General features: G+C 66.4%; 40 protein-coding genes, 2 pseudogenes and 2 CRISPR repeat arrays. Of the genes and pseudogenes, 29 read left to right on the forward strand and 13 right to left on the reverse strand.

What is annotated here, in order from left to right; all coding sequences use genetic code 11:
* Positions 1-16: 16 nt before the first annotated feature.
* The 5 genes from ABFX50_RS47430 to ABFX50_RS47450 form a co-directional block, all read right to left on the reverse strand.
* The gene (locus ABFX50_RS47430; RefSeq protein WP_346157102.1) at positions 17-274 is read right to left on the reverse strand and encodes a hypothetical protein; all 258 of its coding nucleotides are present in this window, start codon (positions 272-274) and stop codon (positions 17-19) included.
* Positions 275-635: 361 nt separating this feature from the next.
* Complete coding sequence (locus tag ABFX50_RS51615) at positions 636-1,112, reverse strand: relaxase domain-containing protein (RefSeq protein ID WP_428834733.1); 477 nt, start codon at positions 1,110-1,112, stop codon at positions 636-638.
* Positions 1,025-1,423 (reverse strand): hypothetical protein, encoded by a 399-nt coding sequence (locus ABFX50_RS47440; RefSeq protein WP_346157107.1) that lies wholly within the window; start codon positions 1,421-1,423, stop codon positions 1,025-1,027. The genes ABFX50_RS51615 and ABFX50_RS47440 overlap by 88 nt, the downstream gene beginning before the upstream one ends.
* 32 nt (positions 1,424-1,455) lie before the next feature.
* The gene (locus tag ABFX50_RS47445) at positions 1,456-1,593 is read right to left on the reverse strand and encodes a hypothetical protein (RefSeq protein WP_346157110.1); all 138 of its coding nucleotides are present in this window, start codon (positions 1,591-1,593) and stop codon (positions 1,456-1,458) included.
* A gap of 98 nt (positions 1,594-1,691) precedes the next feature.
* Positions 1,692-2,222: a GNAT family N-acetyltransferase gene (locus ABFX50_RS47450; RefSeq protein WP_346157113.1), complete on the reverse strand. Its 531-nt coding sequence runs from the start codon at positions 2,220-2,222 to the stop codon at positions 1,692-1,694.
* A 7-nt stretch (positions 2,223-2,229) separates the two neighbouring features.
* Between ABFX50_RS47450 and ABFX50_RS47455 the strand changes: the two genes are divergently transcribed.
* Together ABFX50_RS47455 and ABFX50_RS47460 are read left to right on the forward strand one after the other, a co-directional pair.
* Positions 2,230-2,499, forward strand: coding sequence for a hypothetical protein (locus ABFX50_RS47455; protein ID WP_346157115.1), 270 nt, complete (start codon positions 2,230-2,232; stop codon positions 2,497-2,499).
* A 130-nt stretch (positions 2,500-2,629) separates the two neighbouring features.
* The gene (locus ABFX50_RS47460) at positions 2,630-3,046 is read left to right on the forward strand and encodes an ATP-binding protein (protein WP_346157119.1); all 417 of its coding nucleotides are present in this window, start codon (positions 2,630-2,632) and stop codon (positions 3,044-3,046) included.
* Positions 3,047-3,086: 40 nt separating this feature from the next.
* Here the strand turns inward: ABFX50_RS47460 and ABFX50_RS47465 are convergent, their stop codons facing one another.
* Together ABFX50_RS47465 and ABFX50_RS47470 are read right to left on the reverse strand one after the other, a co-directional pair.
* Complete coding sequence (locus tag ABFX50_RS47465; protein WP_346157121.1) at positions 3,087-3,425, reverse strand: STAS domain-containing protein; 339 nt, start codon at positions 3,423-3,425, stop codon at positions 3,087-3,089.
* Between the two features lie 681 nt (positions 3,426-4,106).
* Positions 4,107-4,292 (reverse strand): IS1096 element passenger TnpR family protein, encoded by a 186-nt coding sequence (locus ABFX50_RS47470; RefSeq protein WP_346157124.1) that lies wholly within the window; start codon positions 4,290-4,292, stop codon positions 4,107-4,109.
* Positions 4,293-5,651: 1,359 nt separating this feature from the next.
* Between ABFX50_RS47470 and ABFX50_RS47480 the strand changes: the two genes are divergently transcribed.
* Positions 5,652-6,143: a tetratricopeptide repeat protein gene (locus tag ABFX50_RS47480; protein WP_428834734.1), complete on the forward strand. Its 492-nt coding sequence runs from the start codon at positions 5,652-5,654 to the stop codon at positions 6,141-6,143.
* A gap of 235 nt (positions 6,144-6,378) precedes the next feature.
* Here ABFX50_RS47480 and ABFX50_RS47485 read toward each other — a convergent pair whose 3' ends face one another.
* Positions 6,379-7,341: a hypothetical protein gene (locus ABFX50_RS47485; protein ID WP_346157131.1), complete on the reverse strand. Its 963-nt coding sequence runs from the start codon at positions 7,339-7,341 to the stop codon at positions 6,379-6,381.
* Between the two features lie 1,489 nt (positions 7,342-8,830).
* On the opposite strand from ABFX50_RS47485, the gene ABFX50_RS47490 reads away from it, so the two are divergent.
* Positions 8,831-9,415 carry a hypothetical protein gene (locus tag ABFX50_RS47490; RefSeq protein ID WP_346157135.1) on the forward strand — a complete coding sequence of 195 codons (585 nt, stop codon included), beginning with the start codon at positions 8,831-8,833 and terminating at the stop codon, positions 9,413-9,415.
* 257 nt (positions 9,416-9,672) lie between these two features.
* On the opposite strand, the gene ABFX50_RS47495 is transcribed toward ABFX50_RS47490, so the two are convergent.
* A complete protein-coding gene (locus ABFX50_RS47495) occupies positions 9,673-10,716 on the reverse strand; it encodes a LysR family transcriptional regulator (RefSeq protein ID WP_346157138.1) in 1,044 nt (347 codons plus the stop codon).
* Between ABFX50_RS47495 and ABFX50_RS47500 the strand changes: the two genes are divergently transcribed.
* Positions 10,715-11,911 carry an MFS transporter gene (locus ABFX50_RS47500; protein WP_346157140.1) on the forward strand — a complete coding sequence of 399 codons (1,197 nt, stop codon included), beginning with the start codon at positions 10,715-10,717 and terminating at the stop codon, positions 11,909-11,911. The two genes, ABFX50_RS47495 and ABFX50_RS47500, sit on opposite strands and share 2 nt — an antisense overlap.
* A 511-nt stretch (positions 11,912-12,422) precedes the next feature.
* A complete protein-coding gene (locus ABFX50_RS47505) occupies positions 12,423-12,674 on the forward strand; it encodes a hypothetical protein (RefSeq protein ID WP_346157143.1) in 252 nt (83 codons plus the stop codon).
* A 473-nt stretch (positions 12,675-13,147) separates the two neighbouring features.
* On the opposite strand, the gene ABFX50_RS47510 is transcribed toward ABFX50_RS47505, so the two are convergent.
* Entirely contained in the window at positions 13,148-13,522 is a 375-nt protein-coding gene (locus tag ABFX50_RS47510) for a hypothetical protein (RefSeq protein ID WP_346157145.1), read from the reverse strand.
* Positions 13,523-13,628: 106 nt separating this feature from the next.
* Positions 13,629-14,237 carry a TetR/AcrR family transcriptional regulator gene (locus ABFX50_RS47515; RefSeq protein WP_346157148.1) on the reverse strand — a complete coding sequence of 203 codons (609 nt, stop codon included), beginning with the start codon at positions 14,235-14,237 and terminating at the stop codon, positions 13,629-13,631.
* A gap of 72 nt (positions 14,238-14,309) precedes the next feature.
* Here ABFX50_RS47515 and ABFX50_RS47520 point away from each other — a divergent pair, with 72 nt between their 5' ends.
* Positions 14,310-15,239 (forward strand): DMT family transporter, encoded by a 930-nt coding sequence (locus ABFX50_RS47520; protein ID WP_346157150.1) that lies wholly within the window; start codon positions 14,310-14,312, stop codon positions 15,237-15,239.
* 372 nt (positions 15,240-15,611) lie between these two features.
* Entirely contained in the window at positions 15,612-16,091 is a 480-nt protein-coding gene (locus tag ABFX50_RS51620; protein WP_428834735.1) for a tyrosine-type recombinase/integrase, read from the forward strand.
* Here the strand turns inward: ABFX50_RS51620 and ABFX50_RS51625 are convergent.
* Positions 16,034-16,267 (reverse strand): annotated as a pseudogene (locus ABFX50_RS51625) (hypothetical protein); the annotation flags it as partial. The gene ABFX50_RS51620 and the pseudogene ABFX50_RS51625 overlap by 58 nt on opposite strands.
* Positions 16,268-16,509: 242 nt before the next feature.
* On the opposite strand from ABFX50_RS51625, the gene ABFX50_RS47530 reads away from it, so the two are divergent.
* The 10 genes from ABFX50_RS47530 to cutA all read left to right on the forward strand — a co-directional run bounded on the left by ABFX50_RS47530 (position 16,510) and on the right by cutA (position 30,717).
* Complete coding sequence (locus ABFX50_RS47530) at positions 16,510-17,016, forward strand: hypothetical protein (protein ID WP_346157156.1); 507 nt, start codon at positions 16,510-16,512, stop codon at positions 17,014-17,016.
* A gap of 801 nt (positions 17,017-17,817) precedes the next feature.
* Positions 17,818-19,127: direct repeats of the CRISPR family, unit length 29 nt; unit sequence GGGACCATCCCCGCGTGCGCGGGGAGCAC.
* A 406-nt stretch (positions 19,128-19,533) separates the two neighbouring features.
* A complete protein-coding gene (gene cas3, locus ABFX50_RS47535) occupies positions 19,534-22,395 on the forward strand; it encodes a CRISPR-associated helicase Cas3' (RefSeq protein ID WP_346157158.1) in 2,862 nt (953 codons plus the stop codon).
* Positions 22,385-24,070 (forward strand): type I-E CRISPR-associated protein Cse1/CasA, encoded by a 1,686-nt coding sequence (gene casA / locus ABFX50_RS47540; protein WP_346157159.1) that lies wholly within the window; start codon positions 22,385-22,387, stop codon positions 24,068-24,070. Before cas3 ends, casA begins: the two co-directional genes overlap by 11 nt.
* On the forward strand, positions 24,067-24,741 hold the full coding sequence (gene casB, locus ABFX50_RS47545) for a type I-E CRISPR-associated protein Cse2/CasB (RefSeq protein ID WP_346157161.1): 675 nt from the start codon (positions 24,067-24,069) through the stop codon (positions 24,739-24,741). Before casA ends, casB begins: the two co-directional genes overlap by 4 nt.
* Positions 24,738-25,925 carry a type I-E CRISPR-associated protein Cas7/Cse4/CasC gene (cas7e, locus tag ABFX50_RS47550; protein WP_346157164.1) on the forward strand — a complete coding sequence of 396 codons (1,188 nt, stop codon included), beginning with the start codon at positions 24,738-24,740 and terminating at the stop codon, positions 25,923-25,925. Before casB ends, cas7e begins: the two co-directional genes overlap by 4 nt.
* On the forward strand, positions 25,922-26,638 hold the full coding sequence (gene cas5e, locus ABFX50_RS47555) for a type I-E CRISPR-associated protein Cas5/CasD (RefSeq protein WP_346157166.1): 717 nt from the start codon (positions 25,922-25,924) through the stop codon (positions 26,636-26,638). Before cas7e ends, cas5e begins: the two co-directional genes overlap by 4 nt.
* Positions 26,638-27,327, forward strand: coding sequence for a type I-E CRISPR-associated protein Cas6/Cse3/CasE (gene cas6e, locus ABFX50_RS47560; protein WP_346157195.1), 690 nt, complete (start codon positions 26,638-26,640; stop codon positions 27,325-27,327). Before cas5e ends, cas6e begins: the two co-directional genes overlap by 1 nt.
* Positions 27,328-27,331: 4 nt before the next feature.
* On the forward strand, positions 27,332-28,291 hold the full coding sequence (gene cas1e / locus ABFX50_RS47565; protein WP_346157168.1) for a type I-E CRISPR-associated endonuclease Cas1e: 960 nt from the start codon (positions 27,332-27,334) through the stop codon (positions 28,289-28,291).
* Positions 28,288-28,644 (forward strand): type I-E CRISPR-associated endoribonuclease Cas2e, encoded by a 357-nt coding sequence (cas2e, locus tag ABFX50_RS47570; protein ID WP_346157169.1) that lies wholly within the window; start codon positions 28,288-28,290, stop codon positions 28,642-28,644. Before cas1e ends, cas2e begins: the two co-directional genes overlap by 4 nt.
* Positions 28,645-28,793: 149 nt before the next feature.
* Positions 28,794-30,102: direct repeats of the CRISPR family, unit length 29 nt; unit sequence GTGCTCCCCGCGCACGCGGGGATGGTCCC.
* 285 nt (positions 30,103-30,387) lie between these two features.
* Positions 30,388-30,717, forward strand: a complete 330-nt coding sequence (cutA, locus tag ABFX50_RS47575; protein ID WP_346157171.1) for a divalent-cation tolerance protein CutA — start codon at positions 30,388-30,390, stop codon at positions 30,715-30,717.
* On the opposite strand, the gene ABFX50_RS47580 is transcribed toward cutA, so the two are convergent.
* The gene (locus ABFX50_RS47580) at positions 30,653-32,119 is read right to left on the reverse strand and encodes a helix-turn-helix domain-containing protein (protein ID WP_346157173.1); all 1,467 of its coding nucleotides are present in this window, start codon (positions 32,117-32,119) and stop codon (positions 30,653-30,655) included. The two genes, cutA and ABFX50_RS47580, sit on opposite strands and share 65 nt — an antisense overlap.
* 200 nt (positions 32,120-32,319) lie before the next feature.
* Between ABFX50_RS47580 and ABFX50_RS47585 the strand changes: the two genes are divergently transcribed.
* The 11 genes and pseudogenes from ABFX50_RS47585 to ABFX50_RS47635 all read left to right on the forward strand — a co-directional run bounded on the left by ABFX50_RS47585 (position 32,320) and on the right by ABFX50_RS47635 (position 40,332).
* The gene (locus tag ABFX50_RS47585; RefSeq protein WP_346157175.1) at positions 32,320-32,640 is read left to right on the forward strand and encodes a hypothetical protein; all 321 of its coding nucleotides are present in this window, start codon (positions 32,320-32,322) and stop codon (positions 32,638-32,640) included.
* A gap of 632 nt (positions 32,641-33,272) precedes the next feature.
* On the forward strand, positions 33,273-33,521 hold the full coding sequence (locus ABFX50_RS47590; RefSeq protein ID WP_346157177.1) for a hypothetical protein: 249 nt from the start codon (positions 33,273-33,275) through the stop codon (positions 33,519-33,521).
* Between the two features lie 403 nt (positions 33,522-33,924).
* On the forward strand, positions 33,925-34,113 hold the full coding sequence (locus tag ABFX50_RS47595) for a hypothetical protein (RefSeq protein WP_346157179.1): 189 nt from the start codon (positions 33,925-33,927) through the stop codon (positions 34,111-34,113).
* A gap of 31 nt (positions 34,114-34,144) precedes the next feature.
* Entirely contained in the window at positions 34,145-34,489 is a 345-nt protein-coding gene (locus tag ABFX50_RS47600) for a hypothetical protein (protein ID WP_346157181.1), read from the forward strand.
* Positions 34,486-36,330, forward strand: coding sequence for a helix-turn-helix domain-containing protein (locus tag ABFX50_RS47605; protein WP_346157183.1), 1,845 nt, complete (start codon positions 34,486-34,488; stop codon positions 36,328-36,330). The genes ABFX50_RS47600 and ABFX50_RS47605 overlap by 4 nt, the downstream gene beginning before the upstream one ends.
* Before the next feature lie 187 nt (positions 36,331-36,517).
* Positions 36,518-36,700 carry a helix-turn-helix domain-containing protein gene (locus ABFX50_RS47610; protein WP_346157185.1) on the forward strand — a complete coding sequence of 61 codons (183 nt, stop codon included), beginning with the start codon at positions 36,518-36,520 and terminating at the stop codon, positions 36,698-36,700.
* A gap of 101 nt (positions 36,701-36,801) precedes the next feature.
* A complete protein-coding gene (locus tag ABFX50_RS47615) occupies positions 36,802-36,957 on the forward strand; it encodes a CopG family ribbon-helix-helix protein (protein WP_346121720.1) in 156 nt (51 codons plus the stop codon).
* 4 nt (positions 36,958-36,961) lie between these two features.
* Entirely contained in the window at positions 36,962-38,149 is a 1,188-nt protein-coding gene (locus ABFX50_RS47620; protein ID WP_346157190.1) for a site-specific integrase, read from the forward strand.
* 400 nt (positions 38,150-38,549) lie between these two features.
* Positions 38,550-39,133: pseudogene (locus ABFX50_RS47625) on the forward strand (transposase); the annotation flags it as partial.
* A gap of 264 nt (positions 39,134-39,397) precedes the next feature.
* A complete protein-coding gene (locus ABFX50_RS47630; protein ID WP_346157191.1) occupies positions 39,398-39,730 on the forward strand; it encodes a hypothetical protein in 333 nt (110 codons plus the stop codon).
* Complete coding sequence (locus ABFX50_RS47635; protein WP_346157193.1) at positions 39,730-40,332, forward strand: hypothetical protein; 603 nt, start codon at positions 39,730-39,732, stop codon at positions 40,330-40,332. The genes ABFX50_RS47630 and ABFX50_RS47635 overlap by 1 nt, the downstream gene beginning before the upstream one ends.
* Positions 40,333-40,394: the final 62 nt, after the last annotated feature.

Here is a 40,394-nt window from a genome sequence, read left to right on the forward strand (position 1 = left end):
AACGAGCTCCCCAGACCTACGAGACAGCCTTCCACTCAACATCATCTACGCTGGCATCAGCTGCATAAGCCGTGTCCAGTCTTCGGGTGGAAGCCCCCTCCTGCCTGATCTGCGCGCCACGGTCGGCCGTGAGCCCGTGGCGCAGGACGAGCGGAGAGCACCCGAGCATGGCGGCCAGGTCCCGCAATTCCTGCGCGGTGGCGTCGACGCCGTCTTCGAGCAGTGTGAGCCGTCGGGTCGAGAGCTGGGATCCGCTGAGGTCGTCCAGCGTCAATCGGCGCTGTTGTCGAAGGCCTCGCAGATCACGCCCGCATGCATATCGGTCAGCATTCCACCGCCCTGGTCGCGCTCTGCCTCGCCCATTCGATCAGTGCGAACCGATCGTAGACACAAGCTGGACAGACCACCACCTTCCTTTGGTTTCACATGCCCGCTGGTCAGCCCGCCGCCGCAAGGTCACCGAACGTGATCATGTTGTGGAGCAGTGGACGGGCTGTCACAATCGGGGCCGGTCTGCAAGCTGCTCGACCGCGTGTCGACACGTCAGGAAAGCAGGAGGTTCGCTCTGCGTTCCCGCCTGGGTCACCGCATTCTTGCCGTCAGTGCCCTCGTCGTCGCCGCGGTGCTGGTGACCTCTACCTCGGCTGTTGCTGACCCTGAGCCGGGCGCCGCTCCAACGGTCGTGGGAGCGGCTGGCAATCACTGCTGCTGAGTGGGCTAAACGCAGGCTCTTTCAGCCGGCGCCGATCGCGGACCATCTCCCGTCCAGGGCCGCGCGCCATGTTGGCGATGGCCACGTGCGCGTGGAGGGGCGGGTCGGGCGGCTGGCGTTGACCGGGCGGGCCGTGCGGTGCCACATCACCCGGCCCAGCCAGCAGGCCGGTGGAGTCCATCCGCTCGGCTCGCTGCCCGTCGTCCTGGTGGCCGCGCTGACCGTAGGCGGCCCACCCTTCGACGGCCGCCACGGTCTCCACTACGGCGTCGGCGAACACGCCCTTGATCGCGGCCGCGAACTCGGCATCGGCTAAGCCGTACAGCACGCTGACGCTCTTGGTGACGCCAAGGTGAGGTCGTAGCCGCGGTTGCCCACCCGCACCGTGGCATCGCGCCACTTGCGCGCGTAGGCCAGGTCCTCGGCCTCATACACCTGGGCCACGAGGCCGGCTGCCCTGGCGAGCTTCTCCACGTCGTGAATCCGGATCAGGTGCGCCTGGCCCTCGCGATCGACGCCGCGCGCCAGCTGGGCGGCGCGCTTGACCATCGCCGGACGCGCCGCCAGCATCCGCCCGACCGTGACGCCGCGCTCGGCGGCCGCCACCTCCAACGCGACCACCAGCGGCTCGCCAGCCAGCTTGGCGCGCGGGTCGGCCAAGTGCTTGGCCTCGACCAGGACCTCACCGGTGCGCGGGTCGATACCGCTCATGAGCGCCTGGGCCGCCTCGTGCTGATCGGCCGTCAAGGCATCTGCGGAGTGATGCCGACCTCGCGCAGGCCTTCGCCGATCCACATTAATCCGCGCTCGTCGGCCAGCCGGTCGGCGATCTGCTGGTCGGCGACCGGCTCGTGGGCGAGGTGGCGCGGCGGTCGCCGCATAGGACGACGTGCGATCAGTTCTCTTCCCGGCCGAGCCAAAGTGGACGGGATCGAGCACGACTACTGGCGCGTTTCCGAAGACCGCCTCCGGGCTGCCCTCAGCTGATGAGCTCGCTCTCCAGTAGCCCCATCATCAGGTAGTCGTGCAACTTGCCTCCGGTCAGGAAGGACTCCCGCTTGCGGCCCTCCTGGACGAAACCCACGCGCTCGTAGGCTCGGATGGCGGCGGTGTTCTCGGCGGCCACCCAGAGGGTGACGCGGTGCATGCCGATCTCCTCGAACACGAACCGGCAAGCCACCCGGAGGGCGTCGGTGGCATAACCCTTGCCCCAGGCGTCGCGGTCGCCGACGGCGAAGCTCTGCAGGGTGATGTCTCGGGCCACGAAGTCGGTGTCGCCCAGGGAGACGTAGCCGATCAGCCGGGGATCATCGAGGGGTTCGATGCCCAGGAGCATCTGCTCGAAGGTGTTGCGGGGGCGGTCCAGGCCCTTGGCCATGTTCTGGGCCAGGGAGATGGGTGGGGCGCTGTTCATCCAGCGGCCCACCTCCGGGTCGTGGTACCAGCGCCACATGAGTTCGCTGTCAGCGGGTTCGAGGGCGCGCAGGCGGACGAGGTCTCCGGTCAACATGGGTCAAGTGGTAGCCGAAGAGCCAGGTCAGGGGCAAACCATTTTGGAACATCACCATGGGCATGACCTTGGCCGCGTTGACGTTCAGCTCGATCACGTTGGTGGCCAGCACCATCGCCTGCCGTTCGGAGACGAGACGCTTGACGTGGGGCTGGCGCTCGTGGTCGGCGTAGGCCACCCGCTGAACCGGGTACTCAAGAACTGGGAAACGATCAACACCGAGCCGGGAAGCGATCTTCGCACCCCTGGCATCATCGCTGCTCAGCCGTACTCGTGAACGCCCCCAGCCGTTGAGGCCGCATGCATGGGTCGCTCGTGGGAAGCTTTCGGGCAGGTCGCGCGGTGAAAGGAGCGCAAGGATGGGCGATCCAATGCCGCTGTGTTGCCCGATCACCGCGGATCTGAGCGTGCTGCGTGAGCGGGTGCGCCGCTTCGCCGCGGCCGCTGGGTTCTCCGGCTCCCGGCTACAGGATGTGGTGTTGGCCGTCAACGAAGCCGCCGACAACATCGTGGAACACGGCGGCGGTGGCGGAACCCTGCTGGCCTACAGCTACGACGGTGGCATCTGGGTGGAGCTCATCGATCCGGCCGGCACGCTGACCGCCGAGCGTTTCGCCGACCACGCCGCGGTGCAGCCCTCGATCGCGGCACCCGGCTACGGCTCGTGGATCATCGCCCAGTTGTGCGACGACGTCGTCATCGATCAGCACGACGGCGGCTGGCGGATGCGTCTGCGCACGAGCCTCCACCCGCCTCGGTCGACAGCCCAGCCGACCCAGCAGACCAGCTGTTGGGTGCAGCGGTCCTCGATGGCGGAGGGCTGAACAGCCAGCCGGCAGGATGGTGTGCCCAGCCGGGGCCGGGTCACCGGCAGGCTTGGGCGAGGTCGGCGTATGGGGGGAACTGGTCGACCATCTGGGTGATGGTCAGCAGTCTGGCCAGCATCCCGTGCACACCGAACAGCCGCAGGCAGCCGCCACGCGCTTCTGCCTGACGCTGGGCGTGGTAAAGGGTCCATAGCCCGTAGGAGTCGCAGAAGCCCAACTCGGAAGCATCGATCACAATCCGCGGAACTTCCTCGCCCAGCACCAGCCGATCCAAGGCGTCGACCACCGAAGGCCGCGTCCGCAGATCGAGATCACCGGCCAGGCTCACCAGGGAGCAGCCCGGACGTCGATCCACCGTGATCGTCAACTGAGTCATGTCCCTCGCGTGTTCGGCGCGGCGCCCATCGCCTCCAGGTGGTGACGAGGCTGAGTCTCCGTTCATCTTGCTGTTCTGTCTTTCTGCCCCATCTGGCTGTCCCAAGACATGCGACGCCCGTAGGCGTCCATGCGCGCCTCCGCCGGGGCGGGGGTTCCTGCAGTACCGGCCGAGTCAGCGTCAGCGTCCATCCGGCCGTGCCGCGATCAGAGCCCCTGAGCGCCTATCTTGCTGCCCTCCTTTCAAGTGGGCGATATTGCGTCCATTGTGAACATGGCACAGCGCCAGAAAGGGCTGAAGCAGGTGGGTGAGAAGGAGCGCCGCAAGGAAGAAGACAGGCGTCAGCAGGACCTGGAATTCCAACTTGAGCAGGAGCGCCAGCAAAGAGCACGAGAAGCAGCGGCGGCACAACAAGCGGCAGAGGCCGCAGCCAGGCAGCGCGGTCGGGCACAGGGGTGCCGAGCGCGAGCATGGTGGGCGGCTACCTCCGGCGCGACATCGGCGGCTGGTAGGGACGTTCCACGCCATCACGAAGCGTGATCATCTCAATGTCTCGTCTCATCCGTGCTTGTGGCCCTACGCGTGCAGGCGCGCGCGAGACAGGGAGACATTGAGACGATCCCACGCAGCTAAAGGCGGTGGCGCGGGGCCAGGGCTGGCAGCGACAGTACCGGGCCTCGCTCACAGCGGCTCGATGCGGGCGGCGCCTCTGCTTGAGGTGGACATGTACTCGAGGTCTTCTTTGCCGAACAGGTGCAGGTGGTGCTGTTCCCAGCCCATCGCGACCTGGATGATCTCGTGCAACTGCTGCAGGCTCGCGGTCGACGGCACGTGGACGCGCCGCCAGACCGGCGGGTGAACCCGCACAAGGTGACCTTCAGCTGGTGAACGGTGCCCGTGGTGCCTGCAGTTCCCACGGTGCTCGCTGTGCCCACGGCGGCCCTTCCCTCGATGTGTCCGGCGGCGATGGGCGCCACGGTAGCGACCCGTACCCACGCAGGCGGTGTCTCCGGCGACCTGGCCGCAGGCCTCGCCGGGAGAGACGCAAAGGCCTCCAGATGGTTCAGATTTCTTTGAAGGTGACGTTTCGGGCTAATGCGGGCGCATAGCGTACAGGACGAGGCAAGGACCGTGGAGACGGTTAGGCTCGTCGATGACGACCAGGAGCGAGCCTGCCGTCGGGTGGTGGAAGGACTCCTGCCGCCAGGCGGCGGCACAGTAGTGATTACCTCGACAAGTCAGGCCTGGCGTGCTCTGGCCCACCCGGTGCGGTCGACGGCTTCACCAGCGATCAGGCGATCTCGTTCCTGCGCGGACGCCGTCTTCCCGAAGCCAAGGCCGACGCGCCGATCTCGAAGACAGAGCAGCAGGCGTTGGACGCCGTAGTCAAGGAGGTAGGAGGGTTGCCGCTGGCGCTGGAGCAGGCAGCGGCCTACTGCATCCTGGCCTCGATCAGCTGGGCCGAATACCTGCGCCGCTACCAGAGCGACCGAACCCAGATCCTGGCTCGGGGCACCCCACCCGACCACCCAGTGCCAGTGATCGTCACCTGGCAGCTGACCTTGAAACACCTCGATGAATCGACGCTGGCCGCCGGACAACTACTGCGCCTGCTGGCTTTCGTGGCTCCCGCGCCCATCCCCCGCGACCTGCCGCTGCACCAGGTCCGCTCCCTGCCCCGAGGGCTACGCCGGGCCGCTGTCGATCCGCTGGCCGTCGATGCGGCCATCGCTGCGGTGCTGGCCCACTCCCTGCTCACTCCCAGCGATCCCGGCAACGAAGGCATCCCTGGCGAGGGGTTGATGCTGCATCAGCTGGTGCAGACGGTCATCCAGGAGCACATCCGCTTCACCGCCATGCCCAGCACCCCCACCACTGTTGTGGACCAACTGGCTGAGCTGCTACCGCGCCGCGCCACGAGCTGGTCCACCCGGCGCTGGGTCGTCAGCGCCATCGACCTCCTGCTCGCCGCCACCCCGCCCGACCCGCATGGTGACCACCGCGCCTGGCCCCGCTACGCCATGCTGCTGCCTCACGTCCTCGCCCTGCTGGAGCGCGCCAAGCAATGGGAGCTGGCATCGCCCGCCCTGGCCGCGCTCCAGCACGCCTATGGCGACTATCTGGAGGCCCGCCGCCAAGATCGCCTCGCGATCGATCTGCTCGAGCAGGCTCTCACGGGCCGGATCCGACTGCTGGGCCCCAGGCACCCCCGACACTCTGGCCACCATGGCGATCCTCGGGTTTGCCCTGTACCGCGACCCAAGTCGGCTCGACTACGCCCGCGACCTGACCGAGAAGGCTGTTGCCGGCTACCGCAACCATTACGGCGAGGACCACCCCGACACTCTCAAAGCCATGAATGCTCTCGCTGCAGTGATGTCTAGCCAGGGCCATTTGGGCGCGGCTCGGGAACTGTCTGAGGAGGTCTTGCGCAGGCGGCGGCGGACGCTGGGCGACGACCATCCCCGCACCCTGATGTCGATGAACAACCTCGCCACCACGCTGCGCGATCTCGGGGAGCTGGGGGCGGCCCGGGAACTGCATGGCGAGGCGTTGCGCAGGCGGCGACGGACGCTGGGCGACGACCACCCAGACACCCTTCAGTCGATGCACAACCTCGCTGTCACGCTGGCCGATCTCGGGGAACTGGGGGCGGCTAAGAGTGCCCGTAAGCGCATTGGAGCGGCCAGGCCCGCGTGGCGGTCGACGGGGGACTGAGCGAGCGTGAGATCGCCGCGCACAGCCCCGGAACGCCCGCACCCTCGCCGCCGACCTCCGCGCTTCCGACCGTCCGGCCCGAGCGGCGCAGCGGCCCGGACGCCGAACGTGCCGGTTTGTGTACCCGATGAGACGCGGAGTACACCATGGTTTCGTGGCGGCGGCAGCCGCGGCAGGTGAATTGAGCAAATAGGTCTATCGGCTGCATTTAAGGACTGTCCCTGTGTTGGTGGGTTTATTTCACGTGCCCTTGGTCCTTGCAGGCTTTCAGCACGCGTTTAAGATGTTTTGCATGACCCTGGCCGGGTGTTCCATAAATTGACTGCTTGCACTCGCCCGCCGGGCAGAAGGCCACCGCCTTCGCATGCCCGTTTCGTTGTTCGATTCGCCAGCCCGCGTTTTCCATCTCCAGCACAGCTTCCTGAATATCAGGCCGCATCCCCCTGGTGGGCCCAGTGCCTTTCTTTGCCAACGGCGCAGTCATGGCTGCTGGCAAAGTTGTGCGTGGGTCTTTCATGGCTCCGGGCCTGCCGAAGCGGGTGGGAGCGTTTCCGTAGCCGCCCAGACTGTCTGGCGCGGGGTGTCGGCCGCGGAGTAGGGCGGCGCTGTAGTGGCGGAGTCTGGGGGCGATCTTGTCAGCGAGGTGTTGGAGGAGTTGGTGGGTGGTAGCGGTGTTGGCCACGCGGGTGGTGGCGATGGCTTGGGCGGCGGTGAGGGCGCCGCTGGGGCCGGCCGCGCCGCTGAAGGCCAGTTGCTGGGCGCACCAGGCCAGCCGGGCCAAGATGCCGGTCTTGAACAGGACGATGCCTGCGGCGGCCAGGCTGAGCAGGACCGCCGCCCCGGCGGCGATCTGGAGAGGGTCGGTCGTGCCACCGGCGTCGCCAGGGGCGGAGTCGATGTCTGTGCCGGTGCCGGCTTCTGAGTCCCTGCCGGGTTCGGGGCTGGTGCCCGTGTTGGCGGTGAAGGTGTTCCAGTGCCGGGCGAAGGCGTGAGATTCCGGTCCACTGGTGGCTGCGGCATACCGTGCCGCGGCGGTATTGGTCTCGTGCACGCCGGGTGTCACTTGGTTGAGGAAGGTGCTGAGGTGTGCGGCCACACCGTTCGGGCCGGCCAGTGCGTCCTCGTCCCACAGGAATATCGCGGTGGCACCGGTCGCTGCGGCGAGCCATGCGTGTTCCTGGGGGAGCGTCAGCGCCATCAAGCGCCCCCGGACATAGTGGTGCGCGACATTGCGTTGGCGGGTATCGGCTTCCCGTGTGCTGCTCGCCGATGCGGCCAGGGAGCTGTAGTCCTGCGCGGGCCTGCCGCCTCCACCAGCGCGTTGGTGACATCATTCAACGCTGACACCACTTCTCCTTTTGCAACCACCGGCCCGATACGGGGCCAACTTTGAGGCAGCCGTTCGGCAGCCGCGCCGAAGGTTGCGGCGCCCCCGGCCATCTGCCTTCCGGCCATAGCCCGTCCGTATGGAAGTACGTATCCTTTCAGCCGGGTCCGGCCGCCCATGTGTCACAGTAATTTGCTTCGGCCCGAAGCTACGCGTCCGCGTTCGCCCGAACAGTACCTTTCAAAGAAACTCGGAGCAAAGGCAGGCGATGGGACGACGACTCACCCGCCAGGCAGCAACACGATGTCATCGCGTCGGTCCGCTCCGGGTTGGTCTTTGAGGATCCGCTTCGGCCGGAAGCCTGTGGACGGGTGCCACCGGGATACGCCAGGCACGGGCTGCGTCGTCTGGAATGGCAGGTCAGGCAGCTGGTGGAAGCCGGGTTTGGGATGGGGATGGCAGTGTCCGGATTGGGGCCGGATGAGCTCCCGCAGCGGTCCGGCTGCGCTGATCTGGGCAGACGCTGTCCCGGGAAGGGGACAGTACCGGCGCCTCGATGCCGGTCAGGTGTTACTGCCGGGCCCCGGATGGCAGCCGATTGTTGCGCAGAGCGCTGGAGCGCCCGGTCGTCTTCGGCCCGACGAGGGGCGTAGCTGGCCCTGGGCCGGGGTGCTTCCAGGGAGCGACGGTCCAGACACGGCCGACGCGGCCAAGCCTGGTTCTTCACCTTGTGGTGGTGGACGACCAGGCACAGCAGGAGAGCCGGTAGTGATGGGAGGAGACCGAGGCACTCGACCTTGGTAGACGACCCCAGGTCCAGTATCCGCGCAGGCGGTCACTCGATCCACTGCGATCACCGCCCGCCAGTGTCCAACCCGCACAGCGTGCGCGGAGGAGTCCAGCTCCGATAGACAGGTAGGCGTCGATCAGACGAGCGGCCCGGAGCCTTCCGACTGACCACGCCATGTCGGGTCGTCGTCTGATCCAGCTCGTCCACAAGTTCAGCATGCGGGCCGGGTGGATCGGCAAGCCAGTGAGGGCCGAGGTCAAGCAAAGCGGGCCACTGCTGCTGTCGTCCAGGATCGTGAATCGGCAGAAAAGTCACGGAGATTGGCCATTCTGAGTCTCGATCATCTGAAGATCGGCTGGGAGACTGGGCGCGCCCAGGATGCTGAGTGGCGTAGACAAAACCGACCAGGGATCGCAACTGCTGGGATGAGGGTTTGTCGGCTCTGCGAGATGAACGGCCATCGGCATCGTCAGTCGAAGAAGGGATCGAATGGGCTCCGTATTGGGCACAGGTCACCGGGGGGCGGACATCAAGCCCAGGTTTCTCCTTTCGTCCAAAGGACGAGGGCACATGGGGCGCCTCATCGTTACAGCGACCGTTTCCGTGGCGGCGGTGGTGGCAACAAGCTCCCCTGCGACGGCTAACGCGAGAATCACCATCGAGCAGGTCGTCACTGACAGTCAGAACTCTGTCAGCAGCATCGAATCCCCAAGCTTCACCACCAGCGGCACCGACCCGAAGGTGCTGGTTGCCTATGTGGCCGCCGACGGTCCATCCGGTGCTCGGCAGTCGATCTGGGGAATCAACGGGTGCGGGCTGAGCTGGCTCGGCAGTGGAGGAGAGACGCCCGACCACGTCGCAAATGATCAGGCGGGAATTGTCACGGCGTACTACGCGGTGAGCTACAAGCCCCTGACCGACTGCGTCGTCAAGGCGCGCCTCGGGACGGGCGGATACGCCGCGAGCATTACTGTCACCGTGCTCAGCGGTGCCCGTCCCAAGGTCGCCTTCAGTAAGGCAAGCGGCGCCGACGGCGCTGCCCAGGCCACCGCCCAGGCGTCTTCTGGCTCGCTGGTTTTCGGCGTGGCAACGACTGGGACGGGGCCGTGTCGCGAACGCTGCTGCCCGAGCAGTCCATCGTCAGTGAGACGGTGAACACGGAGGTCGGTGACACCTTCTGGGTGCAGCGTCTCGCTGAGCCGGTCGAGACCGCTGGACCGGTCATCGTCGGCACCTCCTCACCTACCGATCATCGGTGGAACTTCGTCACAGTGACAGCGCATCCAGCAGCCGAATAGGTGACGGCTCTCAAGTGCTGATCCGGCTGGTGCGCGGGGCAGTGCCCGCGGTATGGACGCCACCACGGAGCCTTCGGCACCGTGGTCGTATCCCCTGACAAGGGAATGCCGTTGTTACGCACGGTTCTGTGGAGCCCCTGGCTGAGACGCCCGGGGCGACCCGACCGGTCGCACCCCTCGCACGGTTACCCGGCGCCGGATGGCGAGCGTGACGAATGCGCTGGCCTTGGCGGTCCGGCCGGCGCTACGCCACACCAGGCCCCAGCGGGCCGGCGGGGCGTCGCGGAACGGGATGAAGGTAACGCCGGGCCGGGCGAAGTAGCGCGATACGTGGGCGCCCACGGGACAGACACCGGCGCCCGCCGCGACCGCCACTAGCAGTTCCTGAAAGGTGGAAACGGGCCGGCCGCTCTGGACGGTCTCGCCGCCAGGGGTTGTCCAGGCGGTAGGTCGGGGATGCCAATAGGGGGCCACCGGACGAGCAGAGGCCAGAACCGTGTCCGTCGCCAGGTCCTCCAGGGTGACTGTGGTCTGTCTTGCGAGCGGGTGCCGCTCGGCCACGGCGAGCACCATGGGTTCGGTGAAGACAGGCGGGCTGACGCTCAAGCCAGGTACGTCCACGGGAAGCAGCGTAACCAGGAGGTCGATCTCGCTGTTACGTAGCGGCGCAAGCGGATCGTGGAAGGGCGCTTCGCGGATGCGTACGTCGCAGTCGGGATGGTGGCGGCGGAATTCGTCCAGCGCGGCACCGAGCTCGTCGGCCAGGGCGGGGGCCTCGAAGCCGATCTCCAGCACACCGGTGACGCCGCGTGCGGCGGCCTCTGCGCGGGCAAGCGCGTTCTGGATCTGGCGATGCGCTGGCTCGAGGTCCTCGCGTAGTCGCTGTCCGATCGGCGTCAGGGACACGCGGCGGCTGGTGCGGTCGAAGAGCGGGGCGCCGATGCGGCGCTCCATCTGGCGGATCGTCTGGCTGACGCGCGATTGGGACAGGTGCAGGCGTTCGGCGGTGCGCCCGAAGTGGAGTTCGGCGGCGAGTGTAAGGAAGATCTCGATTGCCCGGTATTCCATGGTCGATCCCGATCGATGAGTGTCGCTCATCGATTGTTGCAGAGTCCACCGTTGATGTTCGTGGGCCGGGAGGCCGACCGTGGATCGCATGACTGCAATCGAAACGTCGGCGGCACAGGACCTCCCAGTGGCGACAGCCCGTGGCTGGTTCGCCGTCGTCACCGTGTCGCTGGGCATTTTTGCCCTGGTCACCGCAGAACAGTTGCCCATCGGGCTGCTCACGCCGCTGGGATCAGCGTTGGGCGTCTCGGAGGGAACGGCGGGTCTGGTGGTGACGGTCCCCGGGCTCGTGGCTGCGCTCGCCGCGCCGCTGCTGCCGATCGTGATCGGCAGGCTGGATCGGCGCTGGGTTCTCGCGGGACTGATCGCTCTCATGGCCGCCTCGCATGCGGTGTCGGCCATCACCACGAGCTTCGCGGTGATGCTGGCCGCCCGGGTGCTGGTCGGGGTGAGCATCGGAGGATTCTGGGCGATCGCGGGCGGTCTCGCCCTCCGCCTGGTGCCCGAGCGGTCCGTGCCGCGGGCCACGGCGATCGTGTTCGGCGGCGTGGCGGCCGCGAACGTGCTCGGGGTGCCCCTGGGGACGTGGATCGGCGGGCTCAGCGGCTGGCAGACGGCCTTCGCGGCGCTGGGCGGCCTCGGGTTGCTGATCTTGCTGGCCCTCCTGGCGGTGCTGCCCCGGCTGCCCGCCACCCGTCCGGTGCGGCCAGGCGAACTGCTGGCGGGGTTGCGCGATGCCCGGGTACGAGCCGGCATCCTGGCCACAGGTCTGCTGGTGACCGGTCACTTCGCGGCCTTCACCTTCCTGTCTCCCGCCTTGCGGAACATCTCGGGGATCGGTTCGGAGGCGATGGGGCCGCTCTTGTTGGCCTACGGCGTCGCGGGCATCGCCGGGAACTTCGTCTCCGGAGCGGCTGCCGGCCGGCACGTCCTGCGTACCCTGCTGGTGATCAGCCTCGCTCTAGCCGCGGCGCTGTCGCTCTTCCCGCTCCTGGGACGTACCCCCATCACGGGAGTCGTGCTTCTGATCGCATGGGGGCTGGCCTTCGGCGGTGTGTCGGTCAGCCTGCAGACATGGATGCTGAAGGCGGCTCCGCACGCGGCGGAGGCGTCCACCTCCCTATACACCTCGATGTTCAACTTCGCTATCGCGCTTGGGGCCTTCGTCGGCGGACTCATCGTGAATTTGGTGGCGGTCTCCGGCGTGCTGTGGCTCGGTGCTGCGCTCGTTCTGCTGACCCTGACGGCCGTACGGATGGCGCATCGAGCCGGCGGCTTGACCTGACCGGTCGGAGCGCTTCTGGCCGGGTGCCGGCCCTCTCATCGCATCCCCCGCCAGCGGGAACGTGGACAGCGTCCTCGGCAAGCATCGGTTTGGTGAGGAAGGCCACCGCACTGTCGGACTACTCCGTGCGGTAGCCCTCGACCTGGAGGCAACGCCGTTCAGTTAGGGCTGGGGTAGCGGCGTCAAGGGCTGCTTGTGATCATGTTGATGCTCTCGCCGGGCGGGCAGGAGGCGGAGGGTGATCAGCAGCCGGTAGTGGCCGGTCCGGGTGCCTGCCGCGTGCGGATGGCGATCTCGGCGTCGAGGACGCGGACGGTCAGCGCGCCGGGTAGGACCATACCGGCGCCATAAACTCATAGTGATTGACGCGTTACAAGTGAGGATTTTTCAGCCGTAAGTGGGGGCAGACCAAGGACGGGAGAAAGGGGCAGTGATCCGCGTGCAAGATCCAGCACGGGAGGAGGCCGCACGGGAAAGTATCGCGCAGGCTCCGCGACGTGTGGTGTGGCCGATGATCCGCCGCCGCCACGAGGACCTGGTCGGCGACTTCGCGGCTGCCCTGCGTGGCGCCCGAGGCGTCGACGTCGCTGCCGCCGGCAGCCGGGCCGTCGCCGCACGACTGACCCTCGACCGCGCCAGACCGCAGTTGGCCGCCAGCCTCAGCGAGCGCGAGCGCCGCGCCGACCTGCCCCCGACCAGCGGCTCATCGAACAACGGCTCCGGATCGAGGAGACAGGGCGTTCGCACGCCGAACGCGAGATAGCCGACCGACAGCGCCGCTCTCGAGAAGCCGAGCGTGAGCGTGACCGGTCCCGTCGCGCTGGTGCGGGAAAGGACGCAGTCGAGGGACTTGATCGAATGCATATTTTCTCTACGTCTATTCGAACGCGGCCGCGGTTGCCTGGACCTGCCCCGACAGCCTGCTCGTCGCTGACTCGGGTGACCGGCATTCGACTCAGGTCCTTCTGGAAGAGGGACTCAGCTGACGCAGTTTTGGGTGTCGAGTCCCAGGACCATCCCGATGACGCTGCCCTTCTCGAGGAAGAACTCGCAGTGGGCCTTGGGGTTGCCGGGCGTAGGGGCGGCCGGTACCCATCACGTACCTCAGCCGTGGGTAGGGTTGAGCCGGGAACAGATCCAGCGCTGTGTGGCGTGGCTCGAGACGCAGCTCTACCGGCTGGGTTGAGGTCGCCCACAGGCCTCCGCGATCTGGTGCCGCAGAGGCCCGAGGAAGCGTCAGCGGTCCAGGCGTAGGCTGCCCACGGGGTGCGGCCCTTCAGTCTCCAGCCGATACTCCTCGCCAGACTTGGCGCGGTTCTCCTCGATCACCCGCTCGGACGGCGCCTTTTCCCCGCCCATCAGAGCTTCCTGCATTTTCTCGAACCGCTCGTGCGCCTCCTGCACGTAGCCGGTGCCCAGCGTCGTGTAGTCGATCTGTGTGGCGATCAGATCGCGCAGGTATGCCTTGTTCGGCTCGAAGGTCACCGGCGCGGGCAGCTCGGGCGCCGCCACCTCCTCAGGGTTGCGCCCGTCGTGCTTCTTGAACAGCTCGGCCGCCAGGCGCAGGTGCTCGAGCTCCATGTTGAGGTGCAGTTCCCAGATCGCCTTCACCTTCGGATCCGACTCCGTCTCCGGGTCTGTCCAGTTCTTCTTACAGTCCCATCTTGCACTGTGCTCCTCTCTCTGTGCTCTTCAAGGCAGCCCATTGGGTATCAGTTCAGCGTCTCGTCGTGGTGTTCCCAGTTGCGGTGAGGAGGACTTGTGCCTGATCGCGAGCATGGCTAATGGGGTCCGGGAAGATGTTCAGGCCGTGGGCGACGAGTGCTCCTTCATGAAGCAGCATGAGTGTTCGGCCCAGATGGTCGGCCTGGTCCGAAGCGATCCCCCGGGCGAGGCTGATGAACAGGGCAAGCATCCACTCCTTCTGCCCGATGATGATCGGGTGCGCGGGATGGGATGCATCGCTGATCTCGGCGTGGGCGTTGACCATGCTGCACCCCTTGAAACTGTTCTTTTGAGACCAAGCGAGTGAGGCGTCGAAGACGGCCAGAACGCGAGCCAGCGGTTCCGGCTGCGCAGCGTCGAGGCGCTGGGTGAGGAAAGCTCTCCAGCGTTCATCGCGATCCGCGAGGTACTCCACCACAATTTGCTCCTTCGAGCCGAATCGGTCGTAGAGCGTCTTCTTTGTCACCCCGGCCTCGGAAGCGATCAGGTCGACGCCGACGGCATGGATTCCGCGCTCGTAGAAGAGCCTGGCCGCGGCCTCCAGGATGCGCAGGGCGGCAGGCGTCATCGTGATCCGTCGAAGCTTCTCCGTGGTGCCCATACCCCAGGAGTATACCGATCTGTATAGTTGGCGGAGCGAACGAGTATACCGATCTGTATAGTGAGGTGAGGTGTGAACTTCCTACTCTCGGCCGCCTTCGTGCTCTGCTGGAGTTCCGGTTTCATCGGAGCCAAGCTCGGCGCGGGGAGTGCATCCGCCGTCACGATCCTAATGTGGCGGTTCCTGCCGCTCGCTGTCATCCTGATCATCATTGCCGCAGCCAAGACGTCGTGGCGGGGCCTCGCGGTGCGGGACGTGGCCCGGCAGGCCGCAATCGGAGTCCTGTCGCAAAGCGGCTATCTGCTCACCGTGTACTACGCGATCCAACTCGGGGTTTCCAGCGGCACCACGGCCCTTATCGACAGTGTCCAGCCCCTCGTCGCTGGAGCGCTTGCCGGACCGCTCTTGCATCAGTACGTCTCCCGTCGGCAGTGGCTCGGCCTATGTCTGGGGGCGGGTGGCGTCGTCATCGTCACCAAAGCCGATGCCGCAGCTGGAGCCGGGGTGGTCTGGTGGGCCTATTTCATACCGCTCCTTGGCATGCTCTCGCTGGTGGCAGCCACGTTCCTCGAAGGCCGCTCCCGCACGCAGGTGGCGCCCGCGGTGGCGATGACCGTGCACTGTCTCACCAGTGCCACTGTCTTCACTGGACTTGCCATAAGCGTCGGGGCCGCAGAGCCGCCTGCTGAGCTCACGTTCTGGGGCGCGATCATCTGGCTCGTAGCCATGTCCACCTTCGGCGGGTACGGGCTGTACTGGATCATCTTGAGGCGCTCAGGGGTCACCAAGGTCAATACGCTGATGTTCCTCATGGCTCCTGTCACGGCCGTCTGGGGAGCCCTGATGTTCGGTGAACCGTTCGGCTCTCAGACCGTTCTCGGTCTCGTCGTCGGTCTCGCAGCAGTCGTCATCGTCAACTGCGGCGACACGTCATCGACCAAGGGCTGTGGAAGGGATACGGATAAGGATGAAGCGTCAAGAGCAGCCAAGTGCAGAGCATGATGCCTCGGCCCAGCCCCTTCAGGAAGGGAGCGTATCGCCCGCATCCTCACCGGGCACGACCCGAACGGAGTCGACCCCGAGACGGGCGAGGTCGACCCGGCCGTGCTCGTCATCACCGGGCAGGGCTTCCCGTGGCACCTGCTCCGCTACGAGCACACCATCCAAGTCCGCGCCATCATCGCCAAGCAGGCCACCCGGCAGAACGACGGAACCTTCAAGCCGTGGTCGCCCGCTCACAGCAACAAGCACCTGGTCGCGCTCCGGCAAGTCCTCGACCAGGCATGGCGGCTCGGCCTGATCAGCGCCGAAGACCGCGACCGCGCCCAACGCCTCGACCCGTTCAAGGGGAAGCGGCTTCGGGCCGGTGAGCACGTGCCGATCGAGCGCGTCGGCGCGCTGCTCGCCGAATGCGACGCCGACTCCAGCCTTCCCCCTGCCGACGACGAGGGCCCGCGCGACCAAGCACGGCGCGAGGAACGACGGGGGCGGGCTCTGCGGGACGCGGCAGTCATCGCCGTCCTGTACGGCTCTGGCGTGCGCCGCGCAGAACTGGCGGGGCTCGCCCTCGCCGACTACGACCCGGCCGCGCGCTCCCTGAAGGTGCGCGGTAAGGGCGACAAGGAACGGCTCGTCTACATCAACTCCGCCACGGTCGGCCGCGTGGAAGCCTGGCTGACGGTCCGCGGCCGCGACCCGGGCGGCCTGTTCCCGCCGTTCACGCTGCGTGGCGGCCACATCCGGCGTGACAAGCTGGCCCGCGACCAGATCACAAAGCGGCGGTGCGCGGTGGACTTCGAGATCCCGAAACACAGCGGCAGAGCCCGCCACGCGCACCCACTCACCAGCACGTAGATGATGGCCGCGAACACCGCTTCATCTGGCGTGTTCTGCGTGCCGCCGCCTTGAGGGACGCACCCGTGCTGGCGGCAACAGCGGGCGGGTGATCTCCCACAACCCGTCCGGGACGATCCACCCCCACTCGTTCCTATCCCACGCCCTACGAACGCCCGGCTCACCACATAGGACACGGTCTAAGCAGGGCCGGGACTGCCGCTGCAAGCCCCGGCCCCGCACCACCGATCAGACCACACCTGGAAGAGGCTGCCCCCACCCCGCCACACCGGGCCCAGACCCCTCCCCGCCAGGCCAGGCCCACGCCCTGCTACCGGCCAGCCCAGAGCGGGTTTCGCCCTGCTAGCGGGGGTACTTCCGGCAGCAGGGCCAGGTGCAGCCGGCAGCAGGGTCCGAGCGCCCAACCGGGGGAAGGGCCATGACCTCGACACGAGATCCGGAACGAGGCAGGGCGGCGGCCATGTCCGCGCCCGCCGTACTGCACGAGCTTGTCGCCCGCGCCAACGATCTCGCCGCCGTCGTCGACACCGTGGCGGGCGAGCTGTCGCGGGCCGATCCCGAAGGACGGGCCGGGTCCCGGTTGCCGAACGCCGCCGGCCTCATCCGCCAGGCCGCCCTGGAGCTGGCCGAGAGCGCCGCCGAGCTGACCCGGGCGACGCAGCACCGGCCGGTCACTTTCTGCCGCATGGGCTGGGGCGTCTGCCCCGAGCACGGCAGCACCCTGATCGCGATGGGCACCGTGACCCGCTGCGCCGTCTTCGGCTGCGGCCGCACCTGGGAGTACAAGCGAGAGGTCGTCCCATGCGCCGAGCTGGCCACGCACCGCGTCGTCGACGCCGACGGCGGCCAGACACCGGTGTGTGGCGGGCACGCCGCCTACGCCTGCGACAGCGGCGGCTACGTGGAACCACTCACGCCACCCTGACGGAGGCGGACACGATGTTGGCCCGCCCCCGGCCAAAGATCTCCCACGGGGCCAGAGCCGCGCCCTACCGTGCGCGGGAACATCCTTCTTGCGGACTCCCTGAGGCAGGACAAGTCGCCGAAGGAACGACCGGCCAGCCGTTAAGGGCCGGTCGTTCCTGGCGGTGCGCCTGCACCTCTGAGACACGGGCTCTTTTCGTCCCGAAGGAAAATTCATGGGTCTGAAGTAGTCGATGTGAGTCCGGCGGGGAGCTCCTCACCTGCGCTGACACTCCAGGAAGATCGTGGGAAGTCTGAGGGAGCCGAAGGCCAGTGGCTCCCGAATTTGGCTCCCCGCGACTCCTCTCGAGCAAGAGAGGAGTGATCACGAGTCGCCAGGTCAATGGGTACCTTCCTGGCATCAATGACGGACGCTTCCTAACGCCATGAATATGACAGGATCACCCCCGCGTGCGCGGGGAGCAAACCCACGACGAGACGCGGCCCGTAAGGCCGGTCGGGACCATCCCCGCGTGCGTGGGGAGCACTCGGCCATGCGGAGCTGCCCGCGGTGCTGCTCGGGACCATCCCCGCGTGCGCGGGGAGCACGTTCCATCCCAGGTCACACGGGTTGATCCATGGGGACCATCCCCGCGTGCGCGGGGAGCACATGCGCGTCGACATCCAGCTGTGCGGCGAAATGGGACCACCCCCGCGTGCGCGGGGAGGACTTCGCCAGGGTGTTGATGTTGTTCGCGAAGTTGGGACCATCCCCGCGTGCGCGGGAGCACGAGACGTCCTCGAACAGTTCACCCCCTACGAAGGGACCATCCCCGCGTGCGCGGGGAGCACCGCACCGGGAGTTCCGGGGCCGGGGTCGGGCGGGGACCATCCCCGCGTGCGCGGGGAGCACCTCGACAAGGGCGAGCACTACCCGTACGAGTCGGGACCATCCCCGCGTGCGCGGGGAGCACTCCGCATCGGCCTGAGAGAGCCCGTCAAACCGGGGACCATCCCCGCGTGCGCGGGGAGCACCTGGCCATCCCCCGGAAGTTCAAGCGGTTCAAGGGACCATCCCCGCGTGCGCGGGGAGCACTAACCGAAAGCACCCAGCAGGTACTGACCCTCGGGACCATCCCCGCGTGCGCGGGGAGCACAAGCGGTGTTCCTGCCCACCAACTCGAGATCCGGGACCATCCCCGCGTGCGCGGGGAGCACAAAAACGAGGTTGTCGCGGAGGTCGTGGCGGCGGGACCATCCCCGCGTGCGCGGGGAGCACGGCGGGTCCGGGGCCCAGAACGTGACGGCGGAGGGACCATCCCCGCGTGCGCGGGGAGCACATCGAGTCGACGAACGTGCGCGCGAAGACCGAGGGACCATCCCCGCGTGCGCGGGGAGCACCGGCATCTGGGCCGGCCTGACCCCGCCGGAGCGGGACCATCCCCGCGTGCGCGGGGAGCACGACGTGTGCCCAGAAGGGAAAATCACGCCCGCGGGACCATCCCCGTGTGCGCGGGGAGCACGGGTCGAGCTGGTCAACAGTCACGTACACAACGGGACCATCCCCGCGTGCGCGGGGAGCACGTCACCTGCTCCTGGGTGCGGGCGGGGTCGTCGGGACCATCCCCGCGTGCGCGGGGAGCACACCGGATTGCCGAGCGATGCGCCGGCTAGCTCGGGACCATCCCCGCGTGCGCGGGGAGCACGAGTTCGTGATCGCGCGCGCGGTCGGCGACCTGGGACCATCCCCGCGTGCGCGGGGAGCACTCACGATCTACCCGTCCAACCCACTGGCTGAGGGGACCATCCCCGCGTGCGCGGGGAGCACGGCATGAAGTCTGCGGCCGCCTCGGCTCGGGTGGGACCATCCCCGCGTGCGCGGGGAGCACACGCCGCGGCGTTGGACGATGAGGGCGCCGATGGGACCATCCCCGCGTGCGCGGGGAGCACGCTTCGAGGAGGAGGCCGGCGAGGACGGGCGGGGGACCATCCCCGCGTGCGCGGGGAGCACTTCCGCAGAGGATTCGTCACCCGGATGTGGATGGGACCATCCCCGCGTGCGCGGGGAGCACAGACAGCGCCACGTTGTCGGATCAGGTGGAGCGGGACCATCCCCGCGTGCGCGGGGAGCACTCTGCTTCACCTGCATGAACAGTCGGCGAAGAGGCGAGTTTCGAGCACTTTTAGAGAATTGGACATAACGGACATTAGGAAATTATTTCGCATGGGTGTCTTGGAGCCTGCCTTCCGGAGCAGTTGGTCATACAACCGCCTGAACGGATTTCCTACTTGATGCGCCGTAGGCGTTCCTGCCTTCCTGGGGCAGTATCACCCTGCGGGACTGTATCCAGCTGCCGGCCTCTGCGCTCGAAGCGCTCCGCTCGGCCATCCCATCTCCTCACGGCTCCATGGGGTTGCGACCCCGCATGAAGGCTGGGTTTCCGCTTCAGAGGATAATTTCCCTCCTCGGGCGTACTTCTTCGTCGATTGTCAGGGACTCCGCGCAGAGTGATCGATGGCGTGCCTTTTAATGATCGGCATGCTCGATGAGGAGCCGCTTCTCCAGCGTCTGGGTCGCGAGTTGTCGGTGGCAGCTCGTACGGTCTGGGCCAAGCATGACCGGGCCAGCGACGGCTGGTTGCCGTTATGGCGACACATGGCCGACAGCGGCACGGTGGCTGGCTTGCTGTGGGACCAGTGGCTTCCATCCCAGGTGCACCGGACCGTGGCTGAGAACCTCCCAGGCGGCGTGGAAGAAGCACGCCGGTTGGCCATCTGGCTGGCGACAGTGCATGACATCGGCAAGGCGTCGCCGGCCTTCGCCTGCCAGGTGGACGGACTGGCAGAGAAGATGCGGGCAGCAGGGCTGGACATGCCGGATGTGAAGCGGCTCTCTGATCGCAAACTCGCACCGCATGGGCTCGCAGGTCAGGTGCTACTACAGGAATGGCTGACGGAGCGCTACGGCTGGGCGGGTTCGACGACCATCCAGGTGGCGATCATCGCAGGTGGCCACCACGGAGTGCCGCCTACATTCGACGACATCCGGAACCTGAACGTGCGGCCATACCTGCTGCGCACACCGGGATGCGCGCCGCTGTGGAAGGCCGTGCAGTTCGAGCTGCTGGACCGCTGCGCCGAGGCGTGCGGGATGCCGGACCTGCTATCGAGTTGGCAGAAAGTCAAGCTCATACAGCCGGCGCAGGTACTGCTGACCGGGCTGGTCATCGTGGCGGACTGGATCGCCAGCAACGCTGATCTGTTCCCGTACTTCCCCCAGTCCGAGCGGCAGAGTGGGTCGGAGCGGGTGGAGGCGGCTTGGCGTGGCCTGGATCTGCCGCAGCCGTGGCGCCCGCATCAACCGGTGGAGGAACCGGATGCGCTGATCGTCTCCCGTTTCGATCTGCCGTTAGGTGCACGTGCGCGTCCAGTGCAGGTGCGCGCGGTTGAGCTGGCACGCTCCATGACGGTCCCCGGACTGATGATCATTGAGGCGCCGATGGGGGAGGGCAAGACCGAGGCGGCGTTGGCGGTGGCGGAGATCTTCGCGGCGAGATCGGGAGCAGGTGGCTGTTTCGTCGCGCTGCCCACGATGGCGACGGGCAATGCGATGTTTCCTCGCATGCTGGCCTGGCTGCATCGAACGGTCGGACAGGGCCGCCGTTCAGTGCTGCTGGCTCACTCCAAGGCGGCCTTGAACGAGGACTTCGCTGAGCTGGTGCGCGCAGGACGACGTGCCGTACGTGAGGTGAATGTCGACGGTGGAGGAGAGGAGTGGAGCCGTCGTGGGGATCACATGGTTTCTTCAGCCGAGTTGGTCGCGCATCAGTGGCTTCGTGGGCGGAAGAAGGGCATGCTGTCCTCCTTCGTGGTCGGCACGGTGGATCAGTTGTTGTTCATGGGGCTCAAAAGTCGGCATCTGGCTCTGCGGCACCTGGCTCTGGCCGGGAAAGTGGTCGTCATCGATGAGGCGCACGCCTATGACAGCTACATGAATTCCTACCTGGACCGGGTGCTGTCATGGTTGGGTGCCTACAGCGTGCCGGTGGTGGTGTTGTCGGCAACGCTTCCGGCGGACCGTCGCCGTGTGCTGACCGCCGCCTACGCCGGTGCTACGAGTGGCTCGGAAAGTGAACCGGCTCAGGCCTATCCCGTAGTGACGACCGTAGAGCCGGGCGGGTTGGCTCGAAGCGTGAAGGTCTCCGGATCTGCACGCACGTCGGAGGTACGGCTGGAGCGGCTGGAAGATGACCTGAGTCAGTTGCGTGATCGACTGGCAGCGGAGCTGGCCGAGGGCGGTTGCGCCTTGGTGGTGCGCAATACGGTTGACCGGGTGCTGGAAACTGCTGCGGTGTTGCGGGAGCTGTTCGGCGCGGACGGTGTGACCGTGGCACACGCTCGTTTCGTGGACGCCGACCGGGCGGAGAAGGACGCCAATCTGCTGGCGCGCTTCGGTCCTCCGGAAAAGAGCGCGGGTCGTCCGACAAGGCCGCACGTTGTCGTGGCCAGCCAGGTCGCGGAGCAGTCGCTGGACATCGACTTCGACCTCTTGGTGACCGACTTGTGTCCGGTTGACCTGTTGCTGCAGCGGTTGGGACGGCTGCACCGGCATGTGCGGGAGCGGCCGCCGCGACTGCGGATGCCAAGGTGTCTGGTGACGGGCGTCGACTGGGAAACGGTTCCAGTACGGCCGGCATCAGGTTCATGCCGTATCTACCGGCTGCACGCGCTCCTGAGGTCGGCTGCTGTGCTGGAGCCGTACCTGTCGGGACAGACTTTGAAGTTGCCCGAGGACATCAGCCCGCTGGTCCAAGGCGCCTACGGGTCTGAACCTGTCGGACCTGAGGCTTGGCAGGAAGCTATGGAAAGAGCGCTCGAGGACGAGGAGCTCCACCAGGCGGCGCAGCGTGACAAGGCTGGGGCATTCCAGCTCGCGGAGGTGGGGCGGGAGGGCCGCGCGCTGGTGGGCTGGCTGGAGGCAGGCGTCGGGGACGCCGAGGACACCCGCCGTGGGCGCGCACAGGTACGCGATGGGATGGAGGCCCTGGAGGTCTTGGTCGTACAGCGCCGCCCGGACGGCACGTTGGCCACGCTGCCGGGCCTCAGCAAGGGCCGGGGAGGGCGAGTACTGCCCACCGACTCTCAGCCCGAGCCGAAACTGGCCCGCATCGTCGCCTCCTGTGGCCTTCGGCTGCCCTTCCACTTCTCAGTCCCCCCAACGATCGATCGGGCAATTGGGGAGCTCGAAGCCGCCTGCATCCCGGCCTGGCAGTCGCCCGACAGCCCTTGGCTGGCAGGAGAGCTGATCCTCATGCTCGACGAGAACTGTCGGACCAGCCTGGCAGGCTACGACCTGCATTACACCCCTTCCCAGGGTCTGGAGGTGGCTCGTGCCGAGTGACCCGCCGTCCTTTGATCTGACCAGCAGCCCTTGGCTGCCGGTGCAGCGTCATGACGGCCGCGCCGACTTACTGTCACTGCGAGAGGTCTTCGCACAGGCGCATGAGCTGCGCCGACTGGTGGGAGATGTGCCCACACAGGAGTTCGCGCTGCTGCGCCTTCTGCTGGCGATCTTGCACGACGCCATCGAGGGGCCACAAGACCTGCAGGACTGGCACGAGCTGTGGAACGAAGGTCTTCCCGCTGCCCGTGTCGAAACCTACCTGGATGGCTGTCGCAGTCGCTTCGACCTGCTCCACCCCGAGACGCCGTTCTTCCAGACCGCCGGACTGCGCAACGCCACCGGTGAGATCAGCTCGCTGGATCGCCTGGTCGCCGATGTTCCCAACGGAGCGCCGTTTTTCACCATGAGGGCACGCGGAGCCGGGCGGCTCGACTTCGCCGAGGCTGCCCGCTGGTTGGTGCACGCGCACGCCTTCGACACCTCCGGCATCAAAACCGGCGCCGTGGGCGACCCGCGCGTCCAAAACGGCAAGGTCTACCCACAAGGCGTCGCCTGGAGCGGCAACCTCGGCGGAGTACTGGCAGAGGGTGACAACCTCAGTGAGACGCTGCTCCTCAACCTGATCGCCTTCGACACCCTCAACCTGCAGATCGATCCTGATCGTGACCTACCCGCCTGGCGACGACCACCGTCGGGCCCACAGACGGCGGACCCCGGAGAATCGAAAACGCGACCGGCCGGTTTGCGTGATTTGTACACCTGGCAATCCCGTCGGATACGGCTCGCTTTCGACGCCGAATCGGTGCACGGGGTGGTGCTGGCCTACGGCGACCCTCTCACTCCGCACAACCGGCACCTGCAGGAACCGATGACCGGCTGGCGGCGCAGCGCGGCCCAGGAGAAGAAACTCGGCGAGCCCCAGGTGTACCTGCCGCGCGAGCACGATCCCGACCGCACCGCCTGGCGTGGGCTGGGTGCCCTCGTCGCCGGTAGGGCAGAGGGATCCGAACAGCGCAAAGAGGCCGCCGCGCTGGTCCGCCCGCGGATCATGGACTGGGTCGCCCGGCTGACCGTGGAAGGCGACTTGCCGGCCGACTTCCTCATCCGGGCCAGGCTGTTCGGTGTCGTGTACGGCACGCAGCAGTCGGTCATCGACGAGATCATCGACGACGCAGTGGCGATGCCCGTGGTGCTACTTCACCGCGACGACACAGGCCTGGCGCAGGCGGCGATCGACGCGGTGGCGGACGCCGATAGGGCGGTCGCCATCCTCGGCGATCTGGCCGCCGACCTGGCACGGGCCTCAGGGGCGGATTCCGAAGCCCACCGCAGCACCGCCAAGACAGCAGGATTCGCTGCGCTGGATGGAGCGTTCCGCGCCTGGCTCGCTCAGCTCAACCTCCGCGACCCTGCGCAGCAGCAGCGCGAAGCCTGGCAGCGCCACGCGCATCGCATCATCCTCCGAGCCGGCGAGCAGATACTGACCACCGCCCCCGAAGCTGTCTGGGCAGGACGCGTCATCGTAACCAAGCAGGGGCGGGATCTCTGGCTGACCGCAGGACAGGCGGACCTTAGCTTTCGTGTCAGGCTCCGCGAGGCTCTGCCCGGGGCCCAAACCGATCCTTCAACCGCTGGCGACTTCCTACGTAGCAGCGCGGAGGCACCTTCATGACCACAGTCACGCCTTCCACCCGGCCTTCGGTAGCGCAGGTCGTCCAGGCCATCGCCGGCGACTTCATCACTGATCTCCAGAAGGGCTACCTCGCAGATCAGAGCTGGGCCGTCGCCTTGCTGGCCCGGCTGCGCCGAGGAGCGGGCAAACTGCCCCAGGATGTGCCTGATCTGTGGGGCATGACCGGAACCGACCGGCTCTACGAGAGCGATCTCAACGAAGCCGACATGGTTCGGGCCGAGACCGCGCTGTTCGTCACTGTCACCCTGTATGCGCTGCACCAGCAGTCGCGCACCGACAAGGGTATGCACCGCCGAAACATCGAGCTGGGAGAGGCAGTGCGCCGCCTGATGCCCAAGGGAGAGATCGACGAGCCGATCCGTCGTCGCTTCGTCCGAGTGGGCACCGCGGGCACCCGCCAGACGCTGGCTCAGCGCCTGCGCGAGATTGTCTCCCTGCTCCGCGGAGAGTCGATCTCACTGGACTACGCCCTGCTGGCCGGCCAGCTCTACCAGGCTCAGCACCCCGACGGCATGCGTGAGGTAAGGCAGCGCTGGGGCCGCAGTTTCCACGCCTACCGACCTCCTGCCGCCTCTCCAGCCGGTGACGCCACACCCGCAGACACTGCCATTCAGCCCACGGTCACTCCCACCGAGAAGGACAGCCGATGACGCGCACGATCCTGGAGCTCCACGCGCTGCAGACCGTCCCCCCGAGCTGCCTCAACCGGGACGACACCGGCACGCCGAAAACTGCTATGTACGGCGGGGTGCTACGTGCCCGCGTCTCCAGCCAGGCGTGGAAACGCGCCACCCGCCGAGCCTTCCGAGAATTGCTGGATCCCATGGAGCTGGGTGTGCGCACCCGCAAGGTCGCAGAGCTGCTCGCTGACCGCATCCATCACCTGGACGACACCATCGAGCAGTCCCGAGCGTGGGCCTTGGCCGCCGAGACCATTCAAGTCGCCACCGGATCCAAAATCGACACCCCCAAGCGCAACGCCGGCAAGCAGGGCCCCGAGCCGGCTCCCGAATCCAAGTATCTGCTTTTCCTCAGCGCTCACCAGCTGGACGGCCTGGCCGAGCTGGCGGTCAAGGGGCGCGACGACATCAAGACCTTTTTCAAGGACAAGGCCGCCAAAGACCAAGCGAAGCAGATCGCCAACACGCGCCACTCGTTCGACATCGCGCTGTTCGGCCGCATGGTGGCCGACGGGGCCGACATCAACGTGGACGCCGCCGCGCAGGTCGCCCACGCCATTAGCGTCCACCGTGTAGAGAACGAGTCCGACTACTACACCGCGGTCGACGACTACAAAACTCGGGAGACTGACGACCTGGGCGCCGGCATGATTGGCACAGTGGAGTTCAACTCCGCCACCCTCTACCGATACGCCGCCGTCGACGTCGACCTGCTGCGCCGCAACCTCGGCGCCGGCCTGCGGGAAGACCAGCCGATCACTGAGCCGGTCTGCCGGGCCGTAGAGGCATTCCTCCACGGTTTCATCACCTCGCTGCCCACTGGCAAGATCAACACGTTCGGTAACCACACGCTGCCGGACGCCGTGCTGGTCAAGCTGCGCTCCTCCCGGCCCATCAACTTCGTCGCCGCCTACGAAGAACCGTGCCGGGCCGAGCCGGAAACCGGCGGTCACCTCCGACAGGCGTGCGAGCGGCTGGCCTCGTACATTCCTGAGCTGGAAGGCGTCTATGGGCTCATCGACGAGGGCCCGAGCTGGTTGCTGAGGGTCGGCCCCAACACACAGGCGCTGTCCGGGCTCGGCACCGAACTGTCCTTGGCTGAGCTGGTCAACGCAGTGAGCGGGGAGATCGCCCGACGGCAGGACGGGGCATGAGCGTCCTGCTGTTGCAGCTCGCCGGCCCACTGCAGTCCTGGGGGGCTGCTTCACGCTTCGCCCGCCGCTCCACCGAGGCCGCTCCCACCAAGAGCGGCGCGATCGGCCTGTTGGCCGCGGCCCTGGGCAGGCAACGCTGTGACGATGTGTCGGATCTGGTCGCGCTGCGTTTCGGCGTCCGCGCCGACCAGCCGGGCACGCTGTTGCGTGACTACCACACCACCCAACGCTTCACCGGCGAGTCTCTGCCCGTCTCCGAGCGCTACTACCTGGCTGATGCTGTTTTCGTGGTGGCCGTCGAAGGCGACTCCCAGCTGATCGAGCAGCTCCATCAGGCTGTGCGTGACCCGGTCTTCCTGCCCTACCTCGGCCGCCGCTCGTGTCCGCCCGCCAGGCGACTGGAACTGGGTGTCGAGCACGATAAGGCTTTGGAGGAGGCTCTGAAAGAGCAGAAGTGGCACGCGGCCTACTGGTATCAGCGCCGCCACCGCCGTCAGCCCGCCATCAGGCTGAACATCCTGCTGGAGGCCATCGCCGAGGACGGGCCCACCGACACCCTTCGTGATCAGCCGATCAGCTTTGACCCTCGACACCGGCAGTACGCGCTGCGCGGTATCCGGCAGACCTGGACCGAGGTGCCGAACCCCGCCGCCGACAGCTTCACCGCGACCCGCCCTAACCATGACCCCACCGCGCTTTTGGGAGGCGCGTGATGCATCTGACCCGCTTTCGCTTCAACGCTGCCCGCGTCGGCGCCCGCCGGTTGCTGTCCTCGCCGCAGATCCTGCACGCCGCGGTGATGTCCTCCTTCGCCGAGATTCCTCCTGCAGCAGGTGAGGGCCCCAGAGTGCTCTGGCGCATCGATGCCAACAGCCGGGCTGAGACCTACCTCTACATCGTCAGCCCGGACAAACCCGATCTGACTCACTTGGTCGAGCAAGCAGGCTGGCCCCAGACCGGTAGGTGGGACACCTACGACTACACCCCCCTATTGGCCAGGTTGGCCGAAGGAGACCGGTGGTCCTTCCGCCTTACCGCCAACCCTGTTCACACCGCACGCCGTACCGACGATGAACCCACGAAGATCACCGCGCACGTCGGCGTCCGGCACCAGACCGACTGGCTGCTGCAACGCCAGCAGCGCGCAGGATTCACCATCCTGCACAAGCCGCCCGACCGGCGGCACCTTCCTGAGGGAGATGAACACGAACTCGTCATCCACAATCGCCGCCAGCTCGCATTCGGCAAGACCGGCCAACGCCAGCGCGTCACCCTGATGACCGTCACCTATGACGGACTGCTGGAGATCACCGATCCCGACGCTTTCCGGCGGACGCTCACCCACGGATTGGGCAGGGCCAAAGCCTACGGTTGCGGCCTCATGACGCTCGCGGCGGTGTGAGAACGTGGCCACGGTCGGCAGGCGCGGCGCTTCGTCGCCGCGTGACCTCACCCGAATGGCGGACCGGCTGTCTTTCGTCTATCTCGAGCGCTGCACCGTCCATCGGGAAGACAACGCATTGACCGCCGAAGACGCCGATGGCGTCACCCACATCCCCTCCGCCACCATCGGCACCCTGCTCCTGGGTCCTGGGACGCGCGTAACCCACCAGGCGATGAGCGTGCTGGGAGACAGCGGTGCCGGGGTCGTATGGGTCGGTGAGCGCGGAGTTCGCTTCTACTCCGGAGGAAGATCGCTCAGCCGCTCCTCTGCCCTCGTCGAAGCACAAGCCGTCAAGTGGGCCAACCAGCGCACCCGCCTGAAGACCGCCCGCCAGATGTATCGGATGCGATTTCCCGATGAAGATCCCGCTGGCCTGACCCGGCATGAACTCCTCGGCCGGGAGGGACGCCGTGTCAAGGCGTGCTACCGGCACCACGCCGCCAGAACCGGCATCGCGTGGAACGGCCGCCAGTACCTGCCCGGGGAATTCGCCTCCGGTGATCCGGCCAACCAGGCGGTGACTGCCGCCGCCCAATGCATGTACGGCATCGCACAGACAGCCGTCACCGCCCTCGGATGTGCTCCTGGCCTAGGATTCATCCACTCCGGGCATGAACTGGCCTTCGTCCTGGACATCGCCGACTTGTACAAAACCGAGATAGCCATCCCAGTCGCCTTCGAAGTGGCAGCGGAAAGCCCTGATGACATCGGCTCCCGCACCCGTCGCGCCATTCGCGACCAGGTCAACAAGGTGGGGCTGCTCAAGCGGTGTGTGGAGGACATCAAGCTACTACTGCTGCCTGGTGGTGCCATCGATGAGGACGTCGACCGCGTCACTGTACAAAGCGATCGTGGGATGGAACTGACCGCCGGCCGCAACTACGCCGATGACTTTTCCGACAGCGATGAGGTGCCCTGGTGACAGTCATCGTGCTTACTCGTTGCCCGGTCGGGCTGCGTGGGTTCCTCACCCGCTGGCTGATGGAGATCTCGCCTGGCGTCTTCATCGGCGGTCCCTCTGCGCGCATCCGCCAGGCGCTGTGGGCAGAGGTGCGTCAGTACGCCGACACCGGCCGAGCGCTGTTGGTGTACTCCACCAACAATGAACAAGGGTTCGCGTTCGAAACTCACGATCACAAATGGCAACCGATCGACCATGACGGCCTGGTGTTGATCCGTCGGCCCAAGGACAGGCCTGCAGTCGCCTCCGCCTCAGCTTCTCCGCCCAGCGGATGGAGCAAAGCTGCCAGACGTCGCAGATACCGTCAAAGCTGATGTCGCGCCTGCGCGTAGTCCAGCGACCTGGAGTCGGACCACGAATCCTGGCGCCCAGGTGTGCCGGCGCCGTTGTGTCCGAATTGTGTGATTCACTGAAAGTGCTCAAAGTTGGCCTATCGGCCGCCTAAACGTGCAGGTCAGTCAGTGTGCTCCCCGCGCACGCGGGGATGGTCCTAGATCCACATGGCACGCGCGTACGACCTGGAGTGCTCCCCGCGCACGCGGGGATGGTCCCGACTCCGTCACACTGACACTTCCCTCGCCGCCGTGCTCCCCGCGCACGCGGGGATGGTCCCCCCCGGCACCTTGGAAAAGAACGTGTGCGACAGTGCTCCCCGCGCACGCGGGGATGGTCCCGTCACCTCGACCGACGTGTCGACCAGGCCAGCGTGCTCCCCGCGCACGCGGGGATGGTCCCGACTGCGACTGCTCGGCCTTCGCCTTCACCTGGTGCTCCCCGCGCACGCGGGGATGGTCCCCCTCTACCGGTCCGCGGGGGCCGCTTGTGGTGGTGCTCCCCGCGCACGCGGGGATGGTCCCATGGGGGGCCCTTCAGGCATGTCGGAGATGACGTGCTCCCCGCGCACGCGGGGATGGTCCCCGCAGGAACGGAGAAGCACACATGGACGTCCTGTGCTCCCCGCGCACGCGGGGATGGTCCCTCCTCGCCCCCGAAGTCGACATTTGCCCCGACGTGCTCCCCGCGCACGCGGGGATGGTCCCTCGTCCTCGATCTCCTGCTCGCTGGGGACGGAGTGCTCCCCGCGCACGCGGGGATGGTCCCCCGAGGGCCCTGGACTCTGGGGTGCGGAGGGTGTGCTCCCCGCGCACGCGGGGATGGTCCCCGGGCGTTCGGGGTTCGAATCCTCGGATCGGTGTGCTCCCCGCGCACGCGGGGATGGTCCCGGCACGATCAGCTCTGCTGTCATCCCGGTCTTGTGCTCCCCGCGCACGCGGGGATGGTCCCGCGCCATGGAATTGCAGCAGCATGCGAAAGTTGTGCTCCCCGCGCACGCGGGGATGGTCCCCTGACCAAGGAGCTCGACGCCTGGGACCGCAGGTGCTCCCCGCGCACGCGGGGATGGTCCCAGGTCTCGGCCGCCCGCCGCGCCGCAGAGGTGGTGCTCCCCGCGCACGCGGGGATGGTCCCGTCATGTTGAGAATCGAGGGATCGGTCTTACCGTGCTCCCCGCGCACGCGGGGATGGTCCCTGCCGCCGGTGTAGCCATGGGGTACGCGACCGGTGCTCCCCGCGCACGCGGGGATGGTCCCTGGCCGATCGCCCCACGGAGCGTGGTGATGTTGTGCTCCCCGCGCACGCGGGGATGGCCCCCTCGTGAACCAGCTCGGTGACGAGGCCCTGGTGTGCTCCCTGCGCACGCGGGGATGGTCCCCCGCCCCAACGCCGCGAACGGCAAAGATCCGGGTGCTCCCCGCGCATGCGGGGATGTCTCCTTGTTAGTGCATCAGTATCCACAGGTCAGCGGTGCTTCCCGCAGACGCGGGGATGGCCGTGGAGGGTGGGAGAAGCTCTTCAACAAGTGGCTTGGGCGCCGCTCTCACTGCTTGCCGAGCATGCGTCCGGGTTACGTGTAGCCATGCGTGCATGGCAGTTGGCATTGAGCAAGAGGCATGAACTAATGACTTCGGTTACGGTCCACGGCTGCGTTTTGGGACGACATTTCATATGGTGGGGGTGCAAGGTTTGGAGCCTGTAGATTGCTCAACGGTGAGGTGGACATGACTGACTACCTGCAGGTTGCTTCCACAACGAGCAGTCAGGAAGAGGCCGTACGGCTTGCTCGCGGTATCACGGAAGCTCGGCTTGCCGCCTGCGTGCAGATCGCGGGCCCTATCCGATCAATTTATTGGTGGGTCGGGAAGGTTCAAGACGCAGAGGAGTGGCACCTTGTAATAAAGACAACCTCTGATGCTCTGTCTGCGCTTGAATCATATATAAAGGCGAACCACAGCTATGAGGTTCCCGAGATCATCGCAACCCCCATCATCGGCGGGAGTGCCGAATACTTGGCGTGGGTGAGCGCCGAGACCACGCCAGACCGCTCTTAGCCTTGGCTAGGTCTTCCAGGAACACTCGGACTGCTTGTTGGTGCTGCCAGCGACGTAGCCCCTGCGCCAGCACGTCAAAGCGTGGCAGCCAAATGGCCGACTCGATGTCGCGCGATGCAGCCAGCCCTTCTCTCGCCAGCCTTGCCGCCTCGGTAACTGAGCCGCGTACGAGATGGGCTGACGCCAGATCTCCGAGAATGATGGCTGTGCGCTTCTTGTCCAGTTCGGGGAGTCGAGCGATCATCAGCCGCGCCGCCTCTTCGGCCTCCTCCAATTTTCCGATCTTGGAGTACGTGGAGATACGGAAGGAGTCCAGGCGGTTTTCGTCGAGGAACCGTGTCCAGACGCGATCGTCTGCGGTATCGGCGATATGGAAGGCGTCTTCGGCTTGGTGCCATGACCGGAGAGCTGTGGCTGTGTCTCCGAGCGCACCGCTCTCCTCGGCGTGCCGTGCGGCCAGCCACGCCACGGTGGCGGGTGAGATGGAGTCTGACACCAAATCTAGAGCGTTGCCCAGCAGCGCACGGGCGCGCCCGTGGTTGCCCTTCCCGCTGGGGATGTAGCTGCGGTACCCGTACGCACAGGCCACGATCGCAGGATCCCCGGCTTCCTTCGCTGCGCGTTCGGCGGTGTCGTAGAAGTTGCGGGCCGTGGCGGTGCTGCCCATGTCGCTGGCGATCCACCCTGCCAGCACGCAGCTTTCTCCGGCCGTAGTGATGAGCCGGTTGCGCAATCCCTTCTTGGAGTGCTCGGCTGAGCCGCGTAGGAGTGTGCTCACCTCTTTGATGTGAACGGAAAGCCCTCTGAAGATGACGTTTCCGGGAAGCATCTCTTCCAAGCGATGGAATCCCGCAGTGCGCGCTTCCATCTCGCGGACAGTGGCCTCGCTGAGCACCATGGACTCGCCGAGAGCATAATCCAGCTGCTCCCACACTTCGCTTTGTGCGGCCATCGCCGTGGCGCTGACTTTCGCGGCCATACCGAGCATTTCGCGGCGTTTCACGTCGTCGCCCCTCTTCCCAATTGCTTCCGCGAGCAATTGCAGGTCAAACGTGTCGGTCGGCAGCTGAAGGCCGTTGCCGGTCGTGTGATTGGCCGTGCCTTGCATGCCGCCTGGTGCGGTCAACCCCATGGCCTGACGCAACCGGGCGGGCATGGACAGGCCATCAGCAACCTTCTCAAAGGTAGCTAAATCCTCTGCCTGTCGCCTGCCGCGCTTGTACTCGCTCAGCCGGCCCTGCGCGATCCCCGTGAGTCCTGCGATCTGTCCCTGGGTGATGCCGTACTTGCTCAGAATGCGAACCATCATCCCGACGTCGCGCCGTTGACATGCCTCATACATGTCCTGACGTGCGAAGACGCCCTCTAGGGTTTCGCGAAGATCACGCTGGTCCAAGGCCATAGTGCGTGTTTTCCGTTTCGTCCAGCCCGCCCGGAGGGGGAATCTCGGCGTGCCTGTCAATCCCATCGTGATATATCACGCGCGCATTCTCCAAGGGTTCTGTCGGCCGGATTGTTGACTCTGCCACCGTGACGCAGTCACGAGCGGGGCTAGGGGAACGGCCGCGCGGCTCTTCATTTCGTCACGACCGAATTGGAGGCATGCGCATGCTGATCACGCCGAACCGCAAGCCAAGCACTCCCGCTGATGCTGCTGAGCGGCTGCGTCGCGAGCTAGAAGATTTCGATGTCGTTGCCGACGTACACGCTGACAGCAAGATCGCATTGGTGTCGGTCTGGGCGGATCTGGTCGTCTGGTGCGATACCACCTCCTACCGCTGGTGGTCGGGCCGGACATCGCCACGGGGGCGGGTCATGGCCTTCTGCCCGGCCGACGATCCGACCACCGCCGCGCGCCGCGTCGCCCGGCGGCTGATGGAGCTTCAGGACCGTCCTCCGATGACCAGCACCGACATGTCATAGGGAACTCACCATGGGGATTGCCGCCGACTATCTCGGCAGGTTTCACAGCATCCATCTACCGTCGCCGCAGCGCGGTGGTCAGCCGTGGAGGATCACGTGGAATGCTCCACTGCACGCTGACCGCGTCAGAGTGCGGGCATGGACCTGTGACTGCCGTGCCGTCTTCTACGAGCTGTGTCACGCCTCCGGTCAGGGGTTCATCCGCAAGACCGTGCAAGGCGAGCATGGCCAACGCATGGTGTCTGAGAGTGACCGGGTACGCGTCAAGGACGCCCAAGCGCTCTGGGAAGCGCTGATCTCTGGCCACGCTCGCTAGAGCCGATGCGGCGGCACGGGTGCGCACTCCGGAAATAGCCGGGTCTGCGCCATCCTGATCCGGCTGCCGTCGCGTCTCCAACACCCCCGGCAAGGTTCGGCAGCGTCTTTTCTGGCGCTCGTTCCCACGAACCTTGCCGGGGGCCTTTTGCGTGTTTCCCCAGGTAGAAGCCTGGACTATTACACGACGATATTTCACCTCAGGATGCGTTGATCACACCGCAATATCGCATCGCGAAATGGGTTGCTCTCTCGTCTGAATCTACCTTCACGGTGTCCGGAAAAGGTTCGCCACCGATCGAAGGGAGCGATGCGAAATGGCCCTCTCCTCACTCATCGCACTTGCGGGGCTGATAGCGGCGCAGATTCTCAACAGCGCCCGTCACCCCCACGTGCTCGTGAGCGTGCGTGCCCTCGCAGAGCTCTTGGACCTCGGGACCGAAGCATTGCCTGGCGTCGCAGCGATCTCGCTGCTGGTGCTCGGGCTCCACCTGCTGGCGGACCTCCTCGAAAGCGGCGCAGAACCTACCTCACTGCGCCAGACCACCGACACGGAAGGAAGGTGATCGCAGATGCGTATCCCGGTGTCCGACAGGTTCTCAGGTACATGCGTTTGTGGCGCGATGATCGAGCGGGGAAGCCGCTCGTGCCGCAAGTGTGTGGCACGAGTGCGGTGGAAGCGGCGCAGGGTTCTCTTCGCTCTGGAGGGGACTCGCTCATGTTCGTAGCTGTCGCCATCGCCGCCGCCACGCTCCTAGTGCTGACGGTCCTGACCATCCTCATCGCTTCCCTCGTGATGAAGCACGAGGACACCCGCCTCCAGTACGGCAAGCCGCCGACGACGCTTGCCCGGTTCACTCGCCGGCTCATGGGGCTGTACGTCAACACTCCGGGCCGTGGCCCAGGACGCACCCCTGCGCCGTCAGACCGTGGCTCCCGCACAACCCGCAGAAAGGAGGTGAGGCATCCGTGACCGTGACGATCCCCTTGGTGCTCCTCATAGGCACCACGTTGTTCATCGCTTGGCGCTACCTGGGGATGCGGGCATGGCACGCGGTGATCGCCGTGCTATTTGGCTTCCTGCTGGCCGCCACCACGTTCGCTCCCGAGATCTGGAGCGCGATCCGGTCCGCTCTGACCTGGATCACCGGCCACTGACCTTATCCGACGACCGAAGGAGGGATGCCTAGTGCCCTACCGCCACCCCTATCCACCATCCGATCTCCAGGAGGCTCACCACCGACACCGGACCGCTTCACACCTACTAGCGATCTTCGCCCGGACCACTCCAGGACTCGATGATCTTTGGTCGCTGCTGTCGGCGGCGCTCGCCGACATCCCCACCCTCGCTACCGAGATCACCGCCCTCCGCGCCGCACTCGCCGCCACACGCGCTCAGCGCGCGAACCTGGTCGCCGCCGCACGCGCCACACTGGCCGCGCACCATGAGGGCGAACACGACCCGCTGTACTACCTGCGTGATGAGCTGACCGCCCAGCTCGCCACCGACCAGCGAGCGGGTGAGCCGCAATGAGCCGTCACCGCGTTTCCCGCCATGAGATGCGCCGCAAGGCACGCCGCATGCGCCGCCTGGGCGTCCAGCCCATCGCCGACGTAACCGACGTCGAGTTCGCCGAACTCATCACAGCAGGCATCGCCCGCTTCCTGTGGCGCTACCGCTCCGAAGTCACACCGATCACGATCGCACTCCTGTCCCTCCTTGCGGGAACGGTCCTCCACCGCTGGTATCCCACCTGGTGGCCCACCGTGGCCCTCATGACCGCCACCACGGCGGGCACGCTGGCCACCGCAGGACGGTGGCTCAATCTGACACGCGCCATTGAACGCGGCTATGCCGCCATCGCCGCAACTCTCCTCGGTGGATGGCTAACCGCCGCCACCATCCTGGGGCCGCTCTCCAGCCCTCTGCCCGCCGTCCTGGCCCTGGGATGCCTGGTGCTGGCGATCCCCTGGTGGGCGCACCGTCGCCGGCGCGCTCGCGTCCGCGTCGAACGCACGCTCGCCGCCTGGCCGGAGATCTCCCAAGCCATCGGCCTGGCCGGATCCCGCGTCCAATCGGCGATCGTGGACCTGTGGGGCTATCGCACCCGCATCGCGCTCGCCCGAGGCCAGACGGTCGAAGACGCGATAGCCAGAATCTCAGGAATCGAATCCGCCCTGGGCACCCGCCGTGGTGCCGTCCGCATCCAACCCGTTCCAGAGAAGGCGAACCGCCTGGAACTACGGGTGATCGAAACGGATCCGCACGCCGACGCCATCTCATGGCCCGGACCGTCCGTCTCCACCATTCATGACCCGGTGGAGCTGGGCGTCTTCGAAGACGGAAGCCCCGTGCGGGTGTCCTTCAAACGCCGTCACGCCCTGGTAGGTGGGGTAGCGGGTGCCGGTAAGAGCGGGGCCGTCAACGTCCTCATGGGCAACCTGTCCGCCTGCCCTGACGTGATCGTCTGGGGCATCGACCTCAAACGCGGCATGGAACTGCTGCCCTGGGAATCCTGCCTCGATCGCGTCGCCGTCACGCCCAAGGAAGCAACCGCGCTGCTCAGGGACGCGGTAAGAGTGCTGGACGGGCGCGCCGAAATGCTCGCCATGCAGGGCCTACGCGTATGGGAACCCGCCCATGACGCACCCGCGCTGATCATCCTGATCGACGAATACGCCGAACTGGTCGACGACGCCCCCGACGCCATCCACTACGCCGACTCGATCGCCCGCCGTGGCCGCGCCGTGGCCGAGACCCTCATCGCCGCGACACAACGCCCGTCCCAGAAGGCAATGGGCAACAGCGCCGTTCGTTCCCAGATGGACATCCGCGTCAGCTTCCGGGTACGGGAACGCAGAGACGCCGACCTGATCCTCGGTGCGGGGATGCACAAGAGCGGATGGCACGCCGACAAGCTGGACGCACCCGGCAAGTTCCTGCTCAGCGCACCGGAGTTCGACATCCCCCGCCGTGCCCGCACATACCTCCTCACCGATGACACGGTCCAACGGACAGCGGTCCAGCACGCCGACCGCCGTCCTGCCCTGGATGCGATCTCACTCGCCGCCCTCCATGAGCCCCCGCACGAGCGCGAAGACGCCGTAGAGGGCTCACAACAATCCAGGGGCAGACATGCCCGCCAAGCCGCGTCACAGGCGACAGAGGACGCGTTGAGCGCAGCTCTCCGGAATGCGCCGCGCGAGGGAGCCAGCGTCGGCGATCTCATGGAGGCTGCCGACATGAGTCGTCCCACCCTGTACCGCCGGTTGGCTCTGCTCGAAGATCAAGGCATGGCCGTACAGGTCTCTCGTGGCCGCTGGAGAGCCACGGCTACCGACGCCGACAGTCCGGCGTTTGGTGACGAAGGGTAATCGTCTCAATGTCTCATTGTCTCGCTGTCTCACGCGCGCCTGCACATAGGCGTAAGACAAACCGATGAGACGAGACATTGAGATAACTACGGACTGTAGCGCCAGGGGATCCGCACGCCGATCGAAAGGCGGGCGGACACCCCCGACAGAAGGGAGCCGCATCGGCGCAATCGACAAGGGAGGAGGGATGCGCATGCAGGCATACACCGTCGAACAGGTAGCCGAGATGCTCAGCATCGGACGTGACAAGGTCTACTTCCTGCTCCGCACTGGACAGCTCAAGAGCATCAAGATCGGCAAGCTTCGCCGGATCACCGATCAGCACCTCGCCGACTTCGTCTCCTCGCTGGAACCCATCGACCAAGCGTAGAACAGCGTGCTACGTTGCTATACAGGTTCGGGTGTGCGGCGCTAGTCGTACACCCGGGCACGCGCCTCTTGATAACTCCAGACACAGAAAGGAAGCCGCCTATGTCGGGCGACCGTACAACGCTGCCACCCGTGCGGGTGGACGCGGAGCTGAAGGAGCGTCTCCGCAGGTACGCCGCCTCACAGGAGCGAGATGTGTCGTGGGTGATCAGGAAGGCGGTGGAGGAGTACCTGGACCGTCACGAGCAGGAGGAGTGATTCCTTGGCGAAGATCCTGATCGGCAAGTACGAAGCGACCATCTACCCCGAGGGAGACGGGTACACCGGTGCCATCTCTCTCGGCTTCGGTCCGGACGGCAAGCGCCAACGCGTCAAGCGCAAGGGCAAGACCAAGGCAGAGGTCAAAGCCAAGCTGATCAAGGTAGCCCAAGAGCTTGAAGCAGGCGTCAAGTCATCGGAGAACTACACGGTCCGCGAAGCCGTCGAAGACTGGCTTTCCAGGGGGCTTAAGGATCGTTCGGGAGGCACCGTGGCCAAGCTGCGGAGTCTCGCCGAAACGCACGTCATACCGGGATTGGGGAAGGAGAAGCTCCAACGCCTCCGTGCGGATCACGTGGAGGAGTGGCTGGACAAGCTCTCCCACGAGCTGGCCACCCGAAGCCTCGCGGAAGTCCACGCGGTTCTGAAACGAGCCATCCGCCACGCCCAAGCGCGTGATCTGGTTCTCAGGAACGTGGCTGAGCTGGTGGTCACGCCGAAGGGCAGACGCGGTCGGCCGAGTCGAGCGCTCGGCCAGCAACAAGCCGATGCGGTGCTCAAGGCTGCAGAGTCGTCAGACCTCCACGCGTACGTGGTGCTCAGTCTCACGACGGGCATCCGTACCGAGGAAGCCCGTGCGCTGCGTTGGGATCACGTGGTCGCCTGGGTGAAGTCTCGGAGATCCTGGCGTCCGGTAACGGAGGTGGGGTTCGCTCACGAGCGGTTCACCATCTACGTGTGGCGCGCTGATCGAGTAGGAGGCGACACCAAGACGCGCAAGTCTCGCCGGACCTTGGAGCTGCCCCAGCTCGCGGCCAATGCGCTCCGAGGGCATCACGCGAAGCAGGTCGCTCTCAGGAAGGAGGTCGGCGAAGTCTGGGAGGACTCCGGTTTGGTGTTCACCACCGATACCGGTGGCCCCTTGGACGCCGGAAGAGTCCGGCGATCCTTCAGGAAGATCACAGCCCAGGCGGGGGTCGGCAAGAACTGGACTCCCCGCGAACTCCGTCACTCGTTCGTTTCGATCATGAGTGACCATGGTGTGTCCATCGAGACCATCGCCGATCTCGTCGGGCACTCCGGCACCAGCGTCACAGAGGAGGTCTACCGGCATCAACTGAAGCCGGTGATCACCAAGGGTGCCGAGACCATGAACGCCATCTTCGGCGACAGCACGGAACAGTCCGACTGAGGTGGCTCCCCGTTTGGCTCCCCATCGACCTTCAGAGAACGAAAAAGAGGCCCCGGATCTCTCCGAAGCCCCTTCTCACCTGCAACTTCTGGGTCGGGGTGGCGGGATTTGAACCCACGGCCTCTTCGTCCCGGACGAAAAGAAACGAGCTGCAGCAAGATATGCGTACAGGGCCCCTGATCGCGGTCACTCGTCTCCCGCATGGCGGGCGGCTGGGCCCACCTGCGGTGGGTGTCCCCTTCGGGGTCGCTCCGCTGAGGAGACCATGCGAGGCCGCGGCGAGAGCAGCCGCCGAACCCGAGGCGAACAGCCGAGACCCACAACGGACAGCACGTCGATCAGAACCGACAGCACATCGAATGATCTTGAAGGACGAGGAAGATCACGAAGGTAGATCGGCGACGGCGTCTTCGCCCAGCTCAGCGGCCTGCTACGCCGCTTAGTGCGAGCCGCTGAGGGCCGCGCCCCCGACCCGACTGCCTCCGTGATCGACGCCCAGAGCGTCAAGACGTCGCCAACGCGCCCACCGCCACCCAGGGCTTCGATGCGGGCAAGAAGATCACGGGCCGCAAACGCAGCATCGTCACCGACACTCTCGGCCTGCTGCTCGCGGTGCTGGTCACCGCCGCCGGCGTCTCGGACGGCGCTGCCGGCGTGCAGTTGTTAACCGAGGTCGCCGCAGACCATCCCACCATCACCAAGGCCTGGGCCGACAGCGCCTACCGCACCGTCATCGAACACGCCGCCGCCCTGGGCATCGACGTCGAGGTCGTCCTCCGCAACCCCGCCACCAAGGGATTCGCGACCCTTCCCAGGCGCTGGGTCGTGGAAAGGACACTCGGCTGGCTGATGCTCCACCGTCGCCTGGCCCGCGACTACGAGGCCCTGCCCGCCCGCTCCGAAGCCATGATCCACATCGCCATGATCGACCTCATGGCCCGCCGCCTCACCGGCGAATCCACTCCAACCTGGCGAGGCACCTGAAACACCGATCAGACGGAACTCGCAGGATCAACGCCCACTAAATACATAATCCCGGCCGAAGAGGCTGGGCCCGTTCCGGGCGGTGCGCATGGTTCGGGCTTCTTTGAAGGGTGATGTTTCGGGCGAATGTGGTGACGTAGCCTGCGGGCCGAGACACAAGGACCGTGAGACGTAGACGGGCTGGACTCGTTGGTCGAGACCAGCCAGAGGCGAAAGCCGGGCCGGTCATATCAGGGTGCGGGCGCTGGATGGATGGGTGTTGTTATGCGGGTGGATGTGGCCGGGGCTGAGTCGGCGGGCAGGCATATGGCCGGGGGTGCGGAAGCCTATGGCGCGGATGTGGAGCGGCTGTCTCAGGGTTTGGCCGGTGTCGGGCCGGTGGGGCCGGAAGGAGAGCTGGTGTCGGCGTTGAATGAGTTCACCGGCGCGCTGGTGGAGGCGGCCGGTCGGATGACGCTGGCCTACAGCTCCACCGCCGCTGGCATGTCCGCCTCGGTGGACAGCGTGCGGGAGGCCGAAACGGCCGCCGTCGCGGTGGCGGGCACCACCATGACAGACAACACCCTGCAGGGAAACACTGCGATGGGTGATGCCTGATGGCGGTGACGCTCCACCAGGAGGTCGCGTGGCTCGCCTCGGTGACCGGTGCCGCCGCGGTATTCCTGTGGAATGAGGACGCGCTGGCCGGCCCGAACGGGGTGGCCACCCACCTGCACACCTTCCTGAACCAGGCGGCACCCGGCGCCCACGAGACCAACGCCGCCGCGGCACGCTATGCCACCGCCACCAGCGGAGCGGAATCCAAAGCCTTCGCCCAGCACTTGAACACCCTCACCACCAATACCGCCGCCAGCCCCGCCGCCAGCCCTGCCACCAGCCCAGAAACCAGCACCGGCTCAGAACCCGGCACCGGCACAGGCTCTGGTGACACCGGTGGCTCCGCCGACCCCCTCCAGATCGCCGCCGGTGTGACGGTCCTACTCGGCCTGGCCAGCGGGGGCATCGTCTTGTACAAGACCGGCGTCCTAGCCCGGCTGGCCTGGTGCGCCCAGCAGATGGCCGCCAGCGCCGCAGCCGGACCCGCAGGCGCCCTCACCGCCGCCCAAGCCATCGCCACCACCCGTGTAGCCAACACCACCACCAGCCAACTCCTCCAACACCTCACTAAGACCGTGACTCATTTGGAGATTGATCGTTAGACCGTTCGTGGATGCGTTCCTTCGACGGCTGGTGCCTGATGAGTTGTGGGAGTTGTTCCTGC

Source organism: Nonomuraea recticatena (genome assembly GCF_039533245.1).
GTDB lineage: Bacteria > Actinomycetota > Actinomycetes > Streptosporangiales > Streptosporangiaceae > Nonomuraea > Nonomuraea roseola.

What these genes read in the sequence shown, in the direction of transcription:
- ABFX50_RS47440 (WP_346157107.1), bottom strand. Translation starts at nt 1,423, where the DNA reads ATGAGCGGTATCGACCCGCGCACCGGTGAGGTCCTGGTCGAGGCCAAG.
- ABFX50_RS47445 (WP_346157110.1), bottom strand. Translation starts at nt 1,593, where the DNA reads ATGCGGCGACCGCCGCGCCACCTCGCCCACGAGCCGGTCGCCGACCAG.
- ABFX50_RS47450 (WP_346157113.1), bottom strand. Translation starts at nt 2,222, where the DNA reads ATGTTGACCGGAGACCTCGTCCGCCTGCGCGCCCTCGAACCCGCTGAC.
- ABFX50_RS47465 (WP_346157121.1), bottom strand. Translation starts at nt 3,425, where the DNA reads ATGACTCAGTTGACGATCACGGTGGATCGACGTCCGGGCTGCTCCCTG.
- ABFX50_RS47480 (WP_428834734.1), top strand. Translation starts at nt 5,652, where the DNA reads ATGGCGATCCTCGGGTTTGCCCTGTACCGCGACCCAAGTCGGCTCGAC.
- ABFX50_RS47485 (WP_346157131.1), bottom strand. Translation starts at nt 7,341, where the DNA reads ATGGCGCTGACGCTCCCCCAGGAACACGCATGGCTCGCCGCAGCGACC.
- ABFX50_RS47490 (WP_346157135.1), top strand. Translation starts at nt 8,831, where the DNA reads ATGGGGCGCCTCATCGTTACAGCGACCGTTTCCGTGGCGGCGGTGGTG.
- ABFX50_RS47500 (WP_346157140.1), top strand. Translation starts at nt 10,715, where the DNA reads ATGACTGCAATCGAAACGTCGGCGGCACAGGACCTCCCAGTGGCGACA.
- ABFX50_RS47495 (WP_346157138.1), bottom strand. Translation starts at nt 10,716, where the DNA reads ATGCGATCCACGGTCGGCCTCCCGGCCCACGAACATCAACGGTGGACT.
- ABFX50_RS47505 (WP_346157143.1), top strand. Translation starts at nt 12,423, where the DNA reads ATGATCCGCCGCCGCCACGAGGACCTGGTCGGCGACTTCGCGGCTGCC.
- ABFX50_RS47515 (WP_346157148.1), bottom strand. Translation starts at nt 14,237, where the DNA reads ATGGGCACCACGGAGAAGCTTCGACGGATCACGATGACGCCTGCCGCC.
- ABFX50_RS47530 (WP_346157156.1), top strand. Translation starts at nt 16,510, where the DNA reads ATGACCTCGACACGAGATCCGGAACGAGGCAGGGCGGCGGCCATGTCC.
- cas3 (WP_346157158.1), top strand. Translation starts at nt 19,534, where the DNA reads ATGCTCGATGAGGAGCCGCTTCTCCAGCGTCTGGGTCGCGAGTTGTCG.
- casB (WP_346157161.1), top strand. Translation starts at nt 24,067, where the DNA reads ATGACCACAGTCACGCCTTCCACCCGGCCTTCGGTAGCGCAGGTCGTC.
- cas7e (WP_346157164.1), top strand. Translation starts at nt 24,738, where the DNA reads ATGACGCGCACGATCCTGGAGCTCCACGCGCTGCAGACCGTCCCCCCG.
- cas5e (WP_346157166.1), top strand. Translation starts at nt 25,922, where the DNA reads ATGAGCGTCCTGCTGTTGCAGCTCGCCGGCCCACTGCAGTCCTGGGGG.
- cas6e (WP_346157195.1), top strand. Translation starts at nt 26,638, where the DNA reads ATGCATCTGACCCGCTTTCGCTTCAACGCTGCCCGCGTCGGCGCCCGC.
- cutA (WP_346157171.1), top strand. Translation starts at nt 30,388, where the DNA reads ATGACTGACTACCTGCAGGTTGCTTCCACAACGAGCAGTCAGGAAGAG.
- ABFX50_RS47580 (WP_346157173.1), bottom strand. Translation starts at nt 32,119, where the DNA reads ATGGCCTTGGACCAGCGTGATCTTCGCGAAACCCTAGAGGGCGTCTTC.
- ABFX50_RS47585 (WP_346157175.1), top strand. Translation starts at nt 32,320, where the DNA reads ATGCGCATGCTGATCACGCCGAACCGCAAGCCAAGCACTCCCGCTGAT.
- ABFX50_RS47590 (WP_346157177.1), top strand. Translation starts at nt 33,273, where the DNA reads ATGGCCCTCTCCTCACTCATCGCACTTGCGGGGCTGATAGCGGCGCAG.
- ABFX50_RS47605 (WP_346157183.1), top strand. Translation starts at nt 34,486, where the DNA reads ATGAGCCGTCACCGCGTTTCCCGCCATGAGATGCGCCGCAAGGCACGC.
- ABFX50_RS47610 (WP_346157185.1), top strand. Translation starts at nt 36,518, where the DNA reads ATGCGCATGCAGGCATACACCGTCGAACAGGTAGCCGAGATGCTCAGC.
- ABFX50_RS47615 (WP_346121720.1), top strand. Translation starts at nt 36,802, where the DNA reads ATGTCGGGCGACCGTACAACGCTGCCACCCGTGCGGGTGGACGCGGAG.
- ABFX50_RS47630 (WP_346157191.1), top strand. Translation starts at nt 39,398, where the DNA reads ATGCGGGTGGATGTGGCCGGGGCTGAGTCGGCGGGCAGGCATATGGCC.
- ABFX50_RS47635 (WP_346157193.1), top strand. Translation starts at nt 39,730, where the DNA reads ATGGCGGTGACGCTCCACCAGGAGGTCGCGTGGCTCGCCTCGGTGACC.